The organism is Flavobacterium sp. W22_SRS_FK3 (assembly GCF_052113665.1).
Taxonomy (GTDB): Bacteria; Bacteroidota; Bacteroidia; order Flavobacteriales; family Flavobacteriaceae; genus Flavobacterium.
Genome location: NZ_JBGQOF010000015.1, coordinates 1 through 57,671 on the forward strand (window position 1 = coordinate 1; position 57,671 = coordinate 57,671).

Consider the following 57,671-nt stretch of genomic DNA (forward strand, 5'->3'; position numbering starts at 1 on the left):
TAATATATTACAATAAGATTCCACACCTTATATGTATAAAAAACAAAAACCGACAAGTTTAAAAAAAAATGTCGGGTTCAATATTGTATTATATATTGTTTTTATTTCTTATTTTTAAGTTCATTAATTGTTTGTACAAAAGCTTGAACTGGCTGAGCTCCTGAAACAGCATACTTTCTATCAAAAACAAAAAATGGAACACCTTGTACTCCAATTTCCTGTGCTTCGGCAATATCAGTTTTTACATCATTTAGATATATGTTTTCATTTTCTATTACTTCACTAACTTCATTAGCATCTAATCCCGCCTGTATTCCTAATTCTATTAAAGTTGAACTATCATTTAAATCCCTTCCTTCTGTAAAATATGCCCTAAAGAAAACCTCTTCCATTTGATCTCCTAATTTTTTAGTTTTAGCTAACTGAATGATTCTATGGGCAGTCAATGAATTTGAAATAATCGTTTTCTCAAAATGATAATTCAAACCAACACTTTTTGCTCGTTCAGCAACTCCTTTATGCATTTCTTTTGATTGCTCAAGCGAAATACCTTTTCGCTCAGCCAAAAAAGTGTAGACATCTTTGTTTGCCTGTGGAGTGATTGAAGGATCAAGCTGAAAACTTTTCCATTCAATTTCAAATTCATCATTTGGAAACTCAGTTAAAGCTGCTTCCATCTGTCTTTTTCCTATATAACAAAACGGACACATGATATCCGACCAAATTTCTATTTTCATATCACAAAAATAATCAATATCCTGAGATGTATTTTTCTATTAAGAAAAAAATAAGAATCCTGATACTTCTGGTAATTTATACTGAAAAATAAAAAACCGCAATTCTGTTAAAAGAATTGCGGTTTCTCGGTATAAAAAATGGTTGGTTAATAGCGATATTTTTTTTTTACAATGATATGTCTTTAATCTGAAACTAAAAAAGATCCCTGTAACAAAAAGAACTTTTGATGTTAACTATTTAACATCACGGGCATTACCAACATTGTAGCGGTTTCTCCTTCTTCTAAACCATCAACAGGAGTTAGAATCCCAGCTCTGTTGGGCAATGACATCTCTAACATGATCATATCGGATTGAAGGTTAGTCAGCATTTCAGTTAAAAAACGGGAATTAAAACCAATTTGAAGATCATCTCCCTGATAATCACAAGTCAATCTTTCTTCTGCTTTGTTTGAATAATCAATATCTTCTGCAGAAACATTTAATTCTGCTCCGGCGATTTTTAAACGAATCTGGTGTGTTGTTTTGTTTGAAAAAATTGCCACACGACGAACTGAGCTTAAAAATAAAGAACGATCAATCATTAATTTGTTTGGATTTTCTTTTGGAATTACCGCTTCATAATTTGGATATTTTCCATCAATCAAACGACACATTAAAATATAGTTATCAAATGAGAATGTCGCATTTGAATCGTTGTATTCAATTTTAACCTCAGCATCAGAACTTCCTAAAATACTTTTCAAGATATTTAAAGGTTTCTTTGGCATAATAAAATCAGCAACCTGCGATGCTTTTACATCTGTTCGTGCATACTTTACCAATTTGTGAGCATCTGTTGCCACAAAAGTTAAGCCTTCCGGAGAAAACTGAAAGAAAACTCCAGACATTACCGGACGCAAATCATCGTTTCCAGCTGCAAAAATTGTTTTACTTATTGCAGTTGCAAGTACATCTGCAGGAACCAAAGTTACCGACGGATCGTCAAGATTTACTGATTTAGGAAATTCTTCTCCGGCAGCATACGCTAATGCATATTTTCCTGAATTAGAACTAATTTCAACTGTATTATTATCTTCAACTGTAAAGGTTAAAGGTTGTTCCGGAAATGTTTTTAAAATTTCAAGTAAAAGTTTTGCAGGTACAGCTACGCTTCCTTTACTCTTAGAATCGATTGATAATGTTGCTGACATTGTGGTTTCAAGATCTGATGCTGAAACTGTCAACTCATTATTGTTTAGTTCAAATAAGAAGTTGTCTAAAATAGGCAACGTATTGTTGCTGTTAATTACACTACCTAAAACTTGTAATTGTTTTAATAAGTACGAACTCGATACTATAAATTTCATCTGTCTGTTTTTAATTTTTGAGCCTATTTTCCTAAAATATAGGGATTACAAATATATCGTAAACATTCTTAGTTTTACAATTTTTTTATTAACATCTATTTACTGTATTTTCTTTTTCGAATATAAGTAAACACAAGTCCAAAAACCAATAAAATAAGGATTGGAAGTCCGATAGTTATGAATTGTGTTTGTGTATAGTTTTCATAAACTTTCTCTTTATCCAATAAAGGTAAATCTAAATCTTTGCTTCTAATGTTGATAAGTCCGGTATCATCTAACAAATAATTGACACAATTCATTATAAAATCCTTGTTGTCATATAAATTTCCTGAACGCTGATCGTAACCTAATTCTACCGGCATCCTATTTTTATCCAATTGATTTTTAGCTACATCGCCATCAGAGACAACAATCATTTTAGTTGGTTTTCCGTTTGTTAAAAATGTATTTTCCTTGAAAGCCAAAACACGATTTTCAAAAGCAGAATGAAAACTTCCTTCTAATAAAACCGACAGCGGTAAATTTCCTTTATTAAGATAATCTTTTGGAGAAGTTTGCTCAGAGACAATATCTAAATTAACTTCTACAGGCGCTCCAATTTTTTTAGAGTAAGGTGATGACTGCAATAAAACCGTTTTTTTGATTCCGTTTTTCAATGTATCGATCGGGCTTGCAAAGTCAAATTTGATTCCGCCTAAGTTTTTTACAATCGGATGCTTGCTTTCTGGTGACACAAGCGGAGCAAATTTCCAAATAAAATCCTGGTACTGTGTTGCACTTCCTTCTTCTCCTGTTGCCAGTTTTATTGGACTCCCTTGTTCATCTTTTATCAAATCAGCATTAATTCGAAATCCATATTTAAAAAACATATCATTTAAATTCAAATCTCGTGGATATGCCAATGTAGAACCCGACTGATTGTACAAACTATCCATATCTGCTGCTACCTGGTCAATTAACCATAAAGTTTTACCTCCATTCATGATAAATTGATCTAAAACCTGCTTCTCTTCATCAGAAAATGTTTCGGTAGGTTTTGCGATAATAGCTAAATCATATTTTTTTAATGCGTTTAAGGTTTGGTTAGGATTTTTAGCAACAGAATCTAATGTAAAAGGTCCAATATAATAGCTTTCCCTAATTTGCATCAACATTTTGGCAACATGAATTTCCTTCATTTCACCATTTCCTTTAATAATGGCAACTTTCTTTTGCTTGTCTTTGGTAATTTTATTAATACCATCAGCAATGGAATATTCTAAATGCTGAATTGATCCTTTAACTTTTTGCTCCGTGGTTGCTCCCATAATATTTTTCAATAATGGAATATTCACTTCTTTATTATTGTAAACTGCAATTGCCCAAGGAAAAACCATTGCCTGAGATTGTTTTCCTTTATCATCAACAGTAATATTTATTGGTGTAAGCCCTTTTTGATACAAAGACTTTATCAAATCCATGCTTTCGTTCTCGTTTTCCAGAGGATTTACAAATTCAAAAACAATATTTGAATTATAAGCCTGAAATTCTTCTAATAATTGTTTTGTTTCTTGTTGCAAGCGCCTAAAGTCTGCAGGCAAATCGCCTTGCATGTAAATCTTTATCGATAACGGATTTTTAACCTGTTTAACAATTTGCAAAGAAGTTTCGGATAAAGTATATCGTTTGTCTTTGGTTAAGTCAAATCGGTAAAAAAATAAAGTTCCTAATACATTTAGGAAAACTAAAACAAAAATAGTTATCCATAATGTTTTGATATTTATTTGAGTAGATGCTTTCATTAGGCTTTAAAAGATTTTAATTGATAAACTGTAAAAGACAAAAACAGAACCGTAATACTTAAAAAATAAATTACATCCCGCGTGTCAATTACTCCCCTACTCATACTTTTAAAATGATTCTGCATACCCAAGACAGGTATAATGTTTGAAAAACCAGGGATTAGAGAGGCTAAGCCTTCAAATCCAAAATAAAAGAAAAAACATAAAAAAACGGAAATAATAAAAGCTACTATTTGATTTTCTGAAAGGGTCGAAGTAAAAATTCCGATAGCCGTGTAGGAGGCAATTAGAAATAGTAATCCAAAATAAGAACCAATCGTGCTCCCCATGTCGATATTGCCTTCGGGAAATCCCAAATCAGAAATTACTTTTACATAAACAAACGTTGGTATAATTGCCAGAATAATCAAGAATGCAGCACCTAAAAACTTACCGTTCACGATTTGCCAAATCGATAATGGTTTGGTCAAAAGCAATTCAAGTGTTCCTTGTTTTTTTTCATCAGAGAAACTTCTCATTGTAACTGCCGGAATTAAGAAAATCAGAATCCACGGTGCCAAAATAAAAAACGGAGTTAAATCGGCATAACCGGCATTTAGTATATTGTAGTCCCCTTCAAAAATCCATAAAAATAGTCCGTTGCTGATTAGGAAAATCGCAATGACCAAATAGCCAATTGGAGAACCAAAAAAGGATTTTATTTCTCGTAAAATGATTGATTTCATGTAAAAAACATTTATTCGTTTAATCGTTAATTTTTTATTTGTATTACTCTAAACTTACAAGTTTGTCAACACTCCAGGCTTCGGGTTTTGCATTGAAAAGCTTTTTGTAAAATTCCAAACCGAATTAAAAAGTTCAGATTGCCGATAGTTTTCCTAATCGGCTTCAGTTTCCCAATAACTGTATGTAAAAAATACGCATTTGTCATTTTTATCCTGATACAATTCTAAAAAACGATTTCCTTCTGCATTTCGTATTTTGTCTTTCATGATTTCAAAATTCTCCAGAAAATCAGGGATTTTTTCTTCATGAAAACTCATTTTTACTATTCTGACGAACATATATTTTTTGATTCAATTTGAATGCAAATGTATTTTATTTTAATCAAATTATTAACTCAAAAATTGCACCGTAATTACATCCCTGTAATTCAATCCTAAAAGGCTATTTGCGGAACCCACACTTGAAGGATTACTTCTAAAAATAGCTATTTCGAGAAAACCTGCTTCATTAAAAACAGCCAATTTTTCGCCTTCATACGTTTTTATAGGATATTTATCAGAATTCGCAATAGCAGAATAGTTTGGCAAAATTGTTTTTATACTTTTAGGTTTCATAACAATCTCGTATGAACGTCCTTTAGCAACATCCAAAAATTGTTTTTTTGAAATATTCGTTACTACATTTCCAAAATGGTCTATATAAATAACGTAACCTTTAAGCGAGTTTCCGTCGTTGGAAACTACGGCTTGTAATTCGGTAATTTGTTTGATTTCTTTTATCTCTTTGCCAATAACATTTAATAAACCGCCTCTGGAAAGGTGGCAGGCTACTTTAATAAAAACATCCAAATCGCTGTATTCACTTGGAAAACGATCATGAATATTTATAGATACTATTTTTTGTGGAACTATTTTCTGTGTAAGCATACTTAAAATACCATTATCAGCACATACAAAATAATGATCGTTCCATTGCATGGCGATATGCTTATTCTCTTTATTCAATTCAATATCGACTCCTATTAAATGAACAGTTCCTTTTGGAAAACTTAAATACGAAGCACCAATAACGTAACTTGCTTCAGCAGTGTTAAATGGGTCAATATCATGCGAAATATCAATAATTTTTGCCTCTGCATGTTCAGAAAGAATTTTCCCCTTTAACGAACCAACAAAGTGGTCTTTCAAGCCGTAATCGGTAGTAAGGGTAATTATTGACATCATTTTGTTTATAACTATTGATAGTATTTAAATCTAAATTTCATTAAATTTGAGAAATGCAAAGCTAATAATACTAAATGCAAATTGAAAGAAAGAAAAGACAAATCGCATTTAAAGATATAAACAGACCCGACAGCCACCGATTTATAAAAACAGATTTATATTTAATTTAAAACTACCTCATTTGAACGAAAGAATAATAGAGCTCATAGACATCGCTCCAAAAGACTTTTGGGGCGCTCAAGACACTCATCTTGAAATAATTAAAAAGTACTACCCAAAGCTTAAAATAGTAGCAAGAGGGACGACTTTGAAAGCATTTGGCGAAAAAGAAGTTTTAGATGAATTCGAAAAGAGATTTCAAAGGCTGATGCTCCATTTTACCCGATATAACAACATTGACGATAATGTAATTGAACGTGTAATTATGAGTGATGGTCAGGATGAAAGAAAATCATACGATCATGACAAAATATTGGTTCATGGTGTTGGCGGTAAGATTATTAAAGCCATGACTCCAAACCAGCAATTACTGGTAGATACCATTAAAAAAAATGACATGGTATTTGCAATTGGACCCGCCGGAACAGGAAAGACCTATACAGGTGTGGCAATGGCGGTAAAAGCACTTAAAGAAAAGGAAGTAAAAAGGATCATATTGACGAGACCGGCTGTAGAAGCTGGAGAAAATTTAGGTTTTTTACCCGGCGACATGAAAGAAAAACTCGATCCATATATGCAGCCTCTTTATGATGCTTTGCGCGATATGCTGCCAAACGAAAAGCTCGAAGATTACATTTTGAAAGGAATTATTCAGATTGCTCCATTGGCCTTTATGCGTGGCCGTACATTAGATAATGCTTTCGTAATTCTGGATGAAGCACAGAATACTACCCACTCACAAATGAAAATGTTTTTAACCCGTATGGGGAAAAATGCCAAATTTATGATAACCGGTGATCCTGGGCAGGTCGATTTGCCACGCAGGACTATTTCTGGTCTTAAAGAAGCAATTTTGGTTCTGAAAGACATTGACGGAATTGGAATTATTTATCTGGATGATAAAGATATCGTACGCCACAGATTAGTTAAAAAAGTAATTGACGCTTACAAACAAATAGAAAATCACGATTAATTTTATAAAATGTCAAATGTAAATCGTGAAATGTGTTTTGACATTATTAATATTCGTTTTATACATATCTTTTATTGAAATGTGTAAAACGAATATTTTTTTTGAATCAGTTTAAACTAACAAAAATGAAACAATTAGATGATTTCTACTTAAAACAATACGAACCTGTAAAAGCCGTGTTTCTTGCTTTAAAAGAAATTATTCTAAAACAAGACGATGATATTACCCATATCCTAAAATACGGGATGCCTTTTTTTTGTTACAAAGGAAAAATGTTCTGCTATTTATGGATTCATAAAAAACTGAAACAGCCCTATATAGGAATTGTAGAAGGAAAACATTTTGATGAACCGTATTTAATTCCGGAAGCCCGTTCCCGAATGAAAATTATGTTGTTTAATGCTGATGAAGATTTGCCTTTAGAGCAGATTAAATTTGTTATTCAAAAAGCATTGAATTTATACAAATCAGGAAGCATAAAAGTTTAAAAAAATGAAAAAAAGTATTTATCTAAATAGTTAAATAAATAATAAACTTGCCGGTTTTGTAGCTTTACCGACTGGTAATTTTTGCTCCACCGGTCATAAAACCGTAAATTTGCGTTTCATAAATATTTGATCTTTAATATGACAAAGCTTAAAAATATAAAAGTTGTTGTAAGCGATTTAGACGGAACCTTACTCAACCCACAACACAAAATTTCAGATTACACCAAATCCATTTTTCAGGAACTTCACAATCAAAATTACCTTATTGTTGTTGCTACAGGCCGTCATCATCTTGATGCAATGGCCATCATTGAAACGCTTGGAGTACCGGTATATTTAGTGAGTTCAAACGGAGCCAGGATCCATTCGCCAGAGAAAAAAGAACTTTTTTCATTTAATTTAGACAGTGAAGTTGTAAAAAACGCTTTAAACGTTGATATTGACCCTGAAATTACAGTAGTTTTATTTAAAGAAAATGTCTGGCAGACCAATAAAATAAATGAAAAAATAAATGCTTTTCAATCCGAATTAAAGTATCATCCTGAATTGGTAGATTATAAAAAACTGGAAGATTTTGGTGCCATTAAAATTTTCTTTTCCTGTGAAAATCATGAAAAATTAGTCCAATTAAAAGATGCGGTGCTGGCGAATTCTTCGGAACATCTGCATCATGCGTTTAGTTTGCCGACTTGCTTGGAATTTATGGACAAATCGATTGACAAAGCAGTAGCCATTGAAAGAGTACTTGAAAGAGAAGGATTTACAATAAAAGAAGCTGCTGCCTTTGGAGATGGTTTCAATGATGTTCAAATGTTATCGGCATCCGGAAAAGGCTTAATTATGGGTAATGCACCTGCATTACTAAAAGAAACTTTACCTGATTTAGAAATTGTAAAAACAAATGCAGAAGATGGAGTAGCTAAATACATTGCCTCGAAAATTTTAGATAAATTTTTCGCAAGTACTTAGTTGTTAATGTTTTAAACTTAAAAATGTGTTAATTGATGATAATTTTATAATTTTATAAAAGGTAAGTTTTTTACGTTATTTAATTTAATCCGCAATACACATGAAAAAGTTTCTAAAACAAGTCAAAGAGAATTTTATATCAGGTACTTTGTTAATAATTCCGTTGTTTGTATTGTTTTTGTTTTTGGAAAAAATCTGGGGCTTTTTTCAAAATTATGGTGAAAAAGTATCTATTTTAATTGGTTTGGATAAAGTTTTTGGCACAATAGCCACCGATATTATGGGTGGAATAATTTTACTGATTTTACTTTATTTCAGTGGTTTTTTAGTGCGGTTGGCTTTTATGCAAAATTTGAGCAATTGGATTGATAATCAATTAATGATTTATATTCCAGGATATGAAAAACATAAAAAAGATGCAGAAACAAAATTACTTAAAAAACCGCCACTAACTTCAACAGAGTCACCTCCAGCTCCAGTTTATCCGGCGATATTATTGAAATTTGGAGACCATTGGCAACCCGCTTATTTAGTTGAAGAAAATGATGGTGACGAAGTGGTAGTTTTTGTACCAGCAGTACCATCAAAAGACCAAGGACAAATTTTTGTAGTTTCCAAAAATGCTATCAAAAAACTTGCTACAACTACAACAGCTGATTTTGATTCTTCAGTCAAATCAAAAGGTATAGGAATGCTAAGTTTTAAATAATTTCTTTTAAAAAAGATACTATACCTGAAAATATTTTTTGATTTTTTTTTAATAAATATAAAATCTAAACATTTTATTCAAGCATCCCTGACTTTCATTAGAAATAGTTTTAAATTTGCATTCGTAAAACATAACACAACTAAGGATAATGAGCAATACAATCACAACTACAAATTTTAATTTTCCGAATCAAAAATCAGTTTATCGCGGAAAAGTTAGGGAAGTTTACAATATCAACGACGAACTTTTGGTAATGGTAGCAACCGACAGACTTTCGGCTTTTGATGTGGTTTTGCCAAAAGGAATTCCGTATAAAGGTCAAATTCTAAATCAGATTGCTACTAAATTCATGGAACTGACACAAGATATTGTACCAAACTGGTTGATTGCAACTCCTGATCCAAACGTTGCTGTTGGTCATTTATGTGAGCCGTTTAAAGTTGAAATGGTAATTCGTGGCTATCTTTCTGGACATGCTGCTCGTGAGTATGCTACAGGAAAAAGACAAATTTGCGGAGTAACAATGCCCGAAGGCTTAAAAGAAAACGATAAATTCCCTGACCCAATTATTACGCCGACTACAAAAGCAGATAATGGTTCTCATGATGAAGATATTTCTCGTGAGGATATTTTATCAAAAGGAATTGTTACAGAAGAAGATTATATTGTTTTAGAAAAATATACTCGAGATTTATTTCAAAGAGGAACTGAAATTGCTGCTGAACGCGGTTTAATTTTAGTTGATACTAAATATGAATTCGGAAAGACAAAAGAAGGTGTTATTGTTTTAATTGATGAAATTCACACACCAGATTCATCTCGTTATTTTTATGCTAATGGATATCAGGAAAGACAAGGCAAAGAAGAAGAGCAAAAACAATTATCAAAAGAGTTTGTACGTCGATGGCTTATCGAAAATGGTTTTCAGGGTCAGGAAGGGCAGCAAATTCCAGATATGTCTGATGTCTATATTCAATCCGTTTCTGATAGATACATTGAATTGTATGAAAATATCTTAGGAGAAAAATTTGTAAAGGCTGATATAGAGAATATTCACGAGCGTATTAATAAAAACGTTTTAGGATACTTACAAACCATCTAAATGAATGCTATATAATCCGATTTTATTTTTATAGAGATCTAGAAATCTAGTACAAATAAACATTTTTAGAAAAAAAGAGAGGTCAATATGCGCAGATATAAAATATTATACAGTATAATTTGTAAGTAAAAGTATTCTGTATTATAAACAAAAGTTGAATTGAAAAGTTGACAATTTTTACCCCTAAGCATTATTTATAGCTGAAACCTTAATATTCCAAGATACTAATGCCCTGTTAGCAAAATAATAACAGGGCATTTTCTATTTATGCAGAAAAAAAATTATCCCCTGATTTAAAAAAAAAATAATTTCGTGTAACATTTCTACATTTATAGCGTCTTTTATATAGAATTTCAATTTACAGAAGGTAATAATTAGAATTCATTAGCAAAACGTTAAGAAATAGTTAAAACAAAGTACCTTGTAATGCATAATACAAAAATTAAAATTATCTTTACATAGAATTTAAAAATCATCAAAAATCAATCAATTAACAAACACAATCATTATGAAAAATTCATTTATTTATTTAGGATTAGCTTTAGTAGCATTTTCAAATGTTTCAATGGCTTCAAATCAAACATCTATTGTTAAAAATCCAATTGTATTATCAACTACTTATGATGCAACACCATTAAATGTTGCGGTTAGTAAAGGAGATATTGACGTCGTGAAAAAATTTATTGAATATGGAGCAAATGTAAACGAGAAGACAGATGATATGTCTCCATTAATGACAGCTGCTCGCTACAACAAAGTAGAAATCATTAAAGTTTTATTAGCAGCCGGTGCTCGTCCATCAGATAAAAACGAAAAAGGTTTCACTGCATTAAAATATGCACAATTATCAAATGCAACAGAAGCAGTTGCTATGTTGAAAGATTTAAAATAATAGCTTCACAAAATATTTTTGAATTAGTACACAAAAAATGTAAAAGACCTTCTATTATTAGTGAAGGTCTTTTTTATTTTTAGCCCTGATAGAAGCGGTATCCTTTTTTGCTCTCTTTCGAGCAAAAAAGATATAGCGGATAGCAGGAAAAGCTCCAGAAAACTATCCAGCTTTTAACTAATTAAAAAAGCACCATTAAAAAATAATGATGCTTTTTCTTTAATCAAACTAACCAATTAATTTATTTTTTGAATTCTTATTGAATGGGAATATGTTTTTTACGATTGAAAACCCAAAATATAATTGGAAAAACTAATAGTGTCAAAATAGTTGCTGTAATTAAGCCTCCTATAATGACAATTGCCAATGGCTTTTGAGATTCTGAACCAATTCCTGTTGAAATGGCTGCAGGCAATAAGCCTATCGATGCCATCAACGCAGTCATAACTACGGCTCTAGTTCTGGCTTTTACTCCCATGAAAATAGATTCTTGCAGAGTAAATTTGGCTTTCAGATTATGATGGAATTCAGATATTAGAATAACTCCATTTTGAATACAAATACCAAGTAATGCTATAAAACCTACACCAGCAGAGATTCCAAAATTCATTCCAGTAATATGTAAAGCTATGATTCCTCCAATAATGGCAAACGGAACATTTGCTAAAACAAGCAATGAATCTTTAATATTTCCAAATAAAATAAATAATAATACAAATATTCCAAGTAAACTTATTGGTACAACCTGAGCCAAACGTGCGCTTGCACGAACCTGATTCTCAAATTCTCCTGTCCATCCAGTTGTATAACCTGCCGGCATTTTTAATTCGGCTACTTTTTTCTGTGCCTCAGCAATTGTACTTCCCAAATCACGATCACGAACAGAAAATTTTACACCAATAAAACGTTTTGTATTATCTCTGTAAATGAATGCCGGTCCCGTTACAGTTTTAATATCACAGATTTCCTTCAACGGAATTTTTATACCGTTTATAGTTGGAACTTTAAGTTCAGCCAAATCTTCTTCGTCTTTACGATATTCTTTAGAAAAACGAACTCTTACATCAAATTTCTTTTCATCTTCATATTTTTGAGTAGCCGTTTTTCCTCCAAAAGCCAATTCTAATACAGCCTGTGCATCGCTCAATGTAACACCGTAAGCAGCCATTTTTTCTCTGTCTAAGATTACACTAATTTCAGGCTGACCTATATTTCTGAGAATTCCCGCATCTTTTATACCTGGAATATCTTTGATTTTTGCCAGGATTTCATTTGAAAGTTCATCTAATTTGTTCAAATCATCACCATAAATTTTCACAGCATTTGAAGCTTTAAAACCAGCCACAGATTCTGCTACGTTATCAATTACAGGCTGTGAATAATTATAAGTAATACCTTGATGGGCTTTCAGTTTAGTATCCATTTCATTAATTAATTCATCTATATTAATATTTCGTTTCCATTCTTTCTGAGGTTTCAAATCAACCTGAAGCTGAATAAATCCAAATCCGTTTGGATCTGTACCATCATTGCTTCGGCCCGTTTGCGATAATACATTTTTAACCTCTGGAAAACTTTCAAGATCTTTTCGAATCATGGAAGCTGTTTGCACACTTTCAGGAAGTGAAGTACTCATTGGCAATTCAGCAGTTACCCATAATGCGCCTTCATTTAATTGTGGCAGGAATTCGGTTCCTAAAAAGTTCGCCGAAAAGAAAACCGCGACTAAAATAACTGCCGAAGCAATCAGCGATTTTATTTTATGTCTAAATGTCCATGCAAAACCTTTACTTACAATTTGGTCCCAAAAGTTCACAAACGGATTATTTTTTTCTTTTACATTTTTATTTAAAAGGATATGTGATAAAACCGGTACCAGTGTCAAAGTAAAAAGTAAAGCTCCCATTAATGCAAAACCTAAAGTGTAAGCAAGTGGAGAGAACATTTTTCCTTCTACTTTCTGGAATGAAAAAATAGGAATCAGCGCAGTAATAATAATTAATTTTGAAAAGAAAATAGCTTTACCCATTTCCGTTCCTGTTTTTTTAATCAGACTCCCTTTTGCGATTTTATTGTAAGCTGACATTCCAAGTTGATGTGCCCGGTGGTCTAATACCACAAACAATCCCTCGACCATAACCACTGCTCCATCAATAATAATTCCGAAATCGACTGCCCCTAAACTCAGTAAGTTGGCGCTCATTCCCATTATTTTCAAACATAGAAAAGCAAACAATAATGATAATGGTATAACAATAGAAACGGTAAAAGTAGTTCTCCAGTCGGCCATAAAAAGGAACACAACACAAGTAACCATAATGATTCCTTCAAATAAATTGTGCATTACGGTTTCGGTTGTGAAATTCATCAAATTATCACGATCGTAAAAAGTTTCTATTTTAATATCTTTCGGAAGTACATTTTCATTTAAATCCTTTATTTTATCTTTGATCAATGCCAACGTTTCCTGAGCGTTTTCGCCTTTACGCATCACCACAATTCCCTCGACAGCATCATCATTACCGCCAATTCCTGTCTGCCCTACTCTTGGCATAGAACTTTCATACACCGAAGCGACATTTTTTATCAGAATTGGATTTCCTCCAGCATCATCAACAATAATGTTTTCGATATCCTGAATAGATTTTAAAAGTCCAACACCACGAACAACAAAAGCTTGTCCATTTTTTTCGATAATATCTCCGCCGACATTCAAGTTTCCTGCATTTACGGCATTGTAAACTTGTAATGGCGTAATGTTGTATTTTGCTAATTTTACCGGATCAGCGCCTACTTCATAAGTTTTAGTCTGACCACCAAAAACATTTAAATCGGCAACACCAGGAACTGAACGAAGCTGTTTGTCTATAACCCAGTTTTGATAAGTCAATAATTCTCTACTGTCTCTGCTGTTGCTTTTTACAATATATCTGAATATTTCTCCTGTTGGTCCGTAAGGCGGCTGAACATCTGGTTCAACATCATCGGGAAGTGTTACGTTTTTTAGCAAATTATTAACCTGAAAACGGGCAAATGTATCATCGACACCGTCATCAAAAATAATTTTAATAACTGATAAACCAAACATGGTAATACTGCGAACACTGGTTTTTTTCTGTACCGAGTTCATGGAGATTTCTATAGGAGAAGTCACAAAACGCTCTACTTCTTCAGCACTTTTACCATTCCATTGTGTAATGATGATAATCTGAGTATTTGTTACATCCGGAAAGGCATCAATTGGCATATTTTTGAAAGAAATAAATCCAGCAACCGCCAATAATCCCACCCAAAAAAAGGTGAATGCTTTATTCTTTAGCGAAAAAGCAATAATATTTCTAATGAATTTGTTCATGACTTATTCGTTTAAGGCGCGATAAATAAATAATTGATTGTTGGTTATAACTTTTTCATTCTCTTTCAATCCAGTTGATATGTAGGTAATATCTCCAACAACGCTGTAAACTTCAACCTGTCTGGTTTCTATATTGTGACGATCTATAAAAACCATTACAAAGTTTTTACTTTTATCAAAAACTATTGCATTACTTGGAATAGCAATCAAAGATTTATCTTCTTTAAACGATAATTTGATGTTTGCATTCATATCAGGCTTCAATAAATAACCCGTATTTTTCAGTTTTATTCGTGCCTGCATCGCTTTGGTTTCAGGATCAATAACATTGAAAATCTTGTCTACTTTTCCTTTAAATACTTTATCAGGATAACTCAAAGTGGTTACATCTGCATCAATTCCTAGTTTTACTTTATTAATATCTGTTTCATTGATGTTTGCCATTGCCCAGACTTCACTGATTTCGGCAATATCAAAAATGTTTTCAGAACGGTCATTTCTTAAAAGCATATCCTGATTGATACTTTTCTGGATGATAAAACCACTAATTGGTGCCGTAACTTCGTAAATAGAACCTGCTTTGATATTATAAATCTTATAAGTTTCCTGAACTTTCCCTAGTTGAGATTGTGCTTTTATCACTTCAGATTTTGCCTGAAGCACATCACTTTCCGAATTTAATTTTCCTTCAAATAATTCTTCAGCAACTTTTAAATTATTTTTGGCAACTAATAAATCACTTTTTGCATCAAGAGATTGTTTTTCAAAATCGGCAATATCTGTACTTTTTATTGTAGCTAAAACTTGTCCTTTTTTTACGTAATCTCCCAGTTCTACATTTACTTTAATTACGTTTCCACCAACAAGCGGATAAACATCGATCATTTTATTGTTATCAGCCATAATTTTCCCGTAAAAACTTAATTCATTTTTTACCGGTTGCGTTCGTGCGGGAGCTGTTGTAGTAGTTTTAAGCATTGAATCACTTAAAGCAAAAGAACTGTTGGTCTCCGAATTTTCTACTTCTTTTTTGCAACTCGTGAAGAATAGACTCACAATTGCAATTCCTATGATTAATTTATGTTTCATTTTATTTAGTTTTAAAATAAGTCTATGTTAATTGTACTATTTAATTCTTCGGCTGACAATGCTAGATTTTTCTTTAACTCATTAATTTGTACGGCTGCCTGATTATAACTTTCCATAAAATCAGTAAACTCTAACAAACTGATATTTCGTTTTTGAAAATTGGTTAGGATTCCATTATAAACTGCTTCAAAATCAGAATTGACTGCAGTACCTATGAGCATATAATTTTTGCGGGATTCCTCCCATTTATTCCAAGCCGAAGTGACCTCGGTTTGCAATTGCAACTCAAAATTTTGTTTATCAATTTTAGACTCATCCAAAATCGTTTGGGCATATTTAATGTTTCCTTTGTTTTTATTCCAAAGTGGTAATGGAATTCCCAGTGTTAAATTGGCTTCCTTATTGAAAGCCCCACTTCTTTGATCGTAGTTAGCACCCACAGTAATATCAGGAACCGAAAGTGATTTTTGCCATTTTACATTTAACTCATTAGCATCTATTTCTTTTTGTTTTACTAAATAATCAGGACGATTGGCTATTGCCTTATCTTTAAAAGATTTTAAATCAAAATCTAAAGTTTTAAGGTATTTATTGAATTCATAATCAGAGACAATTGGAGCTATATTTTCAGTTGAATTTAATAACATTTTCAAATTTGCCTGCTCTTCAAAATTGTTTTTGAGCACTTCCATTCTTTCATTTTTGAAGTTCAGATAAAGTGATTGCAAGCGAACAACATCTTTTAAAGGAATATTTCCTTTTTGAGCCTGAATCGCATAAGAGTGAATTAAATCTTCAATGTGAGTCAGTTGTTTATCGGTAGTTTCAAGACTTTTTGAATTATAATAAACCGTGTAAAAGCTCTTGCGTAATTGCAATTTTAAGGTTCTTAGTAAATCATCAAACTGTAATTCAGCTAATTGCTCATTAGTTTGGGCAAGTTTTACTTCATTATGTTTTTTTCCTCCTAAATAAATGAGCTGTTCGATACCAAACACTTTTTGACCTTCTTTCCCAATATCAAAATATTGGTTTTTTTCCGGATTGTAAGCATTTAATTCTGCAGTAAGCGTTGGGTTTTCCCAGATTTTGGCTTGAATAGTCAGTGCTTTTGAAGCATCAATGTTATACTGCGATGCCAGTAAAAAAAGATTGTTTTTTAAAAATTGACTTTCACAATCTTCCAGAGTGAGTGTTTTTTGAGCCAATCCTGCCTGACTTGCGAAAATCAGAAATAGTAATGCAAATAACTTTTTCATTGTATTATTTTTATTTGATACAAAGATGCTATCACAAGACTTTAAGGCACCTTAATAATAACCTTAAAAAGAACTTAAAAAGATTTTAGTGAAAAAATAATTGAAAAAGATTGGTATTCGGTTCAGGAACACTATACGTGATTTGCACATTATGAAGTGTTAAAATACGATTAACAATACGCAGCCCTAGACCAAAACCTACTGTCCCTTTTGAATTTGCTCCACGCATGAAAGGTTGAAAAAGATTTTTTTGTTCGTTTTCGCTTAAAGTATTTCCACTATTTGAAACCGAAATAATGAGTTGTTCATTTTCAGTACTAATTTTTACTTTAGCTTGCTTAGTATCAGAGTAGACACAAGCATTTTTTAATATATTGCTTAAAGCTATTTCTAATAAATTTTTATTTCCTTTGATTTCTAATGCCGTGTCTAAATTTTCGTTTTCTTGAATTTCAAAGAGAATAACAAAATCCGGAAAGCTTTTATTTAAATTTTCGATTGCTGAAAACAGAATTTCATCCATTCGATGGACTTCATCATCATCCTGATTCTTAATGTCAATTTTAGAAAGAATCAACAAAGAATTGATCAATTCAGTTAATTGATTGACATCAGCTAAAATAGTTTTTAAGAAATTTTTTCCTTTTTCAGATGTAGTCGAATCTGTAATCGTATTTTCAATTTGTGAAGTTATTCTGGACAGCGGAGTTCTAAGTTCGTGTGAGGTATTTGCTGTAAATTCTTTTTGTTTTTGATAAGAGATTTCAATTCTATCCATCATGAAATTAAACTCATTTGCAATCAAGTCAATTTCGTTTTTATTACTTTTTGTTTCTATACGGGTATCGAGATTATTTACATTGATATTTTTAATTTTTTGATGGAATATACCCAAGGGACTCATAGCCTTTTTTACCATAAATGAGGTCAATATCCAACAAATACAAGTAAAAAACAGGTAAGATATAATTAAAGTATACCTGAGAAAAAGCAATTTTCGCTTACCATAATCATCTGTCGCCGATATTAAGGCATAAAAATCTTTATCTTTAGTATCGTAAAAAACACCATAAACTTCATAATTGCCTTGTTGTTTAAAAAAAGTTTTATGCTTTTTAAGATATTTTAAATCGTTAATAGACCAATTAATCTTAGCATCATCAATACTGCTGTAAATCAATTTATAATGAGAATCAAACACTAATGTTTTTTCATCATATAATTTATTGATAGAGTTTTGGTCAATCAATTTTAAAAGCTGATTATCAACCTCTTTTACATTTACCAAAAGTTTTATGTTCGAAAGTGCCTTTATTTCCAGACGATCGCGAAACTCTTCTTTTCTAAAATTTGAATACAAAACAAATATCACGGTAGAAGCCAATCCAAAAAGAATTGTAAAAAGCAAACTTACTAAAAGTGATATTCGGTTTTTTAATGTCATTCCTGATTGCTTAAATAATACCCATAGCCTATTTTAGTTCGGATAAGTTTAGTTTCATGATCTTTATCAATTTTCTTTCTTAAAAAATTAATGTAGACTTCAATCGTATTTTGATTGGTTTCGATATGATAATCCCAGAGTTTTTCGGCTATGTATTGTTTTGATAATACTTTTCCTTTGGCATGAGCCAGAATCAAAATTAGTTTAAATTCTTTCGGAGTGAGTTTTATTTCTTCACCAGCTCGGAAAACTTTTATATCCTCTTCCAGAATTTCCAGATCTTCAATAATAATTTTTTTCTCAGATTGTTGCGGAATTTCTTTCCTTCTTAATAAAGAGGAACTTCTGGCATATAATTCCTCAAAATGAAAAGGTTTTACCAGATAATCATCAGCACCATTATCGAAAGAGGCTAATTTATCTTCAATTTCGCTAAAAGCCGTTAACATTATGATTGGTGTCTTTTTATCCGTTTCCCGAATACCTTTGCAAACTTCAATTCCATTTATTCCCGGAACATTAATATCGAGAATAATTAAATCATATTCGTAAGGTAAATACTTTTTTAATAATAAGGAGCCATCGTAAAAAGGAAAACACTCGAATTCTTTTGAAGTAAAAAATGCTGAGATTTCTTTAGATAAAGTAAAATCGTCTTCGAGTAGTAATATTTTCATACTTTTTTATTAGTCAATTCGGCTAGTTTATAACCGAATTGACGTTTATATTTTGTTCTTATTTAAAATAAGAAAAAGTTTCATTATTTTCAATTTTCAATAATGATTCATAAATCAACTGAATCACATTTTCAACATCTTCTTTGTGAACCATCTCTACAGTTGTGTGCATATAGCGCAAAGGCAACGATATTAATGCTGACGCCACACCGCCATTGCTATAAGCAAAAGCGTCAGTATCTGTTCCTGTCGCTCTTGAAGTAGCGTGACGCTGAAACGGAATTTCATTTTCTTCAGCTGTCTCAACAATTAAATCACGCAGTTTATTTTGAACCGCCGGAGCATATGCAATTACAGGCCCTTTTCCCATTTTAAGATCACCCTCAACCTTCTTATCAATCATAGGAGTGGTTGTATCATGGCAGACATCCGTAATAATTGCAATATTTGGTTTAATGGTTTGCGCAATCATTTCGGCACCACGTAAGCCAATTTCTTCCTGAACAGAGTTTACAATGTACAATCCAAACGGAAGTGTTTTCTTGTTTTCATTTAATAGACGTGCAACTTCGGCAATCATGAAACCACCCATTCTGTTATCGATAGCACGACAAACAAATTTATTTTCATTTAAAATCATAAATTCATCCGGATACGTTATTACGCAACCTACATGAACTCCCATTTCCAGAACTTGTTCTTTGCTTTCACATCCTAAATCAATAAAAATGTTACTCAATTTCGGGGTTTCTTCTTTATCCCGTAAGCGGGTGTGAATTGCCGGCCAACCGAAAACTCCTTTTACAATTCCTTTTTTTGTATGTATGTTAACTCTTTTTGATGGTGCAATCAGGTGATCTGAACCACCGTTACGTATTACATACACTAAACCATCATCTGTAATATAATTTACATACCACGAAATTTCATCTGCATGACCTTCAATTACAACCTTATAAGGTGCATCAGGATTTATAACACCAACTGCAGTTCCATAAGTATCAGTAATAAAAGTATCTACATAGGGTTTTAAATAATTCATCCAAAGTTTCTGTCCTTCACTTTCATAACCCGTAGGTGAAGCATTATTTAAGTAGCTTTCCAGGAAAGCAATTGAGGCATCTTTTAAGATAGATTGTGTATTCATAAAATATTTTTTTGCTAATTTATAAATTTGGTATTACAGTTGCGTATATAATGTATAATTTTACACTTAAATATATGTATTCGATGAAATTTATAACTTGTATTTTATGTTTTCTTTTGATTTCTTTTGCTGCAAAAGCTCAGGTAACTCCGAAAAATAATTCTGAAATGGGCTATACGCTTACTGAAAATGATTCGATTTTGAACGATACAATCGAATTAGCTGAAATTATTATTTCAAAAGAAAAACTGGATCCTGAAGCACAAAAGCAATTCCTTATTCTTCAAAACAGGGTTTACAAAGTATATCCCTATGCAAGATTAGCAGCTATGAGACTGACTGCTTTAAATGAAGGAATGGCACGTTTGAAAACCAGTCGTGAAAAGAAAAAATATTTTAAAATAGTTGAAGATTATCTGAATAATGAGTTTGAAGCCCGATTAAAAAAACTGTCAAGAAAACAAGGACAAATTCTAATAAAACTCATTCATCGGCAAACCGGAATAACGACATACGACTTAATTAAAAATTTAAAAAGCGGCTTTAAAGCTTTTGTATCTAATACCACTGCAAATATGTTTGACATTAGCTTAAAAAGACAATACAAACCTTTTGAAGTAAACGAAGATTATTTGATAGAAACCATTCTCGTCAGGGCATTTGAATCGGGTAGATTATATTATCAAAAGCCTGCAAACCCAATTGATTATTCGACACTTGCTTTGCATTGGGAAGGAATGGCAAAAGCACTTAATAAAAAGTAATTTTATAAAAACACATAACCTCATTTATCTGCTAAATGAGGTTATGTGTTTTTAAAAGAAGTTAACAATTATATCTATTTCTACTTGCTGAAAAAATTAAAATCAAGACTAAAAAATCCAAAATGACAGATTCAAAAAAAAACCAATTAAAAAAGAGCCTTGGATTAAGTTTTAATATAGCTGTATTAATTGGAGGAACAATAGGGGTTGGAATCCTGCGAACACCAGGAACAATTGCCGGAATGTTAGATAATTATTGGCTAATCATTGCTTCCTGGCTTTTTGGCGGTATATATGTCTTAATTGGCGCTAATTCGTATGCAGAACTTGCTACAATGCTTCCAAAAGCAGGAGGATCTTACAATTACATCAAAAGGGCTTTTGGAGATTATGCAGGCTTTTTGTCAGGCTGGTTTGATTATATTACAAATGCTATTCCACCCGCTTTTTACTGTATTGTAATAAGTGAATATTTGATCATTTTGTTTCCAGGTTTAAAAAGCTATTCTACTGTAATGGCTATCTCTCTATTAATTGCATTTATATTGTTGCATTTAAGCGGCGTAAAAAACGGAAGCGCTATTCAGCAAATTACAAGTTTTCTTAAAGTTATTTGTTTTGTCTGTTTGGTCGTTGCTTGTTTTATGTATTCGGGCGTACAATTAGCACCGATCCCAAAAGACAATACTTCCTTTCAAATTGGGCTAATTTTTGGCTTTTTTAAATCACTACAGCTTATCATCGGGACTTATAATGGATGGAATAGCGTTTGCTTTTTTGCTGAGGAAAATAATGACCCAAGTAAAAATATTCCGAAATCATTATATAGTGGTGTGCTTCTGGTTATTGTTATTTATATTTTAGTAAACGTTGCTTTTTTCCATGTTTTATCTCTTGAAAATATAGCGAAATCTAATTTAGCCGCAGCCGATGTTGCCAATATTATCTTCGGAAGAAATGGTGCTATTATCGTAACGGTAATCTCTATTTTCTCCTTAATCAGCATTCTGAATGCTTTCATGATGATTCCTCCAAGAATTTTATATGGCTTGAGCCGAGATGGTTTTTTCATTGAAAAAGGAACCCTTGTGAACAAAGGCGGAACTCCTATTATAGCCCTTTTGGTTTCTTCTATATTCGGTTTATTTCTAATTTGTATTGGCTCTTTTGAAGTTTTATTTTCATTTGCGGCCTTTACTTCAATTATTGTTTGGGGATTAGCTTATTGCTCTCTCATAAAACTTAGAAATTCAGAACCTGATTTACAACGTCCTTATCGCTCGGTTTTGTATCCGTGGAGTACTATAATTGCTATTATAGCTTCACTAGCTTTACTAATTGGATTTATTTATAGTGATCCTAAGAGTTTTGTTATTATAGTTGGAATTACAGCAGTTTCTTATCCTTTGTTTTTGATTTTGAGGAAGAGATAATGAACGACTGAAACAAGATTTTAGATGACAAAAATTAGCGATATTCGTGAATTCATAACGAAAACAATGAGCAAAAAACCCGACAAGTTTTGAAACCTGTCGGGTTTTAATTATATAGTAGACCGATTTTTATTTTAACCCTGCAATACTCTGCTCAATTGTAGCAATTTTTGCCAAAGCATCAGCCTCTTTTTGTTTTTCGTTAGCCAAAACTTTTTCAGGTGCTCCGCCAACGAATTTCTCGTTAGACAATTTTGCCTGAACTGATTTTAAGAAACCTTGCGTATAAACTAACTCAGCAGTTAGTTTTGCTATTTCAGCTTCAACATCAATATTTCCTCCTGAAATTGGAATGAAATATTCGTTTGATTTTACACGGAAAGATAACGCTCCGTCTACTTTAGCCGAAACATATTCAAAATCTGAAATGTTTCCTAATTTCGTTACGATCGAATCGAAATACGTTGAAATGTTTTCGCTGTTTATTGCTTTTAATTCGATAGCATCTTTAAACGGAATATTTTTATCTTTTCTGATCGTTCTAATTCCTGAAATCACTTCGATTGTACTTTCAAAATCAGCAATTAAACTCGCATTGAAAGGTTTTAATTCTGGCCATGTTGACACGATTAAAGCTTCTTCAGCAGTTCTGTCAGCAATTAAATGCCAAATTTCCTCTGTTAAGAAAGGCATGAAAGGATGTAACAATTTCAAGTTACTTTCTAACATTTCGATTGCTTTATCAAACGTCGTTTTATCAATTGGTTGTTGGTACGCAGGTTTGATCATCTCTAAAAACCAGGAACAGAAATCATCCCAAACCAATTTATAGATTGTCATTAATGAATCTGAAATTCTGTATTTCTCAAAATTATCTTCAATATCAACCAAGGTTTGCTGTAATTTCGCTTCGTACCATTCGATCGCTACTTTTGATGATTCTGGTTGCGGAATTGTTTCTGAAACTTCCCAACCTTTAATCAATTTAAAGGCATTCCATATTTTATTAGAGAATCCTTTTCCCTGATTACATAATTCTTCATCAAACATAATATCGTTTCCTGCAGAAGCACTTAAAAGCAATCCTACACGAACACCATCAGCACCGAATTTATCGATCAAGTCTAATGGATCAGGAGAATTTCCTAATGATTTAGACATTTTACGACGTTGCTTATCACGAACTAAACCAGTCAAGTATACATTTGTAAATGGTTTTTCACCGGCATATTCATAACCTGCAATAATCATTCTGGCCACCCAGAAAAACAAAATATCCGGACCAGTCACTAAGTCATTTGTTGGATAATAATATTTATAATCTGCGCTTTCCGGATCCATAATTCCACCGAAAACAGACATTGGCCAAAGCCAAGAAGAAAACCATGTGTCTAATGCATCAACATCTTGTTTTAAGTCAGATGTTGTAAGTGAGTTATTGGCTGTTTTTTCTTTTGCAGAAGCTAAAGCATCTTCTATATTTTCTGCAACTACGAAATCTTCTTTTCCGTCTCCATAATAATATGCCGGAATTTGTTGTCCCCACCATAATTGACGAGAAATATTCCAGTCACGAATATTGTTTAGCCAATGCGCGTAAGTGTTTTCGAAACGTTTTGGATGTAATTTAATATCTCCCGTTTCTAGAACCGATTTAATTGCTGGTTTAACCAATTCCTCCATTTTCAGAAACCATTGGTCTGATAATCTTGGTTCGATTACGGCTTTGGTTCTTTCAGATGTTCCTACTTTATTCAAATGGATTTCGGTTTTTGCCAAAGCTCCAATTTCTTCTAATTCTTTTGTAATTTCAGTACGAACCACAAAACGATCTTTACCTTGATAATGCAATCCGAAACTATTAAGCGTAGCATCTTCATTAAAAATATCAACGATTTCAAGATTATGCTTTTCTCCCAGCGTTTTGTCATTCATATCGTGAGCCGGAGTCACTTTCAAACATCCGGTTCCAAATTCAACATCTACATATTCGTCTTCGATAATTGGGATTACTCTGCCACAAATAGGAACGATGGCTTTTTTCCCTTTTAAATGAGTAAAACGTTCATCATTCGGATTGATACAAATAGCAGTATCTCCAAAAATAGTTTCCGGACGTGTTGTCGCAATTGTCAGGAAATCTTCTGAACCTTCAATTTTATATTTTAGGAAAAATAATTTTCCTTGTTGTTCTTCATAAATAACTTCTTCATCAGACAAAGTTGTTTTCGCTTCCGGATCCCAGTTTACCATTCGGTATCCTCTGTAGATTAATCCTTTGTTATATAAATCAACAAATGATTTGATTACAGATGCCGACATATCAGGATCCATAGTGAATTTTGTTCTTTCCCAATCGCAGGAAGCTCCTAATTTTTTAAGCTGATCAAGGATTACTCCACCATACTTATCGGTCCATTGCCAGGCATGAGCCAAAAAATCTTCGCGCGTTAAATCATTTTTATTGATTCCTTCTGCTTTTAATTTAGCTACAACTTTGGCTTCAGTCGCAATGGATGCGTGATCCGTTCCCGGAACCCAGCAAGCATTGAAACCTTTAAGTCGCGCTCTACGAATTAAAACATCCTGAATTGTATTGTTCAACATATGCCCCATGTGCAGGACCCCTGTTACGTTTGGCGGTGGTATTACAATTGTATAAGGTGTTCTATGATCTGGCTCCGAATGAAAATAGTTGTTTTTCATCCAGTAATCATACCATTTATTCTCGATCGTTTTAGCGTCAAATTGTGCTGGAATTGTCATTTATCGTTTCTTGTTTTATCGTTGGACTCGTTTAACTGGTTAATCATTTACCGTCAATTAGATAAACGTTTAAACTGTTATACAAATAAACTTTTATAGTTTGGTTTAATTTTTGTAATTATAATTGACAGCAAAAGTAAATAATTAAGTACAGTATAAAAAGAGAAATAATAATTTGTGTATTAATTAAAAGAAAGTATATTTACTTAAATCTTAAAAACAATTTCAAATGAAAAATGTTATTAAATTTATTGCAATTGTATTGTTTAGCGTAGCAGGTTATTCTCAAAATGGCCCTAAAATTGAATTTTCAGCGCAGGACAACACTATTGATTATGGAAAAATTTCTAAGAGTGATAATGCAGTTCGTTCTTTCGAATTCACTAACACCGGAAATGCACCTTTATTAATTATTGATGCTCAATCTACATTGAGTTCCATTATTGTTACAAAACCTGCTGCTGCGATTGAGCCAGGAAAAAAAGGAAAAATTGATGTAAAATATAATATGAGCGCTGGTCCTATTCGTAAAACAATTACTGTAGAAACTAATGCCGTAAATTATCCTGATGGCAGAGTAGCCTTAAAAATTAAGGGAGAAGTTTTGTAACAAAATATAAAATTAAAATAGTAAATCTGTTTCTTAACTTTAAGAAACGGAGTTTTTTATTCTTTTTTAATAAAACCCGACAGAAAAACATATCGAATTTTTAACAACTAATTTATTTTCAATTATTCGCAGTTAACACTATTGAATTTATATTTCACATTTTCAAAATCTATAGGTTTGTCTTTTACCAAATAAGAAACACCCATAGTCGTTTGTATCGTTCCATTTCCTAAAATAAGCTGTTTATCACGTTTTAAAAATGCCATTGGATTTTTAAATTTAGTATTTTTATTTGCTGCATCATTAAAACTATAATCAACAAATAAGGTGTCACCGTTAAATTCTCCTTTGATTTCACCGGTCTTTTCAGGAGAATTAGCAACTTTCATTACCATGTTTCCTCCTATTTTTCCACTTTTTAAAGTATAAAGATCTAAATCAATAGTGTCATTTTCGTACACTGCTTTGTAGCATTCAGTAGTAATAATCTTTTCATCATCAGCTTTTACTGCCTCTGCTTCTTTTTGCTTGTCATTATTTTTACAACTTTGAAATCCAACAAAAGCAAAAAGCAGACAAAATATAATTGGCTTTTTCATAATTTAATATTTATATAGGTTGTTATCCATAAAAATAAATAAAAAAGAACCAAAAAAAAGAGATCCCTAATTAAATTTTCACTTATTTACAAGTTCTTAATCACAAATTCACTTCTTCTGTTCAATTCGTGTTCTTCCTCTGAACATGCATCATCAGTTTTGCATTTTATTATTGGTACAGATTCTCCGTAACCTTTGGCCATAACTCTTTTTGCATTAATTCCCGATTCTATTATAAATTCTCTGGTCGAATTTGCTCTTTTTTGAGATAAATCTTCATTAAATTTAGCATTTCCTCTACAGTCTGTATGTGATCCTATTTCGATAACCATATCCTGATATTTTTGCATCAAGGCAACAACGCGGCCTAAAACTACTTTAGATTCTTTACGAATGTACCACATATTGTAGTCAAAATATATAGGGTCTGTTTTTATAATCAATCGGTCTTTATCTCGTACAACATCTTTTTCCTGAGCCAAAATTTGATCGACCTTTTCCTTTTTCTTGACTTCTGCAGCTGCAATTTTATCTGCCTTGGCTTTTTTATCTGATTCTTTCAATGCAATTAAAGCCAAAGCTTCCTTTTTCTTATTTTCTTCTTCTAAAATAAGTTCTTGTTTTCTTTTATTTTCTGCAATTTGCTTCTCTTCCTGCTTAACAATCTCTAATGATTTTAGTGTCATCGAAGCATCATTATTTGCATTTCTGGTCTTACCTGATGTTATCGATTTAGAATTACTCGTATAATTTTCTTTAGAAGCCAAAATCGTATAAGGCGATTCACAAGAAACAGTAAAACTAAATTTTCCGTCAGCAGTTGTAATAATGGAACTCATTTCTTTTTTAGCTGAATCCTGAAGTATCACAGTCGTATTTTCTAAGGTTAATTTTGTATCAGTATCTGTTATTATTCCAGTTATAAATTGCTTACAGTCTTCGACAATTAAATCCTTAATTTCTTTTAACTGATAAATATCATCACTGCCTTTTCCTCCTTTCCTATTAGAAGCAAAATAACCTTCTTTTGTATCCGAATCAAAGTAGAATGAAAAATCATCTAAATTTGAATTAACAGGCATACCAATATTTACAGGCTTTTCATATTCTTTTTCTTTAATTTCAGAAACAAAAATATCTAGAGACCCATAGCCTAAATGTCCATCTGATGAAAAATAAAGTTTGTTGTTTTTAGAAACAAACGGAAATTGTTCTCTTTTATCAGTATTAATAATTGGTCCTAAATTTTTCGGAGTATCAAAAGCTCCCTGATTTATGTTTACTGAAAAAATGTCGAAAGAACCTAATGTTCCCGGCATATCAGAAGCAAAATATAATACTTTCTCATCAGCACTTAAAGCCGGATGTTCAACAGAATAATTATCACTGTTAAATGGAAGTGAAACTATATTTGTCCATTTTCCGTTAACCAATTCAGCTTTAAAAATCTGGAGATTTGAAATTTTTTCATCATTTCTTATTTTGTTTCCGTTTTTAGAATTGTTACGGGTAAAATAGATTGTTTTACCATCTTTTGTAAAAACTGCATTCGATTCGTGCATTCCCGTTTTTAATTCTTTCGAAAAATAATGCGAAATCTGATCCGGAGAATTAATACTTTTCAGAGGTATTGCTACCAAATTCAAATAGGTGGCATTATCCCATTTATATTTTTTATCAAATAATCCCGGTTTCAATTTCACACCGGAGAAAATAAGGCTATCATTGTGTATTACTGCCCCAAACTCTGAATTTGGTGTATTTAATGCCAGATTTTTAATTTCGAAACGATTTCCAATAGCGGAAACATTTTCTAAAGTCTTACTATCTTTTTCAAAATTGGCCAAATCTTCCTTATTTGCAGATTTTGCGTAATATGTTTTCAAAGCAGCTGTTGATTCCTCAGAATTACCTGTCGCTTTTAAAGTTTGAGCATATTTAAAATAATAATTTCTATCTAAATCTTTATCGTAGTTTTTAATTAGAAGCCTATAATAACGCTGTGCTTTTATCAGATCATTAGTATAGTAATATGAATCTGCCAGGTTTTTAATAACCTCATGAGACGGTTTTTCATCTACTAATTTCTCATATAAAGTAATAGCTTCAACATAATATGTTCTTTCAAAAAAACGTTTGGCTCTTGCCAAATCCTGATCTTGTGCGTTTATAAACTGTATAAAAAATACGGATATAATAACGAATAGTTTTTTTATTTTTTTTATTTTTTTCATTTTAAAAGAATCTTGGTGATTTATCATATCCTTTTCCTAATAAATCTAAATCAAAAAGTAATATGATTTCATGAGTTCCTGAATTAAACTGCCCTAAGTTTGAAATCGTATAATCATAAGCATATCCAATTCGAAGAGACGGAGTAATATTTATATTCATTAAAGCACTTAACGCATCATTAATTCTATAAGCAGCACCCAGCTCAAACTTGTTATTATATAAAACATTTGCAGTAAGATCAACCGAAATTGGAGTTCCTGACACAAACCTGGACATAAATGCCGGTTTTAATCTAAATTCATTATTAATTTGAATAACATATCCGGCGGTAAAAAAAGCATGTATATTTTCGGAACCATAAGTGTTAATTCCTGATTTTTCTTCAATATGTTTTGAGCTTAGTAAATTGGGCACTGACAATCCAACATAATATGTATCAGTAAAATAATAGGCTCCTGCTCCAATATTAGGCTTTGTAACATTAATATTTTCGGCAAAAGCCAAATCTGTAGCTGTATCGGTAAAACGAAATCCGTTGAAATTAGTTTGTAAAGAAGTAAACCCGGCCTTTATTCCTAAAGAAAGTTTGTTTTTTCCTCCTAATTGCAGCACATAAGCAAAATCAGCGTAGAAATTATTTTCTTTTTTTGCACCATCACCAATATCATCAGAAATTAATGAAGCTCCAACTTCAATTTTTTCACTTACGGCTGTATGTCCAAAAAAAGTAAATGTTTTTGGTGCTCCTATTGCCCCAACCCATTGTGTTCTGTATAATCCTCCTAAGTTCAGCATTGCAGCTGTACCTGTTGCATAAGCCGGGTTAACAACGCTCATATTGTACATGTAATGTGTATATTCGGGATCTTGCTGCGCAGATGCTGATGTGATATAAAAAAGGAAACTTATAAAAAGTATTGTTTTTTTCATTTGAAACTATATTAAAATGTAAATGAAGATTTATCTATTTAAATAAAGACGACCTTGTAGAGGCGATTTATTATCTTTATTAAAATGGATAACATAAAAATAGACTCCATTTGGCGCTATTCCATCACCGAAGCCGGCTCCTTGAGAATTTCTTCCATCCCAATCCGGTTTATTTTTATTTCCTTTAAACAACACATTTCCATATCGATTATAAATTTCCAAAGTATAATCCGGATACAAAAAATCAATTTTAAGAATTGTAAAAGTGTCATTTACATTATCTCCATTTGGGGAAAAACCGTCAGGAACAAAAAATGTTGCATATTCGGAATCATCGCAATGAGACAAAGAAACCTTTACCTCAATATGATCTTGTGAAATACAACTTGTTGCTGTTGGTAAATCGAAACCATAATAAATAGCATTATCAGTTAATGGTGTAGTCGAAGCTAGCAAATTACCATTACTTACAGCATCATACCAGACTACTGTTGATGCTGCATTAGTATTAGAAGACAAATCTAAAATAGTTGGATTTTCTAAACCACAAAAATTTTGCCCATCTGTATCTAAGAATGGTGCAGGCGAATCGCTTACTATTACTGTAATTTTTGTTGGATCTGAAGTACAGCCTGCTGTTGAAGTTTCTATTACCCAATAATCCTCTGATTTTAAAACATAAGTATTGGGCAAAGGAATCGTAAGATTTGATGAATTGTACCATTTATACCGAGCTCCGTTTGGAACTAAATTTGCAATTGTTGCTCCGTCAGCTTTACAAAAAGACACATCTCCTGCAACTGGAGTGATCGGAATAGCATTTACTGTAAATGTGTCGAAAACTGTTGTTAAATTCAAATCACAAGTCGTATCATTATTTACCAGATTAGTAATCGAAATAATTGTAGAGCCAGCATTTGGAAGTAAAATAGAAGGAATAGGAAAATTGGCTTTTCCATCAGTTACATTCAAAGTAACAGTCTGTACTGCCGAATTACTACCTGACAACAAATATGAAATTGTAACATTAGTCAGTATTCCCAAACCAGAAAGTGAAGCAGAAAAGGGAGCATTGAAACAATTATCTAAAACCACTACCTTGACATTGGTTGCATCCGGAAGTTTATTTATAATTAAATTTCCGTTTAAATTAGCAGTATTAGTACAATAAGGCGTGGCAGCATTCGTAATGTTAGTGATAGTAATAATTGAATTACCCGCATTTTTATTTAAACTTGAAGGAATTGTAAAAGCTGCATTTTCTCCTGTCACAGTTATAGTCGCACTTTGAACCGTTGCTGTATTAGACCCCGAAACATTATACAAAATAGTGTAAGTACCATCTTCTAATCCGGAAGCGTTTGAAATTAATGCTTCAGTACTTTTATTTTGGCAAGTTTTAACTATTGTCAAAACAGCCCCATTTAAAACCGGAGTTTTATAAATATGTAAAACATCTGATAAATTATTAATGATATTTACACAGCCTCCTTCACTTCCTGATTCACTTATTTTTGTAATAACTACATTAAAACTTCCGGGTTGACGAAAATAATTTGTACTTAATGGAAAAGTTAAAACGCCATTATTAAATGTTGAAAATGCCGTATTTATACCTCCATTTGGTCCTGAAACCGAATACTCAATATAAAATTGTCCGTTTGGAATATTCTGGATTCCTTGATTTAATATTACCGAATAAGTTGCCGTTTGAATATCAGATTCGCAAATATCTTTTTTTACCTCAATTGTGGCTCCAGTAAAATCGAATTTCTTTTCAATTTTAATCCTTACAGTTGCTGTTTCTTTATCACAAACAGGACTTGTTGGCAAAACAGTATATGTAAAAGTATAAGTTCCTATTCCATAATGATTAAAGATGTATTGAACGTCAATATTATGGTCTTTCACAAAAGTAATCTGCCCTGTACCATTGTCGTCTTTCCATGTACCTCCACTGTCTTCATCTGCAACCATATCATTCAAATCAAGATTAGAATATACTGAGAAATCACTGTCTTCACATAATATTAACTTTGAAGGAGTTCCAGGCTCAGGCGATCTGTAAACAGTTACAAATCCAGTTGAAGAAACAGCCGGGCAGTTCCCAATTGCAGGAATCGAATAAGTAAATTGAAAAGTTCCAATTCCTAAAGTTTCAGCGTCAATCATACTCGCAACGGGGATGCCTTTTGAATCATTATACCAATTACCACCAGATTGCGGGGTCAAATAACTATTGCCGTTAAATATCTGAAAAAGATTAAAAGCATGATCATCACTACAAGCCAAAGCTCTTTCAGCTACACCTGCATACCCTCCAATTATGACTTCAACAGTTGCCGAATTATCTTTACAGCCATTGACACCAGTAACGGTATAAGTATAATGATAAATGCCGCTTAAAGGAATTACCTGAGCATTTAAGATTCCTGTAGTTTCGTTTAAGCCACCCGAATTATCATCATCTGACCATGTGCCGCCAACAACAGGACTTCCTCCTAATGCCATGAAAAGAGATATTGTCTGACTGGATATATCAGGTATATTACAAATTTCTAAGGGAGTCGAAGAATCAAGACCAGCACATTGCGCAAAACTTTTTGTTGGAAATAAAATAAGAATATAAAAGCAAAAAAAAATTAAGCAAAAGTATTTTTTAACCATAAAATATCATTAAATTTTTGTTAAAAATACTCAAATTATTCAATAAAAATATAAAAAACATTCTTATTTGGCTTTTTCGCAAAAAAAACTACCAACTAACCATCTAATTATCAAATATAAAACACATGAATTAGGAAAAAACTACAATTCATCTTTTAATTGGAAACGAAATTTTAATAATACACTATTTCGCTCCACTTCTAAATTAATCCAAATATCCTCTTCCGATTTTAAAAGATTATTAATTTGCTGTAAAGTATATTTATAAGGTTTATTCTTGTTTATACTAATAATTATATCTCCTTTCTGCAAACCACTTTTTTCTGCTGCTGATTTTTTACGGACATTAACAATTTCAAAAATAGGTTTTAATTGAAATTTATATCTAAAATCATCCTTTTTTCTATCAATATTATCATCATTTATTGAAGTATATACTTTAACGGTCTCTAAATGAACGGTTTCTTGAACCCATTGCAAACCATTATGCTGAATTGTAATTCCGCTTTTATTGTAACTAAAAGGATCATTGAATTTACCGTTTTTTTTCAGATACATTTTTTTATCAGCATAATCCATAACAACGGTAAATCGTTTTAAAATTTCACCCCCTACAGAACCAATTCTGTTGGTAACCATTTTTACGTTTTTGATGGAACTTGAATCCGGAAAAGAAACAATTGGATTTTTAAACCCGAAATCAGCAATCGAAAATTTTGAAATTTTTGCCCTGTGACCTTCAATATCACCACTAAATCCTTTCCCTAAAAAATCAGGAAAATTCTTTTTAGGCAATTTTATTTTTTCATTTTCAAAAATCCAAAAAGCATCACTATTGCCAATATCTACAAGTAATTTAGCTGGAATATTTTCGCTGTCAATCATTGCGCCAGCAACAATATACGGTTTTGATTTTTCAACCGTTATAGGCATTCTTTTAAATTTTTTATCTAAATTACGTCTAACGTTTTCATTATTTTGATACACAAAAACTCTTCTCTTTTGATAATTAATTTCTACAATATTATTTTTAAAAAACTTGTAGCCAATTATTCCGTTAACCGGAATTCCAATATGTGAGGATAAATTGAATCCCTGATCTAAAATAATATAAACCAAATGATTTATAGATTTTAAACCATGTGTTTCCAGAACATTATTTGTTGATTTTAATCCTTCTATTTCTTCTTCACTCCCGAGTCCCCGAAGTTTAATTTTTTCTATGTTATTAAAGCTAACCTCTTTTTTGTCTTCCATACTAAATAAAATTGTTTCATCGACTCCTGAGTCTAGTAAGAAATTCAACTCAATACCGTTCACTTTTATAGGTATAAAAACCAAGTTATTAATTAACTTAAAAGGAATTACAACTTTCTTTTTATTCTTTTCAATTAGAAAATCATCCTGTGCATATAGTGTAAAAGATACCAAAAGCCCAAAAAACAATATGATATATTTTTTCATTGATATTTTTTTATTATAAAATTACTAAAAATAGTGATTATTGTTACATTTTCAGAACTCCCTCTATTGGTTACGTTAAATTCGAAAAAAAAAATGCAAATTTGCACTTCAATAATTAAACACATGCCAACAATTTCAAACAAAGGCAGAAACATGCCCGAATCACCGATACGCAAATTAGCTCCTTATGCAGATTTTGCAAAACAAAAAGGAAAAAAAGTGTATCATTTAAACATTGGTCAACCGGATATCAAAACACCCGAAGTGGCCATCGAGGCGGTAAAAAATATTGATTTAAGCATTATAGAATACAGTCCGTCAGACGGATATGAAAGTTATAGAAAAAAATTAGCAAAATTTTACCAAAGTCAAAATGTAAATGTTAACTCAGAAGACATCATAGTAACTACTGGTGGTTCTGAAGCCTTATTATTTGCATTAGCCACAATTACAGATCCTGGAGACGAAATCATTATTCCGGAGCCATTTTATGCTAATTATCATGCATTTGCCTCATCGACAAGTGCAACAGTTATTCCTGTAATCTCAACAATCGAGAGTGGATTTGCTTTACCTAGTATTGAAGATGTCGAAAAATTGATTACGCCAAGAACAAAAGCCATTTTAATTTGTAATCCTGGAAATCCTACAGGTTATTTATATTCTGAATCAGAAATTAAGCAACTTGCCGGATTAATAAAAAAACACGATTTGTATTTAATTGCCGATGAGGTATATCGTGAATTTTTATATGATGGTGATGATGTTCACTTTTCTGTAATGAATTTAGAAGATGTAGACCAAAATGTAATCATGGTCGACTCTGTATCAAAACGTTACAGTATGTGCGGTGCAAGAATTGGATGTTTGGTTACAAAAAACAAAGCAGTTTTAGCCACGGTAATGAAATTTGCCCAAGCAAGACTAAGCCCGCCAACTATCGAGCAAATTGCTTGTGAAGCTGCTATAGACACACCTCAAAGTTATTTTGATCAAGTGATTTCAGAATATAAAAGCCGTCGCGATACTTTGATTACAGAATTGAATAAAATCGAAGGCGTGATTGTAACTAAACCAAAAGGAGCTTTCTATTGCATTGCACAATTACCTATAGAAAATTCTGAAGATTTTGCGCAATGGCTTTTAGAAAGTTATGATCTTAACGGAGAAACTGTAATGGTTGCTCCTGCAGCCGGATTCTATTCAACTCCCGGAATGGGGTTGAATCAGGTAAGGATTGCATATGTTCTAAACACAAAAGATTTAATTACTGCAGTAAACATATTAAAAGAGGCACTCTTGGCTTACAATATAAAATAATTAAGCAGAAACGCACTCTTCAAAAGACAATAACTAATTAAGCTATTGTCTTTTGTGTTTTTAAAGAACACCAATTTCTTTTTAAATTAAATTATATCCAAAAAGGAGCAATTAAATAGTAAAAACGATAGAAAAGGTTTCCTATTTATTAATTATCTTTACCGCCTTAAAAGAATATACCCATACTAATAGTAGTGTTTAATGATAAATAACGAAGATTTTCAAGACGAAATAGGAGACAATCATTTTAGCAGTAATGCGAAAAACCCTGTAAGACAGGATGCTTTTGACTTAAGCGATGATGAAAAAATAGAAAGAATAAAAAAAGATGTCGAAAACATTCTGCAAACTCTTGGAATGGATTTGACTGATGACAGTATAAAAGGTACTCCAAACCGAGTAGCAAAAATGTTTGTAAAAGAGATTTTTGGTGGCTTAAACCCTTCAAAACAGCCAAAAGCTTCTACTTTTGACAATAATTACAAATACGGCGAAATGTTAGTAGAAAAAAACATTACTGTTTATTCTACCTGCGAACACCATTTACTGCCAATTATCGGTAGAGCACACGTAGCTTATATTTCAAGCGGAAGAGTTATTGGTTTATCAAAAATGAACAGAATCGTAGAATATTATGCTAAAAGACCTCAGGTTCAGGAGCGTCTTACTATGCAAATTGTTCAGGAACTTCAAAAAGCTTTAGGCACGGAAGACGTTGCCTGCGTAATTGATGCTAAACACCTTTGCGTAAATTCAAGAGGAATTAAAGATATTGAAAGCAGTACAGTAACGTCTGAATTTGGTGGAAAATTTAAAGATCCTCAAACAAAAAGAGAGTTTTTAGACTATATTAAATTAGACACTCAGTTCTAATTTAATACGATATTTCTATTATATTTCTGGTTTAGCCCTGATAGTAGCGGCATCCTTTTATGGTGGGGTTCACCATAAAAGATACAGCGGATAGCAGGATTAGCTCCTAAAACACCAACAAACATCTTAACAATGCCATTATATACAAGTCAACATCTAAAAATATACAATTCACTTTCGGGTGAAAAAGAAAATTTCAATCCAATTCATGAAGGAAATGTTGGAATGTATGTTTGCGGACCTACCGTTTATAGCAATGTACACTTAGGAAATGTAAGAACATTTATGTCGTTTGACGTAATTTTCAGGTATTTTTTACATCTTGATTATAAAGTCAGGTATGTTAGGAACATTACAGATGTTGGCCATATCGTTGATGATGTTGATGAAGGTGAAGACAAAATAGCTAAAAAAGCACGTTTGGAACAATTAGAGCCAATGGAAGTTGTACAGCGCTATACAGTAGATTTTCATGATATTCTAAAGTCTTTTAATTTTTTACCGCCTAGCATTGAGCCAACTGCAACAGGGCATATTATTGAACAAATCGAAATCATCAAAAAAATTATCGATACCGGAATTGGTTATGAAGCCAACGGGTCGGTATATTTTGATGTTGTAAAATATAACGAAACCAATAATTACGGCGTTTTAAGTGGTAGAAATATCGAAGATATGCTGGCCAATACCCGTGATCTTGATGGCCAGTCAGACAAAAGAAATCCACAGGATTTTGCACTTTGGAAAAAAGCAGAACCAGAACATATCATGAGGTGGCCTTCGCCATGGAGCGATGGTTTTCCGGGTTGGCATCTGGAATGTACCGCAATGAGTACAAAATACCTGGGAAATCATTTTGATATTCACGGGGGCGGAATGGATTTAAAATTTCCGCATCACGAATGTGAAATTGCACAAAATGAAGCTTGTACAGGCCAATCGCCGGTAAATTACTGGATGCATGCCAATATGCTTACTTTAAATGGCAAGAAAATGGCAAAATCAACCGGAAATAATATTTTACCGGGAGAAATTTTAAGCGGAGATAATAACATTTTAAGTAAAGCTTTTTCTGCATCCGTGACACGATTTTTCATGTTGCAGGCACATTACAGAAGCATATTAGATTTCTCCGATGATGCTATTGTTGCTGCAGAAAAAGGGTATAAAAGACTGATGGAAGCCTTAATTGCTTTACCAACGATCACAACAAGCGCAACAAGTTCTATAAATATCGCTTCATGGAAACAATTGTGCTACGATGCCATGAACGACGATTTCAATACACCAATTTTAATTGCGCAATTATTTGAAGCAGTTAGGTATGTTAATTTATTGAAAGAAGGGAAAGAAACAATCACTGCAGAAGATCTCTCAATATTTACATCAGCTGTTAATGCTTTCGTTTTTGATGTTTTAGGTTTAAGCAATGAAAAAGCAGCAGATAGCAACAATGATAAACTGGAAGGCGTTGTCAATATGCTTATCGGAATGAGAAATCAAGCCAGAGCAGATAAAAACTTTTCCCTTTCAGACCAAATTCGCGATCAGTTGATTGCTTTGGGTATTCAATTGAAAGACGGAAAAGATGGCACAACCTTCTCAGTATAATCAATTCATTTTCTAATAAATCATGAAAGTCATAACGCCATTTGTTTTATTAGTACGCTTTTATCAAAATGCGATTTCGCCATTTACCCCATCGTCATGTCGTTTTGAACCAACATGTTCGAGTTATATGATTGAAGCCTTACAAAAACACGGATTATTTTATGGCGGATACTTAGGAATGAAACGTATTTTGAGTTGTCATCCTTGGGGTAGAACCGGCTACGATCCGGTTCCTGAAAAGAAATGTTCGCACAAACATTAACTTTTAATAAAGATTTACTCTGTTTTAAATATTTATTTTTACAACACAAATATAAAAATAACACTTCATGACACAAGCTTTAAACATCGTTTGGAATCCTTCAGAAGGAATCAATTTAGGATTTTTTATGATTCGCTACTACAGTTTAATGTTCGTAATCGCCTTTGGTTTAGGTTGGTATCTTATGAAAAATATTTTCGAACGCGAAAACGAATCAATTGACAAATTAGATTCTTTATTCGTTTGGACTGTTTTAGCTACTTTAATTGGTGCACGTTTAGGTCATGTTTTATTTTATGACTGGGAATATTTTAGAAACCATTTACTTGAAATCTTCCTGCCATTTAGATTCGAACCCAAATTTGAGTTTACAGGTTTTCAGGGCTTAGCAAGTCATGGTGCTGCTATTGCAATTATTATTGCAATGTACTATTACAGTAAAATGATTTTAAAACGTCCATTGTTATGGATTCTGGATCGTGTTGTCATTCCTGTGGCAAGCGGTGCTATTTTTGTTCGTTTAGGAAATTTTTTTAATTCAGAGATCATAGGACATGAAACAAACTCTGCATTCGGAATTCGTTTTTTACATGATCAGTTCAGTAAAAATGAAGCTGTAAATGCAACTAAAATTGCTGATCCAAAAGAAGCTTATACCGCCATCGCGACCGATCCTAAATTTGCCGATTTGCTAACTCTGGTACCAGCAAAGCATCCTGCACAGTTATACGAAGCATTTTGTTATATTTTTGTATTTGCAATCTTGTTTTTCTTGTATTGGAAAACAAATGCAAGACTTAAATCAGGCTATTTATTCGGATTGTTTTTAGTGCTTTTGTTTGTTGTTCGCTTCATTGTTGAGTTTGTAAAAGAAAGTCAGGGAGGTTTCGAAAATGAATTAGGATACTTCTCAACAGGACAGTGGCTAAGTATTCCATTTATAATTATCGGACTTTTCTTTATTATTAGAGCACAAAGAAATCCTTTGTCTGCTTCTTAAAAAATTCCACATACAAAAATGCCCAATACTTTTTAAAAGCTATTGGGCATTTTTTTTGCTTTAAATATAAATTACACATATCATCATTATCCTGCACATTTTTAAAATCTTTCGCTTTAATTTTCAGCAGCAGAAAGTTATTATTCACAACAAGTTCAGTCTCGCTGTCCGTTATATCTTTTCTGTATAAAAAGACCAGAAAAAGTATACCACTGCCATCGAGGCTAAATTAGAAACCTCTTTTTCAAAAGGTATGCGAATGTAATGCATCCATAAAAGAGTTTTTTACATTGCAAACAGTAACTTGTAAATATAATGAGAAGTAACTATTCTTTCTAAAGAATAGTTGGCCTTTTAGTATAACCAATTTAATTTATCAATATTAGATCAAGGCAAAAAAAAGATCCAACTTTCGTTGGATCTTTTTCTATAATTAAAACTTGCAAATTATACTTTATTATGCTTGTCTTCGATTGTATGTTTATCATCACTTGAAATAGTATCAACCAATACTGGTGTAGCGATAAATAACGAAGAGTAAGTTCCTACAAGAATACCTACTAACATTGCAAAGATAAATCCTCTGATAGATTCACCACCAAAGATAAACATCGTTAATAATACGATAATCATCATTAATGAAGTATTCAATGTTCTTGATAGCGTAGTATTAATAGATGCATTTACAATATCTTCAAAACTACCTTTACGGTTTCCTAGAATAAACTCTCTAATTCTGTCAAATACAATTACAGTATCATTCATAGAATATCCAATAACAGTAAGAATTGCAGCGATAAAATGCTGATCCATTTCCATGTGGAAAGGCATAAATTTATAGCATAAAGAGTAAATTCCTAATACAAAGATTACGTCATGCGCAACAGCTGCAATCGCACCTAATGAATACTGCCATTTACGGAAAGAAATCATTAAGTATAAGAAAATAACTGCCATCGCACCAATTACAGCCCAATAAGAGTTTGTTTTGATATCTTCTGAAATAGAAGCTCCAACTTTAGAGGCTTGTAAAACTCCAACAGTTTTACCATCATAAGAATTGATAAATTTATCATAAGATGAATTTGTATAATATTTAGCTAAAGCTGCATATAATTTTTCATTTACTTCTTTATCAACACCTACACCATCTTCTTTGATTTTGTATTTAGTTGTTATTTTTAATTGATCATCGTCTCCTAAAATTTTAGCTTCAACAGGAGTTCCGAATGCAGCCGATAATTCATCAGAAACAACTGTAGCATCTACTGGTTTTTCAAATTTCACTTGAAAAGTTCTTCCTCCAACGAAATCAACACCTTCGTCTAATCCGTTAACAAAGAAGATAGAAATTAAACTTACTACAACAATAATTGAAGAGAAGATGTAAGTGAATTTTTTGATTTTGATAAAGTCAAAGTGGAAATTAGTAAACCAGTTTTTAGTAATATTTGTAGAGAAAGTTAAATCACCTTTTCCAGCAATATTTCTATCAATAAAAATTCTGGCAATAAAAATTGATGTAAACAATGAAGTTACGATACCAATAAGTAAGGTTAAAGCGAAACCTTTAATTGGTCCTGTTCCAAAAATAAACAAGATTGCTCCAGTTAAAACGTGCGTTACGTTTGCATCAATAATAGAACGCATTGCACCGTGCCATCCATAAGAAGTTACAACCGCTTCAGATAATGACTTACCTTCACGCAATTCCTCTTTTGCTCTTTCAAATATAATAATATTTGCATCTACTGCAGTACCTAATGTTAATACGATACCTGCAATACCAGGTAATGTTAATACAAAACCAAAACTTGCCATAATTCCGAAAAGGAAAAGTAAGTTCAGTAATAAGGCAAGGTTAGCATACCAACCCGCTTTACCATAATAGAACACCATCCACAAACAAACTAATAAAAACCCGATTACCGATGACATTGTACCAGCATCAATAGCAGCCTGACCCAAAGATGGCCCTACAACAGTTGATTGGATAATATCTGCAGAAGCCGGTAATTTACCTGCATTTAATACATTTGCTAAATCTTTAGTTTCAGCCACATCAAAAGAACCTGTGATTTCAGATCTTCCTCCTGCAATTGGACCACTTGTTACTCCTGGAGCAGAATAAACTACATTATCCAAAACAATAGCAATATAACTTTTTTGAGAAAAAGCTCTTCCTGTCAATTCTTCCCAAATTTTAGCGCCCTGACTGTTCATTTGCATAGAAACAGCTGGTTTTCCTAATTGGTCAAAAGTATCTTTTGCATCCGTAACAACACCACCGCTCATAGCAGGAGCATTATCTCTATTTCCTTTTAATGCATATAATTCAACAGCTTCAATATCTTTTCCTTTAGCATCTTTTGTAGTAGTTGGTTTACTCCAAACAAATTTCGCATTGTGCTGATCAGCTGCCAATAAAATTCTGATTTCCGGTCTTTTAAAATACTCGTTAACAACTGAAGTATCTTTTGGGGCAAAATAGCCTAAAACCGGTCCACCACCCTGACCAATCATTTTGTCAAATAATGGATTGTTTCCTTTTTTAGTATCAAGTGAATCTTTTGCATCAGTTAATAAAGCATTCAATGAATCTTTAACAACTGCCTTAGTTTCCGTCTTTTTAATTTCCGTCTTTTTTAAAGCTTCGTTACTAGCTACTAAAAAGTTTCCAATTTCTTCAATTTTAAACGTTTCCCAAAACTCTAACTGAGCTTTTCCTCCTAATAATTTTTTAATTCTATCAACATCCTTCGCTCCTGGCAGCTCTACTAAGATTCTTCCTGTTTCACCTAATTTTTGAACGTTTGGCTGTGTAACACCAAATTTATCGATACGCTCTCTTAATACTTTAAAAGCACTTTCAACAGACTCATCAACTTTTCTTTTAATTACTTTTTGAGCTTGCGCATCAGACATTTGAAAATCGATACCACCTTCTCCCTGTAAACTTCTGTTTGCAAAAATATCTGGTGAAGCTAATCTTGTAGTTCCGTTTGAATTTGCTTCAAAAGCTTCAAAAAACTTATTCAAATAGGTTTTGTTTCCTTCTAAATTTGCACTTGCATCAGCTAATGACTTATTAAATACAGGATTCTTAGAATTGTTAGCCAATCCTTTCAAAACATCTTTAATAGAAATTTGAAGAACCACATTGATTCCTCCCTCTAAGTCAAGTCCTTTATTTAATTGCTTGTTTTTTACTTCATTATAAGTAAAATCAGTAAAACCAAGATTCAATACTTTTTCTTTACCAATAGAATCCAAATATTTTAATTCTTTATCAGGATTGTTTCCTGCTAAAGCCTTAGCTTCACTTTTGACGTTGTTAGCCACAAAAGTGAAAGAAAGTTGGTAAATACTTACCAATGCAAATAGAATTGCGAAAAATTTAATAAGTCCTTTATTCTGCATTATTACTAAAAATTAATTATGTTTTATTGTTTGTTTTGTTTTAAAAGTCCCATAAAATAAGCCCTGACATGATTTTTAGAAACTAAAAAACTGAATCACGAATTACAACATTTTTTTTAAACCGAGCAAATATATAATTCTCGAAAAGATTAACCAATTTATTTATTAATTAATCTCAAAAAAAAGACTGCAAAAGTGCAGCCTTTTTCTTTTTTTTCGGAAATCTTTATGCTAAAATTGATTTTAAGGCATCATTCATACTCCTAACAGCATCCGCACTTTTAGCAAAAAGTGCACTTTCATTATCATTTAATTGGATGTCTAAAATTTGTTCAACACCATTTTTACCAATTATACAAGGCACTCCAATACATATATCTTTTTGTCCATATTCTCCATCTACAAAAACAGAGCAGGCTATCATTTTCTTTTGATCATTTAAAATACTATCTACTAAAAAAGCAACCGAAGCACCTGGCGCATACCAGGCAGATGTTCCTAAAAGTCCCGTAAGTGTAGCTCCTCCAACCATAGTATCAGCTGCAACTTTTTGCAATACTTCTTCTGAAAGAAATTCTGTTACAGGTATGCCATTATAAGATGCCAAACGAGTTAACGGAATCATAGTGGTGTCACCGTGACCACCAATAACCATTGCTGAAATATCATTTGCCGGTTTATCTAATGCCAAAGACAGATAAGTTCTAAAACGGGAACTATCCAGTGCTCCGCCCATACCAATTATTCTGTTCTTAGGTAATCCAGTTGATTTTAAAGCTAAATAAGTCATCGTATCCATTGGATTAGAAACCACAACTATTATGGCATCTGGTGAGTGCTGTAACACATTCTCCGCAACTATTTTAACAATCCCTGCATTAATACTAATTAATTCTTCACGAGTCATTCCTGGTTTTCTTGGAATTCCGGATGTAATAACAACTACATCACTTCCGGCAGTTTTAGAATAATCATTGGTCACACCTGATACTTTGGTATTAAAGCCTGTATTGGTAGCACATTGCATAATATCCAATGCTTTCCCTTCGGCAAAACCTTCTTTAATATCCAACAATACAACTTCGCTTGCAATTCCTCTATAAGAAATAACATCCGCACAAGTGGCTCCAACATTTCCTGCTCCTACAATGGTAACTTTCATATTTTATACTTTATTGGTTATTAGTTAATTCGTTTATGTAATAATCGAAAATTCGTTTAATCGTTTAGTAAATTTAAACAATTAAACGAATTAACGACTAAATTTTATTAGGCATCAATATTTGCATAAACTGCATTTTTCTCGATAAACTCTCTACGTGGCGGAACTTCATCTCCCATTAACATTGAGAAGACTCTATCAGCTTCAGCCAGGCTATCAATATTTACCTGACGCAAAGTTCTGAAATTAGGATCCATTGTAGTTTCCCACAATTGTTCTGCATTCATCTCTCCAAGACCCTTATAACGCTGAACAGCAGCACTTCCACCCATTCTTTCATTAGCCTGATCACGTTGAACATCATTCCAGGCATATTCTTTTTTATTCCCTTTTTTAACTAAATATAAAGGCGGAGCTGCAATGTAAACGTGACCTTCCTCAATCAATTCTTTCATGAAACGGAAGAAGAACGTTAATATTAAGGTAGAAATATGGCTACCATCGACATCGGCATCACACATAATAATTACTTTATGGTAACGTAATTTCGAAAGATTCAATGCTTTACTATCTTCCTCTGTTCCTACAGTTACACCAAGTGCGGTAAAAATATTTCGAATCTCTTCGTTTTCAAATACTTTATGATGCATTGCTTTTTCTACGTTCAAAATCTTACCACGCAATGGTAAAATAGCCTGAAATGCACGATCACGACCTTGTTTTGCTGTTCCACCAGCCGAATCTCCCTCGACAAGGTAAACTTCACATCTTGCCGGATCCTGCTCAGAACAATCTGATAATTTTCCTGGTAATCCACCGCCACCCATAACGGTTTTACGCTGTACCATTTCACGTGCCTTTTTAGCAGCGTGACGGGCTTGTGCAGCCAGAATTACTTTCTGGATAATGATACGGGCATCATTTGGATTTTCTTCCAAATAATTCTCTAGCATTTCTCCAACAGCCTGAGAAACCGGAGAAACTACTTCTCTGTTTCCTAACTTAGTTTTAGTTTGTCCTTCGAATTGCGGCTCTGCGACTTTTACTGATATAATTGCTGTTAATCCTTCACGGAAGTCATCTCCTGCAATTTCGAATTTCAATTTATCCAACATTCCGGATGCATCTGCATATTTTTTAAGCGTTCTTGTCAAACCACTTCTAAAACCTTGTAAATGTGTTCCTCCTTCGTGTGTATTAATATTATTTACGTATGAGAAAATATTCTCTGTATAACTTGTATTGTAAATCAACGCAACCTCAACCGGAATTTCTCCTTTTTCGTGATCCATGCTGATAACGTGAGAAATAATTGGTTCACGGTTACCATCTAAATAACGAATATATTCTTTAAGACCTTCATCTGAGTGAAAAACTTCACTTTTGAATTCGCCTTTTTCATCAACTTCTCTTTTATCTGTAAATGTAATGGTGATTCCTTTATTTAAGAAAGAAAGTTCACGCATACGAGCTGATAATGTATCATAAGAAAATTCAATAGTTTGAGTAAAGATGGTATCATCCGGATAAAAAGTCTGACGCGTACCTCTTTTATCTGTTTCTCCGATTTGTTTAACCGGATACATTGACTTTCCTCTTTCGTATTCCTGTTCATAGATTTTACCATCTCTGAAAACAGTAGATTTCATGTGAACGGAAAGCGCATTTACAACTGAAACCCCAACACCGTGTAAACCTCCGGAAACTTTATAAGAATCTTTATCGAATTTACCTCCGGCACCAATTTTAGTCATTACTACCTCGAGTGCCGAAACACCTTCTTTTTTATGTAAATCAACCGGAATACCACGGCCGTTATCTTCAACTGTTACGGATCCGTCTTCGTTAATTGCGACACCAATAGTATCACAATGTCCTCCCATCGCCTCATCAATAGAGTTATCAACAACCTCATAAACCAAATGGTGCAGCCCTCGAACCCCCACATCTCCAATATACATAGATGGACGCATTCTTACATGCTCCATTCCTTCTAATGCCTGAATACTATCTGCTGAATAATTGTTCTTCTTGATTTCTTCGCTCATATAATTTATTCTAAAAAAATGTAATTATTGTCTAACACGCAAATATATAAAAACGCAATTTATATATCGGTTAAATTCCCATTTAAAGCATGTAAGTTATTAACATATTATCAATAAAAGCGGATAAAAAAAGAAGTTTCGGTTTTAAATTCCAAAAAATAAATTCCAAATCCAAAACTTGTAAATAAAAAAATCCGAGTCTGATTTTGAAATCATCTCGGATTTTATATTTAAAATTCCAATTTGGAATTTCTCTATTAAAATTTCTTCTTGTTTGGAATTTCAGACCGTTATTCCTGATTTTGAAATTTCAGTATCCGCTTTTACGTGGGCTACATTAGCTCTTCCGCTTGGATCAAGATTATCCTGCCATTTTGGAATCCATTTCCTTACTGTTTGCGCAGCACTTACCTGTGGATAATGTTTATGAAAAATTGATCTGTACAAATAAGCTTCTTTTGTTGTTGGCGAATTATACGGAAATTCTAAAGCTGCTCCCGCCAATTGTTCATCTGAAATCTGGGAAGTGCAATATTCAATTAATTGATCAACCCAATTATACCCTACTCCATCTGAAAATTGTTCTTTTTGCCTCCATAAAATTTCGGATGGTAAATAAGGATCTTCAGGTGTATCAAATGCTTTTCTTAAAATGTATTTCTCAACAGCTTCATACGTTTTTGGCTGTTTTTCTTCTGTTTTAATTCTAATAGCAACGTCTAAAAAATCTTTATCCAAAAAGGGAACCCTGGCTTCTAAACTATGAGCCATTGTCGATTTATCGGCTCGTAATAGATCGGCTGTAAATAACTTTTGGACTCTTTCAATTGTTTCTTTTTGAAATTCATCTGAAGAAGGCGCATTTCTAAAATACAAATGACCTCCAAAAACTTCATCGGCACCTTCACCTGAAAGAATCACTTTTATCCCTTTTTCTTTTACAGCTTTAGCCAGCAAATACATTGGTACCCCTGAACGCACTGAAATAACATCATAGGTTTCAATATGATAAATTAATTTTTCTAAAATCCCTACCCCATCCTGAACCGTAAAATAAATTTCATGATGTTCAGTACCTATAAAATCTGCTGCTTTTCTTGCCGCAATATTATCAGGAGAATTAGCATCTAAACCAATAGAAAAGGAATGTAATTTCTCTTTGGTTCCAGCTAATAAACGAAATGCTATTGCAGAAGTCAGGGACGAATCTACGCCCCCCGAAAGCAATACGCCAACAGGCACGTCGCTCATCAAACGTTTACGGGTAGCCTCAATTAAAGACTCTCTGATCAAATTTAAATCAAGTGGTTGATTTGCATTTTTATATTCCTCATATTCGGGATCATAATATTTCACAAAACCTGTTTTTGCAGTATAATAATGTCCCGGAGGAAAAGTCGAAAATGATTTGCACTGATCTGCAATTGATTTCATTTCTGAAGAAAAATAAATCCTTCCTCTTTCGTCTAATCCATAATACAAAGGTTTCACGCCAATTGGATCTCTGCCGGCAATATAATCATCGCCATCAATAACAACAAAGGCAAAGTCACCATCTAATTTATTACAGAAGTCATATCCAAATTCTTCATACAAATGCACTATTACTTCAGAATCGGATTTTGTTCTAAATGTGTGATTTTTTAAAACCGTATCTTTTAATTTCTGATAGTTATAGATTTCCCCATCATGTATTACCCATCCTTTATTGGTTCCCTGAATGGGTTGTTTGCCGGACTTTAGATCTATAATTGATAAACTTTCATGGCAAATAACACTGCCATTTTCCATAATATGCAAATCACTTTCATCAGGACCTCGATGCGACATTCTTTCTGATAGCTCTTTTACAAGTCGTGGGTCTTTTCCTTTACCAATAACGGCTAATAATCCAGACATATTAATCTATTTTTATTTATTTTTATTACTAAATCTATAATAATCTTCATCTCAACAATTTGATTCGACGAAAGCCAAATATAAAAAAATCTACTAACTATTTAACGAGTAAATTATCAAACTCACACAATAAAAAGTTATTTAAACAGTTTTACAAACCAAGAAAAACGTCCTCTAGGAGAACGTTTTCAATAAATATTTAAGTTTTTAAAAAAAATTACGCTTTTTCGTATGCATCATCATGCACACTCGCAACTGCTCTTCCTGAAGGGTCGTTCATGTTTTTGAAAGCTTCATCCCACTCCAAAGCAATTTTTGTACTACAAGCCACACTAGCTTCCTGAGGCACGCATAATGCTGCAGCATCACTAGGGAAATGTTCAGTAAAAATCGAACGATAGTAATATTCTTCTTTAGAAGTTGGTGTTTGTAAAGGAAATTTATATTTCGCATTTGCCAATTGTTCATCTGAAACTGCTTCAGCTACTACTTCTTTCAAAGTATCAATCCAGCTGTATCCTACTCCATCAGAGAATTGTTCTTTTTGTCTCCATGCTACACTTTCCGGCAACATATCTTCAAAAGCTTTACGAACTACCCATTTTTCCATTGGATGTTCTTTGTTGATCATTTTATCCTGTGGATTGATTCGCATCGCAACATCCATAAATTCTTTATCTAAGAAAGGAACACGGCCTTCAATTCCCCAAGCTGCTAAACTTTTGTTGGCACGTAAACAATCGTACATGTGAAGTTTTCCTAATTTACGAACGTTTTCTTCGTGAAATTCCCTTGCGTTTGGTGCTTTATGAAAGTATAAATATCCTCCAAATAACTCATCTGCACCTTCACCGGACAATACCATTTTGATTCCCATTGATTTGATAACTCTCGCCATTAACCACATTGGAGTTGAAGCTCTTACTGTCGTTACATCATACGTTTCTAAGTTATAAATCACGTCACGAACAGCATCTAAACCTTCCTGAATAGTGAATTTAATTTCGTGGTGAATCGTTCCGATGTGTTTTGCCACAACCTGAGCTGCAGCTAAATCAGGAGAACCTTCTAATCCTACTGAAAATGAGTGTAATTGTGGGTACCAGGCATCTGTAGTATCATCAGACTCAATACGTTTTTGTGCATATTTTTTGGCTACAGCCGAAGTAATAGACGAATCTAAACCACCTGAAAGCAATACTCCATAAGGTACATCACTCATCAACTGTCTATGAACAGCCGCTTCTAAAGCTTCTTTAATTGCAGGAATACTAGTTTCATTATCTTTTACAGCATCATACTCCATCCAGTCTCTCTTATACCATTGTACAAATTCACCGTCTTTACTTGTCATATAATGTCCCGGAGGAAACAATTCTATTTTTGTACAATACCCTTCTAAGGCTTTCAATTCTGAGGCTACATAGAAAGTTCCGTCCTGATCCCAACCAATGTACAATGGAATAATTCCCATGTGGTCACGAGCGATAAAATATTCATCTTTATCTACGTCATAAATTGCAAATCCGAAGATTCCGTTCATTTCATCAACAAAATGAGGTCCCTTTTCTTTGTAAAGAGCCAGAATAACTTCGCAGTCACTTTCAGTTTGAAAGTTATATTTTCCTTCAAATTGTTTACGTAATTCTCTGTGGTTGTAGATCTCACCGTTTGCAGCCAAAACCAATTTTTTATCTTCAGTAAATAATGGCTGTTTTCCTGAAGCAGGATCAACGATTGCCAAACGCTCGTGAGAAAGAATTGCTTTTTCGTTACTGTAAATTCCGCTCCAGTCCGGTCCACGGTGACGAATGATTTTAGACATTTCTAATACCTGAGGTCTTAAAGTTTCGGCTTTTTGTTTTAGGTCAAAGGCACATACGATTCCACACATAATTATATATTTTTATTTTTATTTTATTTTGACAGGGCAAAGATGGGTTATTGATTACAATTGAAAAACACAAACATTAAATTCAGTTATAATTTTAAACCATAAGTTTAATTTTACATATAAAATGAAAAATTTTAATACAAAAAAAAGGAAGGAACTTGAAAATTTTAATTTTAAATCAAAACAATAAGATTTTAAAGAGATTTTTTGAATTATATTTTTGATTCGCAGAAAATATTAAAAATACTCAACGAAAAGCATAAAAGCTCTTCATAAATTATCGTTTTCTCCCCATCCCTGTCATTTCAGAAATCACAAAAACAACACTATTCAACACTTTCAATCGTATATTGCGTTTTATTAATTTCAAATTGAAACCCAACTTTGTTTCCCATTAAATGAGCTCCCAGAGGCGACTGTGGAGAAATCGCAATAACATTGATACTATCAATCGCAATTTTAGGAAGTGCCACACTCAGATATAAATAAATTCCGTTGGCTTTTACCAGACTGCCAGAAATAATATTTTCGGTTGTTTTTGAGGAATCAATTTTGTCTAAAACAGCTTTTTGATTTATTGCTTCTTTTAATTTATTGGTCAGTTTTTCCTGCTCAATATGCATCATCGCCAAAGCCGTTTCGTGTTTATCACCTGCTGAACCTTTTGCATCGTTTTTAGAATCTTCGGTCAAAGCCGAAATCATATCTTTAAAAACATCGATTCGATCCTGAACCATTTGTAAATAATGGGAATGTATTTTTTGTTTGAAAGTCATTTTTTTAAGATACTGAGGTTCTGATTTACAAATATGCAAATGTTTTTAGTCGTCGCAACGCAAATCCTCTTTATTATTACATTACAAATTAAACTGATTTCTTCTCTGCATAAAAATTAACACGATGTTTTTTATTTTTCAATAAACAATCTCTAATTTTAACAACTTAATTAATTTAATCAATTCTATGAAAACATCTACATTTATTGCATCAGTTGCATTTGGAATTACTATGCTTTTATCATCTAATGCTAATGCTCAAAAATTCCCTGATTTAGATAAAAGTCCAATGGATATGGCTTCTTATCCTAATGACTACAAAGATCCTGCTAAACTTGTTCGCATTATCTATGGCCGCCCACAATTAAAAGGCCGTGATTTAAGCACGTTAATCCCTGAAGGAAAAGTTTGGAGAACAGGAGCTAATGAAGCTGCTGAAATTACATTTTATAAAGACATGAAATTTGGTGATAAAAAAATAAAAGCAGGAGCTTACAGTTTATTTCTTTTACCTGAAAAAAATGCATGCACAGTAATCATAAGTAAAGACTTGAATGTTTGGGGCTCTTATACTTATAAAGAAGCGAATGACGTTGCGAGATTAAGCGTTCCGGTTACTGAAGGAACTGATTCACTTGAAGCTTTCTCAATGGTTTTTACCAAAGCTGATAAAGGAGTTATTTTGAATTTAGGTTGGGATAAAACAAGAGTTGCTGTTCCATTTACAGAATAAAAAGTTTTAACTTCAAAAAAAAATAGCTTCCTGATTTGAGAAGCTATTTTTTTTGACTTCAATTACTATTAAAAGTCGAATTTATAATTTGCACCTCCTAAAACCTGGAATCCCTGAACAGGATAGTTCAACCATTTTTGATAAGCCTGATTGCCAATATTATTTAGTTTTAAGAAAAAAGTCAAACGTTCGCTGAATTTATATCCCAAATGCGCATTGGCATCAAAATAACTTTTTAAAGTTACAGGTGCATAATTTGCTGCAATATCAAGATTAGTTTGCATATCCTTGCGCTCACCCACATAAAAAACATTTAATCCTGCATACCATTGCTTGGTTATATTTACATCCAGATTAGAACTTAATTTTATAGTTGGCAAGTTCCAGCCTTCTACAAATGCATCGGTTTTGTAACTATTGAAAGTTCCGTTGATTCCAAAAGTAACGTTTTCAGAAAAATCAGCTTTTAATTCCGCATAAAAGCGAAATGTTCGGATATCTTCATAAACAACTCCAAAAGAGTTTCCGTAAGCATAATTCTCATTTGAAAAATCTTCTGTATAATCGTTGCTTTTAAACAAAGCCTTATTTTTTTCATTTAGATAAGAACCTGTCAAATTATAGTTTACATTGTTAGCCAGCTTACCTTTCAAACCAGCAAAAACATTATATTGAGTGCTTGATGGAGTCATGTTTAATGTTGGCGATAAAAACGGGTTCTCGGTCACAAAATCAGCGTATGAATTCTGATTTAGACTTCCATTTACCCCTGTGTAGAAAATCATTAAATCTCCAACTAGTTTATACGAAGCATTTACTTTTGGGTAGATATAAAACTTGTTTCCGCTATTTTCAGAATCCAATGCATAATATAATCCTGCTCCTAATTCAAGAGTCCAATCGTTTTCATTCACCACAAAACTTGGTTCAATTCCAAAATTGGTCAAACTATATTTTACAGCATCAGTATTCGTTTTAAAATAATTATTTTCGAAACTCCCACTTACATGGTCAACAATTACATTTGTATTGATCGACTGATCCATTACATCGACTTTAAAAGTAGGTTTTAAGTAAAAACGGTTTTCTGAAGAAGAAAAACTATCCGAAAAGTGCGTAAATTTAGTGGCAACTTTACTAAAAATACTTTCATTAAATTCGATGTTTCCTCCTAAAGAAATCGTATTATAAGAATGATTAGGATTAATTTTATTTATTAAATCAAAACGATCTTCAGGAAACAAAGTCGAACCAAAATCAGCAGGCAAACCATACCAATTGTATATTTGATTCTGATATCCTAATTCAATATTCCAGGACATATCACGATTATTCTGGCCATAACCAATATTCAATCCTGTATCATAAAATTCATCATTCAAAAGCACGTCTTTAATTCCGCCTTGCGATGAATGGTGACGAAACATTCCAGCCACATAATCATTATTCCCTAAATCCTGATTAACAAACAATTCTGCATTGAGCGTGCTGTAATTTCCAACACCTAATGTTGCATAATTATTAAATAAACGTTCTTGTCTTGATTTATCTACACTGGCAGCTTTACCTTTTGAAGGCGTAAAAGTTGAAGCTACAGGAACTGATAAAATACTATATTTAATCGTCTCTTTGGCCTGATTTCCAGAATCGTCCAGTGACGGCGTTTCTTTTACTTTATAGGCATCTGATATCGTTGGCGAATAAGGTTTTACCACATTTACAGTTTCGGAACCAATGGTTTCTTCTTTCTTTTGTGCAAATGAAAGCTGAAAAACAAACAGCAAAATTAAAATGATAGTTTTATTCTGGAAATTAATTTTCATATTTTATATTTTAAAGAGAATAGATGCAAGAACAAAGAAAATAGACTTTGTTATAATTTATTCTTTATCAATACTCTCGTTTTATCTTATTTAAATCTTTACTCTTGAATCTTTTTTCTATTTTATTGTGTTAAACTTCCCATTCGCCTTTGGCAATAAACTGCGCTTTTCCTCCTATTTTAATATCAAATTCATTTTCGGTTAACTTTCCTTTAAAATAAATTTGGGAAGGACGGTTTATATAATCTCCCTGATAATTAACCAATTCTAACTCTGGTTTATGATTTTTTAAGAGATAAGCCTGCAAACATGCACTTGCACTTCCTGTTGCTGCATCTTCAACTAACTGATTGTGTTCGATACATAACATTCTGCTAAATAACTTTGAACCTTCTAAATAATAAAAATACAAACCTCTGTGCGTTGTTTTACAATGACTTTTCAGCCATTCATCAGTTTTATCTTTATCTAAAACTAAACTCTCTAAGGCTCTTTTACTACTTAATCCAACCATTACAAAAGCACTTCCAGTTGTTACCTCCTGAATTGGAAACTGATTTTCAAAATCACTATTTTTCAGATTACTGAATAATGTAAAGTCTTCTTTTGAAAAAATATCCCAAAATTTCGGCTGTGCCGCTTTTAACCAAATCAAATCTTCTGACTGATGAATAGAAATTGGTCCAATAGGAACATTTAGTTTTATACTTTCTGGTGCATTATCAAATATTTTATTCATCAAAACCCAAGAAGTCCCAATAATCGGATGACCCGCAAACTGCATTTCCTTAGCTGGTGTAAATATTTTAATTTCTGCCTTATTATTTTCTCTATCCAATTTAGTAACAAAAGTACTTTCGGCAAAATTAATTTCGCTGGCTATTTTTTGCATTTCTTCTGAACTTAAATTTCCGGTATCTAAAAAAACAGCCAATTGATTTCCGGTATATTTTTTATCTGTAAAAACATCAACGATATAAAAAGGTAAACTCATTTTCTTAATTTTAGTAAAAAGATGCAAGAAACAAGAAAATAGACTTTCCAATCTTTACTTTCTCTCTAGTTCTTTTCTCTTGCTTCTATTCTCTTAATTCTTATTTAGTAATCGACGAATTGGTTTTAGACTCTTCCAATTTGATAGCGCTTAACTCCCTTTTTGCTTCTTCAACTACATCCGGATAATCTGTAAAATTGTTTATTACATTATCCAAAATATAAGTCGCCTGATAGCTATCTTTTAATCCGTAGAAATTTTTTGCCATCAAAACCAAACTCTTCGCACCATAATATTTGTAACCTGAGTAATTTTTTGCCAATTTTTGAACCACAGCATTCGATGCATCGTATTTACCCTCTTTCGTTTTAAAATAAGCATCGTAATACAAAGCTTCTGCCGCCAATTCTCCTTTTGACGTTGTAGATAATTTTGCATACGCAGCTTTTGCTTTGTCTTGATTACCAGTTTGCATAGCTGCACGTGCTACTATAATTTGAGCATCAGATTTTACATTGGCATCAGATTTTGCATTTCCCAACACTTTGTCAGCATACACGACCGATTTATCATAATCTTTTTTATCATAATAACATTTCATCAAGTTAGCCTGAGCGAAACTTTTGTTTTGTGGATAATCTGCTTCATTTTCTAAACGAACCATTACCGGAATGGAATTATCGCAGTCTTTAACTTTTAAGAAAATTTGAGATAATCTGGTCAATGCCTGCTCTGTAAATTCGTTTCTTGGCTGATCGATTACATATTGATAATTTACAACTGATTTAGCTTCTGAACCTTCTGCATAAAGTAATTGTGCCAGATAAAAATTAGCATTCAAGGAATGCATTCCTGACGGAAATTTACTTACATATCCCGTAAAACCACCAATTGCCTGTTTATTATTATTTTCACTGTACTGTTTAAAAGCAGCTTCGTAAGTGTCGTTATCCAAATCAACATCTGTTACCGAAACAAAATCCAGCGTTCTAACCCAGGTTGCATATTCATCAACTTTTCCTGAATCTACATAAATTAATCTGGCAGTAGAAACTGCTTCAAGTGCTTCGGGAGTCTTTGGAAATTCAGCAGCTACTTTTTTTAATTTCACCAAAGCCAGTTCGTTACGATCTGAATTGTAATAAATTAAGCCTTGTCTTAAAATTGATTTTGAAGTAAAAGAACCATTTTTATATTCTGAAATTAACTGGTCATATGTTTTAATTGCCAAATCATCTTTTTTGTCAGCAACATAAGTATTCGCCAATTCGAATAAAACATCATCACGATATTCTGATTTTTTATACATCAGAAGAAAATTTTTCAACTCATCAATCTTCTTATCTTTTCTTGAGATAAACCCATAAGAAAGCGCTTTTTGAAATTGTGCATAATCAGCATCCACACCTTTAGTATCCATTACTTTGGTGTAAGCTTCCATCGCCTGACTGTATTTAGAAGTTACAAATCGGCAATCTCCTAAACGCAAATACGAATCATTTAAACGAATTTTATCTGTTTTTGAATTATCGATTTGTGCCTGAAATGAATTGGCAGCCTGATCGTATTCTTTTAACTTAAAATACGTGTATCCAATATTATAATTGATGTTTTTATATTCTTCAGTAGTTTTAGCAGTATCTAAACCTGTAAATTGTCTGTAACTTAGTAATGCATTTTGAAAATCATCTGTTACATATTCTGATTCTGCTTTCCAGAAAGTAGCACGGGCTGTAAAGTCCGGATCTTTCTGTTCTTTTACAGCTCCAGTAAACATTTTTAGTGCTTCAGCATAATTCGATTCGTTGTATAATTCTACACCTCTGTAAAAAAGTACTTTTTGGTAGGCTAGCTTATTTTCAGGCGTTCTGTTTTTCTCTAATAAAACTAAAGCTTCTTTATAATTCTTAGAAGAAATATAAGAATCTACCAATAATTTTTCAACTTCGGCTCTGCTTGAATTGTTTGGATATTTTTTTAAGAAATCAAGTAAAATTCCGGGAACAGTTTGGTATTGATTTCCGATTTCATAACTCAATTTGGCATAATTTAAAGCAGCATCTTCCTGAATTTGTGCATTAAAATTCATTTCAGAAGCATTTTTAAATGCATTTAGAGCTTCCTGTTTTTTTCCTGTATTCAGATAAGCTAAACCTAAATGATAATAAGCATTCTGCGCCACAAAATCTTTTCCTTCAATAATTTTATTGAATTGCGAAATGGCTTTTTCGTATTCTTTTTGCTCGTAGTAAGCATAACCCAATTGGTAAAAATCAGTATTGTTCCATTTCCCTTTTCGGCCTGCATATTGTTCTAAGTAAGGAATCGCTTTGCCATATTGTTTTAAATTGAAATAACTTTCACCAATAATTTTATTTAGTTCCGATTTTTCAAGTGCATTTGATTTAGCCATTGCCGCTTGTCCTAAATCGATTGCTTTTTGAAAACTCCCTAGTTTAAAGTTCATGTCAGCCTGAAAATACGAAAGCTTTTCTTTGTATTTTTCTTCGCCCGAAACCTCGTCAAAATATTTGGTGGCTTCCTTGTAATCATCACCTTCATAAGCCATAAAACCTAAGTAATATTTGGCTTGGGAACCAAATTCGGGCGAATTCACTACTTTATTAAAATAAATAGTAGCCTCTTTTTGTTTTTTAGCATTGAAATAACTGTATCCTTTTTGGAAATTAAATTTATCCTGATCTGACCTGCTCATGTAGCTTTCGTCGACCCTGTCAAACCATTGCAAAGCTTTTGGATAATTTCCCTGCTCAAAGAAAAAATGGGCAACCTCAATATACGCCTGATTTTGTTTCGTACTTGTTGGATAATCTTCAACAAATTTTTCCATTAGCTCGTCAGCATTTACCTGATTGGTTCTAATGGCGCAATTGGCGATATAATAAGCACAGTCTGATTTAACTTCTTCTGTTGCCGCCTGATTTTTCACATATTCAAAAATATGTTGTGCCGAAGCATATTGCTTGTCATTATATAAAGCCAGTGCTTTATCAAAATCCTTTAAGTCGTAGGTATATATAGCTGATTTTTGTGCTGAAACCATAGCCGAAAAGAGGACAAATGGAATTAAAAAGAACCAGGAAAGTTTACGCATTTTAATTGTATTTAGTATTCAAATGTATCATTTTTATACGGTTTATAACGAAACCTTTCGAGCTTTTATTATCAACAAAACTTTTAAATGATGTGATTTAACAGCTTCTTAAGACTTAAAATATTGGTTGTCAAAATTCTTGTAGCTTGAAAACTGTATTTGTTCATTGATTTAGAATAACTGTCTAAATTTTATTAGAAAGATAAAATGTAATGATTACCAGAGATTGCATTAAGGATGGAAGCGGCATCCTTTTTGCGGCTTCTTTAGCCGGAAAAAGATATAGCGGACAGCCTGACCCGCTTTTTCTGCGGGGAATGCCCAAAAATACAATAAGTAATCTTACCTTAGATTTTATAAGAAATGATTAAATTTTATTTTGAATCCAATCCTTAACTTATTACTTTTACATTCAAATCAAATTTATTATGTCACAAACCGTACTATCTCTTAAAGATGTCACTATATTTCAGGAAGGAAGAAAAATTTTATCTCACATTAATTTAGAAGTCCAACATGGTGAATTTATCTACATTATCGGAAAAACTGGTTCCGGAAAAAGTAGTTTTATGAAAACTCTGTATGGTGATTTACCTTTTTCTGAAGGTGAAGGACATATTGTTGAATTTGATCTGGCTACTTTAAAAGAAAGTGAAATTCCTTATTTGAGACGTAAAATCGGAATCGTATTTCAGGATTTCAAATTGCTTCCGGACAGAACTGTAAAAGACAATATGTTATTTGTTTTGAAAGCTACCGGCTGGGTAGAAAAAGAAGCCATGCAGCACAAAATTGATGAAGTTTTGGATAAAGTGGGTATGAAAGAATACATGAATAAAATGCCTCATCAGCTCTCAGGCGGTGAACAGCAGCGTGTTGCAATCGCAAGAGCCTTATTGAATGATCCTGAGTTTATCCTTGCCGATGAGCCAACGGGAAACCTTGATCCTCAAACGAGTTCTGAAGTTTTGGAGGTATTGAAGAAAATCAACGCCAACGGAAAAACTATTATCATGGCTACTCACGATTATGCCTTATTGATGAAATTTCCATCTAAAACGTTGAAGTGTGAAGATGAGAGAATTTTTGAGGTGGTGCAGCGATCTGTTTAATGCTTTCTATACTTATCCCTACATACAATTATAATGTTTATCCGCTTTTTTTAGAGCTTAAACAACAAGCCGATTGTTTAGG

At 32.6% G+C, this 57,671-nt stretch carries 44 protein-coding genes and 1 pseudogene (1 of these 45 running past the window's edge); 18 read left to right on the forward strand and 27 right to left on the reverse strand.

The genetic code is table 11. The features are described from left to right. Positions 1 to 101: 101 nt before the first annotated feature. From ACEN2I_RS14725 to ACEN2I_RS14750, 6 genes and pseudogenes are all read right to left on the reverse strand, one after another. Entirely contained in the window at positions 102 to 737 is a 636-nt protein-coding gene (locus ACEN2I_RS14725) for a DsbA family oxidoreductase (RefSeq protein WP_441766858.1), read from the reverse strand. 230 nt (positions 738 to 967) lie between these two features. Then, positions 968 to 2,086: a DNA polymerase III subunit beta gene (dnaN, locus tag ACEN2I_RS14730; RefSeq protein WP_441766859.1), complete on the reverse strand. Its 1,119-nt coding sequence runs from the start codon at positions 2,084 to 2,086 to the stop codon at positions 968 to 970. 95 nt (positions 2,087 to 2,181) lie between these two features. Further along, positions 2,182 to 3,867: a gliding motility-associated ABC transporter substrate-binding protein GldG gene (gldG, locus tag ACEN2I_RS14735; RefSeq protein ID WP_441766860.1), complete on the reverse strand. Its 1,686-nt coding sequence runs from the start codon at positions 3,865 to 3,867 to the stop codon at positions 2,182 to 2,184. Continuing rightward, positions 3,867 to 4,592 (reverse strand): gliding motility-associated ABC transporter permease subunit GldF, encoded by a 726-nt coding sequence (gene gldF, locus ACEN2I_RS14740; RefSeq protein WP_441766861.1) that lies wholly within the window; start codon positions 4,590 to 4,592, stop codon positions 3,867 to 3,869. The genes gldG and gldF overlap by 1 nt, the downstream gene beginning before the upstream one ends. Positions 4,593 to 4,635: 43 nt before the next feature. Beyond that, positions 4,636 to 4,931: pseudogene (locus tag ACEN2I_RS14745) on the reverse strand (putative quinol monooxygenase). Positions 4,932 to 4,982: 51 nt separating this feature from the next. Continuing rightward, a complete protein-coding gene (locus ACEN2I_RS14750; protein ID WP_441766959.1) occupies positions 4,983 to 5,813 on the reverse strand; it encodes an SAM hydrolase/SAM-dependent halogenase family protein in 831 nt (276 codons plus the stop codon). A 184-nt stretch (positions 5,814 to 5,997) separates the two neighbouring features. On the opposite strand from ACEN2I_RS14750, the gene ACEN2I_RS14755 reads away from it, so the two are divergent. The 6 genes from ACEN2I_RS14755 (at position 5,998) to ACEN2I_RS14780 (ending at position 11,108) form a co-directional block, all read left to right on the forward strand. Continuing rightward, on the forward strand, positions 5,998 to 6,948 hold the full coding sequence (locus ACEN2I_RS14755) for a PhoH family protein (protein WP_441766862.1): 951 nt from the start codon (positions 5,998 to 6,000) through the stop codon (positions 6,946 to 6,948). A 125-nt stretch (positions 6,949 to 7,073) separates the two neighbouring features. Beyond that, the gene (locus ACEN2I_RS14760) at positions 7,074 to 7,436 is read left to right on the forward strand and encodes a DUF1801 domain-containing protein (RefSeq protein WP_441766863.1); all 363 of its coding nucleotides are present in this window, start codon (positions 7,074 to 7,076) and stop codon (positions 7,434 to 7,436) included. A gap of 138 nt (positions 7,437 to 7,574) precedes the next feature. Further along, positions 7,575 to 8,405, forward strand: a complete 831-nt coding sequence (locus tag ACEN2I_RS14765) for a Cof-type HAD-IIB family hydrolase (protein ID WP_441766864.1) — start codon at positions 7,575 to 7,577, stop codon at positions 8,403 to 8,405. 100 nt (positions 8,406 to 8,505) lie between these two features. Next, on the forward strand, positions 8,506 to 9,114 hold the full coding sequence (locus tag ACEN2I_RS14770) for a hypothetical protein (RefSeq protein WP_441766865.1): 609 nt from the start codon (positions 8,506 to 8,508) through the stop codon (positions 9,112 to 9,114). 148 nt (positions 9,115 to 9,262) lie between these two features. Beyond that, entirely contained in the window at positions 9,263 to 10,216 is a 954-nt protein-coding gene (locus ACEN2I_RS14775; protein WP_441766866.1) for a phosphoribosylaminoimidazolesuccinocarboxamide synthase, read from the forward strand. A 508-nt stretch (positions 10,217 to 10,724) separates the two neighbouring features. Further along, positions 10,725 to 11,108, forward strand: coding sequence for an ankyrin repeat domain-containing protein (locus ACEN2I_RS14780; RefSeq protein ID WP_441766867.1), 384 nt, complete (start codon positions 10,725 to 10,727; stop codon positions 11,106 to 11,108). A gap of 256 nt (positions 11,109 to 11,364) precedes the next feature. Here ACEN2I_RS14780 and ACEN2I_RS14785 read toward each other — a convergent pair whose 3' ends face one another. The 6 genes from ACEN2I_RS14785 to ACEN2I_RS14810 all read right to left on the reverse strand — a co-directional run bounded on the left by ACEN2I_RS14785 (position 11,365) and on the right by ACEN2I_RS14810 (position 20,079). After that, the gene (locus tag ACEN2I_RS14785) at positions 11,365 to 14,463 is read right to left on the reverse strand and encodes an efflux RND transporter permease subunit (protein ID WP_441766868.1); all 3,099 of its coding nucleotides are present in this window, start codon (positions 14,461 to 14,463) and stop codon (positions 11,365 to 11,367) included. A 3-nt stretch (positions 14,464 to 14,466) separates the two neighbouring features. Further along, positions 14,467 to 15,552 (reverse strand): efflux RND transporter periplasmic adaptor subunit, encoded by a 1,086-nt coding sequence (locus tag ACEN2I_RS14790; protein ID WP_441766869.1) that lies wholly within the window; start codon positions 15,550 to 15,552, stop codon positions 14,467 to 14,469. An 11-nt stretch (positions 15,553 to 15,563) separates the two neighbouring features. Further along, positions 15,564 to 16,811, reverse strand: coding sequence for a TolC family protein (locus ACEN2I_RS14795; protein ID WP_441766870.1), 1,248 nt, complete (start codon positions 16,809 to 16,811; stop codon positions 15,564 to 15,566). A gap of 85 nt (positions 16,812 to 16,896) precedes the next feature. Continuing rightward, positions 16,897 to 18,255, reverse strand: a complete 1,359-nt coding sequence (locus ACEN2I_RS14800; protein ID WP_441766871.1) for a sensor histidine kinase — start codon at positions 18,253 to 18,255, stop codon at positions 16,897 to 16,899. Continuing rightward, positions 18,252 to 18,932 (reverse strand): response regulator transcription factor, encoded by a 681-nt coding sequence (locus ACEN2I_RS14805; RefSeq protein ID WP_441766872.1) that lies wholly within the window; start codon positions 18,930 to 18,932, stop codon positions 18,252 to 18,254. The genes ACEN2I_RS14800 and ACEN2I_RS14805 overlap by 4 nt, the downstream gene beginning before the upstream one ends. Positions 18,933 to 18,990: 58 nt before the next feature. Continuing rightward, entirely contained in the window at positions 18,991 to 20,079 is a 1,089-nt protein-coding gene (locus ACEN2I_RS14810) for a M42 family metallopeptidase (RefSeq protein ID WP_441766873.1), read from the reverse strand. An 83-nt stretch (positions 20,080 to 20,162) separates the two neighbouring features. On the opposite strand from ACEN2I_RS14810, the gene ACEN2I_RS14815 reads away from it, so the two are divergent. Together ACEN2I_RS14815 and ACEN2I_RS14820 are read left to right on the forward strand one after the other, a co-directional pair. Beyond that, entirely contained in the window at positions 20,163 to 20,843 is a 681-nt protein-coding gene (locus ACEN2I_RS14815; protein WP_441766874.1) for a DUF4294 domain-containing protein, read from the forward strand. Between the two features lie 122 nt (positions 20,844 to 20,965). Continuing rightward, complete coding sequence (locus tag ACEN2I_RS14820; protein ID WP_441766875.1) at positions 20,966 to 22,276, forward strand: APC family permease; 1,311 nt, start codon at positions 20,966 to 20,968, stop codon at positions 22,274 to 22,276. 129 nt (positions 22,277 to 22,405) lie between these two features. Here ACEN2I_RS14820 and ACEN2I_RS14825 read toward each other — a convergent pair whose 3' ends face one another. After that, positions 22,406 to 25,042: a valine--tRNA ligase gene (locus ACEN2I_RS14825; RefSeq protein ID WP_441766876.1), complete on the reverse strand. Its 2,637-nt coding sequence runs from the start codon at positions 25,040 to 25,042 to the stop codon at positions 22,406 to 22,408. A 229-nt stretch (positions 25,043 to 25,271) separates the two neighbouring features. On the opposite strand from ACEN2I_RS14825, the gene ACEN2I_RS14830 reads away from it, so the two are divergent. Then, entirely contained in the window at positions 25,272 to 25,652 is a 381-nt protein-coding gene (locus ACEN2I_RS14830; RefSeq protein WP_441766877.1) for a DUF1573 domain-containing protein, read from the forward strand. A 122-nt stretch (positions 25,653 to 25,774) separates the two neighbouring features. On the opposite strand, the gene ACEN2I_RS14835 is transcribed toward ACEN2I_RS14830, so the two are convergent. The 5 genes from ACEN2I_RS14835 to ACEN2I_RS14855 all read right to left on the reverse strand — a co-directional run bounded on the left by ACEN2I_RS14835 (position 25,775) and on the right by ACEN2I_RS14855 (position 33,547). Continuing rightward, positions 25,775 to 26,251, reverse strand: a complete 477-nt coding sequence (locus ACEN2I_RS14835) for a hypothetical protein (protein WP_441766878.1) — start codon at positions 26,249 to 26,251, stop codon at positions 25,775 to 25,777. 86 nt (positions 26,252 to 26,337) lie between these two features. Beyond that, positions 26,338 to 28,485 (reverse strand): OmpA family protein, encoded by a 2,148-nt coding sequence (locus ACEN2I_RS14840; RefSeq protein WP_441766879.1) that lies wholly within the window; start codon positions 28,483 to 28,485, stop codon positions 26,338 to 26,340. A 1-nt stretch (position 28,486) separates the two neighbouring features. Further along, entirely contained in the window at positions 28,487 to 29,416 is a 930-nt protein-coding gene (locus ACEN2I_RS14845) for a PorP/SprF family type IX secretion system membrane protein (RefSeq protein ID WP_441766880.1), read from the reverse strand. A 30-nt stretch (positions 29,417 to 29,446) separates the two neighbouring features. Further along, complete coding sequence (locus ACEN2I_RS14850) at positions 29,447 to 31,927, reverse strand: gliding motility-associated C-terminal domain-containing protein (protein ID WP_441766881.1); 2,481 nt, start codon at positions 31,925 to 31,927, stop codon at positions 29,447 to 29,449. 297 nt (positions 31,928 to 32,224) lie between these two features. After that, complete coding sequence (locus ACEN2I_RS14855; RefSeq protein WP_441766882.1) at positions 32,225 to 33,547, reverse strand: PDZ domain-containing protein; 1,323 nt, start codon at positions 33,545 to 33,547, stop codon at positions 32,225 to 32,227. A 123-nt stretch (positions 33,548 to 33,670) separates the two neighbouring features. On the opposite strand from ACEN2I_RS14855, the gene ACEN2I_RS14860 reads away from it, so the two are divergent. From ACEN2I_RS14860 to lgt, 5 genes are all read left to right on the forward strand, one after another. Then, positions 33,671 to 34,867 (forward strand): pyridoxal phosphate-dependent aminotransferase, encoded by a 1,197-nt coding sequence (locus ACEN2I_RS14860; RefSeq protein ID WP_441766883.1) that lies wholly within the window; start codon positions 33,671 to 33,673, stop codon positions 34,865 to 34,867. Between the two features lie 201 nt (positions 34,868 to 35,068). Further along, positions 35,069 to 35,740 carry a GTP cyclohydrolase I FolE gene (folE, locus tag ACEN2I_RS14865; protein WP_441766884.1) on the forward strand — a complete coding sequence of 224 codons (672 nt, stop codon included), beginning with the start codon at positions 35,069 to 35,071 and terminating at the stop codon, positions 35,738 to 35,740. 132 nt (positions 35,741 to 35,872) lie between these two features. Beyond that, the gene (gene cysS / locus ACEN2I_RS14870) at positions 35,873 to 37,351 is read left to right on the forward strand and encodes a cysteine--tRNA ligase (RefSeq protein WP_441766885.1); all 1,479 of its coding nucleotides are present in this window, start codon (positions 35,873 to 35,875) and stop codon (positions 37,349 to 37,351) included. A gap of 22 nt (positions 37,352 to 37,373) precedes the next feature. Beyond that, a complete protein-coding gene (gene yidD, locus ACEN2I_RS14875) occupies positions 37,374 to 37,613 on the forward strand; it encodes a membrane protein insertion efficiency factor YidD (protein WP_441766886.1) in 240 nt (79 codons plus the stop codon). A gap of 67 nt (positions 37,614 to 37,680) precedes the next feature. After that, positions 37,681 to 38,613: a prolipoprotein diacylglyceryl transferase gene (gene lgt / locus ACEN2I_RS14880; protein WP_441766887.1), complete on the forward strand. Its 933-nt coding sequence runs from the start codon at positions 37,681 to 37,683 to the stop codon at positions 38,611 to 38,613. Positions 38,614 to 39,060: 447 nt separating this feature from the next. Here the strand turns inward: lgt and secDF are convergent, their stop codons facing one another. From secDF to ACEN2I_RS14910, 6 genes are all read right to left on the reverse strand, one after another. Continuing rightward, positions 39,061 to 42,033 carry a protein translocase subunit SecDF gene (gene secDF, locus ACEN2I_RS14885; protein ID WP_441766888.1) on the reverse strand — a complete coding sequence of 991 codons (2,973 nt, stop codon included), beginning with the start codon at positions 42,031 to 42,033 and terminating at the stop codon, positions 39,061 to 39,063. A 226-nt stretch (positions 42,034 to 42,259) separates the two neighbouring features. Then, positions 42,260 to 43,195 (reverse strand): malate dehydrogenase, encoded by a 936-nt coding sequence (gene mdh, locus ACEN2I_RS14890; protein WP_441766889.1) that lies wholly within the window; start codon positions 43,193 to 43,195, stop codon positions 42,260 to 42,262. 107 nt (positions 43,196 to 43,302) lie between these two features. Further along, complete coding sequence (gyrB, locus tag ACEN2I_RS14895) at positions 43,303 to 45,243, reverse strand: DNA topoisomerase (ATP-hydrolyzing) subunit B (protein ID WP_441766890.1); 1,941 nt, start codon at positions 45,241 to 45,243, stop codon at positions 43,303 to 43,305. Between the two features lie 282 nt (positions 45,244 to 45,525). Then, on the reverse strand, positions 45,526 to 47,142 hold the full coding sequence (gene asnB, locus ACEN2I_RS14900) for an asparagine synthase B (protein ID WP_441766891.1): 1,617 nt from the start codon (positions 47,140 to 47,142) through the stop codon (positions 45,526 to 45,528). Positions 47,143 to 47,359: 217 nt separating this feature from the next. Further along, positions 47,360 to 49,036, reverse strand: a complete 1,677-nt coding sequence (gene asnB / locus ACEN2I_RS14905) for an asparagine synthase B (RefSeq protein ID WP_441766892.1) — start codon at positions 49,034 to 49,036, stop codon at positions 47,360 to 47,362. A gap of 326 nt (positions 49,037 to 49,362) precedes the next feature. After that, entirely contained in the window at positions 49,363 to 49,812 is a 450-nt protein-coding gene (locus ACEN2I_RS14910; protein ID WP_441766893.1) for a hypothetical protein, read from the reverse strand. 187 nt (positions 49,813 to 49,999) lie between these two features. Between ACEN2I_RS14910 and ACEN2I_RS14915 the strand changes: the two genes are divergently transcribed. Continuing rightward, complete coding sequence (locus ACEN2I_RS14915) at positions 50,000 to 50,545, forward strand: DUF2911 domain-containing protein (RefSeq protein WP_441766894.1); 546 nt, start codon at positions 50,000 to 50,002, stop codon at positions 50,543 to 50,545. A 68-nt stretch (positions 50,546 to 50,613) separates the two neighbouring features. Here ACEN2I_RS14915 and ACEN2I_RS14920 read toward each other — a convergent pair whose 3' ends face one another. The 3 genes from ACEN2I_RS14920 to ACEN2I_RS14930 all read right to left on the reverse strand — a co-directional run bounded on the left by ACEN2I_RS14920 (position 50,614) and on the right by ACEN2I_RS14930 (position 56,477). Further along, complete coding sequence (locus ACEN2I_RS14920) at positions 50,614 to 52,368, reverse strand: TonB-dependent receptor (RefSeq protein WP_441766895.1); 1,755 nt, start codon at positions 52,366 to 52,368, stop codon at positions 50,614 to 50,616. 130 nt (positions 52,369 to 52,498) lie between these two features. Further along, positions 52,499 to 53,362 (reverse strand): PhzF family phenazine biosynthesis protein, encoded by an 864-nt coding sequence (locus tag ACEN2I_RS14925; RefSeq protein ID WP_441766896.1) that lies wholly within the window; start codon positions 53,360 to 53,362, stop codon positions 52,499 to 52,501. Between the two features lie 100 nt (positions 53,363 to 53,462). Then, entirely contained in the window at positions 53,463 to 56,477 is a 3,015-nt protein-coding gene (locus ACEN2I_RS14930; RefSeq protein WP_441766897.1) for a tetratricopeptide repeat protein, read from the reverse strand. 212 nt (positions 56,478 to 56,689) lie between these two features. Here ACEN2I_RS14930 and ACEN2I_RS14935 point away from each other — a divergent pair, with 212 nt between their 5' ends. The 3 genes in view from ACEN2I_RS14935 to ACEN2I_RS14945 are tightly spaced (at most 57 nt apart) and all read left to right on the forward strand, a layout consistent with a single transcriptional unit that may run on beyond the window. Further along, positions 56,690 to 56,848: a hypothetical protein gene (locus ACEN2I_RS14935; RefSeq protein ID WP_441766898.1), complete on the forward strand. Its 159-nt coding sequence runs from the start codon at positions 56,690 to 56,692 to the stop codon at positions 56,846 to 56,848. Positions 56,849 to 56,905: 57 nt separating this feature from the next. Beyond that, complete coding sequence (locus ACEN2I_RS14940) at positions 56,906 to 57,589, forward strand: cell division ATP-binding protein FtsE (protein WP_441766899.1); 684 nt, start codon at positions 56,906 to 56,908, stop codon at positions 57,587 to 57,589. Continuing rightward, a protein-coding gene (locus ACEN2I_RS14945; protein ID WP_441766900.1) for a glycosyltransferase family 2 protein crosses the window boundary here: on the forward strand, positions 57,589 to 57,671 show its start. Its footprint extends 808 nt past the window's final position; the window shows 83 of its 891 coding nt (coding positions 1–83); it begins with the start codon at positions 57,589 to 57,591; its stop codon lies off the right edge, out of view. Before ACEN2I_RS14940 ends, ACEN2I_RS14945 begins: the two co-directional genes overlap by 1 nt.

Coding starts and splice junctions, on each gene's coding strand:
- ACEN2I_RS14725 (WP_441766858.1), bottom strand. CDS start 737: ATGAAAATAGAAATTTGGTCGGATATCATGTGTCCGTTTTGTTATATA.
- dnaN (WP_441766859.1), bottom strand. CDS start 2,086: ATGAAATTTATAGTATCGAGTTCGTACTTATTAAAACAATTACAAGTT.
- gldG (WP_441766860.1), bottom strand. CDS start 3,867: ATGAAAGCATCTACTCAAATAAATATCAAAACATTATGGATAACTATT.
- gldF (WP_441766861.1), bottom strand. CDS start 4,592: ATGAAATCAATCATTTTACGAGAAATAAAATCCTTTTTTGGTTCTCCA.
- ACEN2I_RS14750 (WP_441766959.1), bottom strand. CDS start 5,813: ATGTCAATAATTACCCTTACTACCGATTACGGCTTGAAAGACCACTTT.
- ACEN2I_RS14760 (WP_441766863.1), top strand. CDS start 7,074: ATGAAACAATTAGATGATTTCTACTTAAAACAATACGAACCTGTAAAA.
- ACEN2I_RS14765 (WP_441766864.1), top strand. CDS start 7,575: ATGACAAAGCTTAAAAATATAAAAGTTGTTGTAAGCGATTTAGACGGA.
- ACEN2I_RS14770 (WP_441766865.1), top strand. CDS start 8,506: ATGAAAAAGTTTCTAAAACAAGTCAAAGAGAATTTTATATCAGGTACT.
- ACEN2I_RS14775 (WP_441766866.1), top strand. CDS start 9,263: ATGAGCAATACAATCACAACTACAAATTTTAATTTTCCGAATCAAAAA.
- ACEN2I_RS14780 (WP_441766867.1), top strand. CDS start 10,725: ATGAAAAATTCATTTATTTATTTAGGATTAGCTTTAGTAGCATTTTCA.
- ACEN2I_RS14785 (WP_441766868.1), bottom strand. CDS start 14,463: ATGAACAAATTCATTAGAAATATTATTGCTTTTTCGCTAAAGAATAAA.
- ACEN2I_RS14790 (WP_441766869.1), bottom strand. CDS start 15,552: ATGAAACATAAATTAATCATAGGAATTGCAATTGTGAGTCTATTCTTC.
- ACEN2I_RS14795 (WP_441766870.1), bottom strand. CDS start 16,811: ATGAAAAAGTTATTTGCATTACTATTTCTGATTTTCGCAAGTCAGGCA.
- ACEN2I_RS14800 (WP_441766871.1), bottom strand. CDS start 18,255: ATGACATTAAAAAACCGAATATCACTTTTAGTAAGTTTGCTTTTTACA.
- ACEN2I_RS14805 (WP_441766872.1), bottom strand. CDS start 18,932: ATGAAAATATTACTACTCGAAGACGATTTTACTTTATCTAAAGAAATC.
- ACEN2I_RS14810 (WP_441766873.1), bottom strand. CDS start 20,079: ATGAATACACAATCTATCTTAAAAGATGCCTCAATTGCTTTCCTGGAA.
- ACEN2I_RS14815 (WP_441766874.1), top strand. CDS start 20,163: ATGAAATTTATAACTTGTATTTTATGTTTTCTTTTGATTTCTTTTGCT.
- ACEN2I_RS14820 (WP_441766875.1), top strand. CDS start 20,966: ATGACAGATTCAAAAAAAAACCAATTAAAAAAGAGCCTTGGATTAAGT.
- ACEN2I_RS14825 (WP_441766876.1), bottom strand. CDS start 25,042: ATGACAATTCCAGCACAATTTGACGCTAAAACGATCGAGAATAAATGG.
- ACEN2I_RS14830 (WP_441766877.1), top strand. CDS start 25,272: ATGAAAAATGTTATTAAATTTATTGCAATTGTATTGTTTAGCGTAGCA.
- ACEN2I_RS14835 (WP_441766878.1), bottom strand. CDS start 26,251: ATGAAAAAGCCAATTATATTTTGTCTGCTTTTTGCTTTTGTTGGATTT.
- ACEN2I_RS14840 (WP_441766879.1), bottom strand. CDS start 28,485: ATGAAAAAAATAAAAAAAATAAAAAAACTATTCGTTATTATATCCGTA.
- ACEN2I_RS14845 (WP_441766880.1), bottom strand. CDS start 29,416: ATGAAAAAAACAATACTTTTTATAAGTTTCCTTTTTTATATCACATCA.
- ACEN2I_RS14850 (WP_441766881.1), bottom strand. CDS start 31,927: ATGGCATTAGGAGGAAGTCCTGTTGTTGGCGGCACATGGTCAGATGAT.
- ACEN2I_RS14855 (WP_441766882.1), bottom strand. CDS start 33,547: ATGAAAAAATATATCATATTGTTTTTTGGGCTTTTGGTATCTTTTACA.
- ACEN2I_RS14860 (WP_441766883.1), top strand. CDS start 33,671: ATGCCAACAATTTCAAACAAAGGCAGAAACATGCCCGAATCACCGATA.
- folE (WP_441766884.1), top strand. CDS start 35,069: ATGATAAATAACGAAGATTTTCAAGACGAAATAGGAGACAATCATTTT.
- cysS (WP_441766885.1), top strand. CDS start 35,873: ATGCCATTATATACAAGTCAACATCTAAAAATATACAATTCACTTTCG.
- yidD (WP_441766886.1), top strand. CDS start 37,374: ATGAAAGTCATAACGCCATTTGTTTTATTAGTACGCTTTTATCAAAAT.
- lgt (WP_441766887.1), top strand. CDS start 37,681: ATGACACAAGCTTTAAACATCGTTTGGAATCCTTCAGAAGGAATCAAT.
- secDF (WP_441766888.1), bottom strand. CDS start 42,033: ATGCAGAATAAAGGACTTATTAAATTTTTCGCAATTCTATTTGCATTG.
- mdh (WP_441766889.1), bottom strand. CDS start 43,195: ATGAAAGTTACCATTGTAGGAGCAGGAAATGTTGGAGCCACTTGTGCG.
- gyrB (WP_441766890.1), bottom strand. CDS start 45,243: ATGAGCGAAGAAATCAAGAAGAACAATTATTCAGCAGATAGTATTCAG.
- asnB (WP_441766891.1), bottom strand. CDS start 47,142: ATGTCTGGATTATTAGCCGTTATTGGTAAAGGAAAAGACCCACGACTT.
- asnB (WP_441766892.1), bottom strand. CDS start 49,036: ATGTGTGGAATCGTATGTGCCTTTGACCTAAAACAAAAAGCCGAAACT.
- ACEN2I_RS14910 (WP_441766893.1), bottom strand. CDS start 49,812: ATGACTTTCAAACAAAAAATACATTCCCATTATTTACAAATGGTTCAG.
- ACEN2I_RS14915 (WP_441766894.1), top strand. CDS start 50,000: ATGAAAACATCTACATTTATTGCATCAGTTGCATTTGGAATTACTATG.
- ACEN2I_RS14920 (WP_441766895.1), bottom strand. CDS start 52,368: ATGAAAATTAATTTCCAGAATAAAACTATCATTTTAATTTTGCTGTTT.
- ACEN2I_RS14925 (WP_441766896.1), bottom strand. CDS start 53,362: ATGAGTTTACCTTTTTATATCGTTGATGTTTTTACAGATAAAAAATAT.
- ACEN2I_RS14930 (WP_441766897.1), bottom strand. CDS start 56,477: ATGCGTAAACTTTCCTGGTTCTTTTTAATTCCATTTGTCCTCTTTTCG.
- ACEN2I_RS14935 (WP_441766898.1), top strand. CDS start 56,690: ATGATTACCAGAGATTGCATTAAGGATGGAAGCGGCATCCTTTTTGCG.
- ACEN2I_RS14940 (WP_441766899.1), top strand. CDS start 56,906: ATGTCACAAACCGTACTATCTCTTAAAGATGTCACTATATTTCAGGAA.